Origin of the sequence: Leptospira kemamanensis (genome assembly GCF_004769665.1) — a bacterium.
In the GTDB taxonomy this organism is placed as follows: domain Bacteria; phylum Spirochaetota; class Leptospiria; order Leptospirales; family Leptospiraceae; genus Leptospira_A; species Leptospira_A kemamanensis.
Map to the genome: position 1 here is coordinate 1 of NZ_RQGG01000009.1, position 57,671 is coordinate 57,671.

Sequence of the window (57,671 nt, forward strand, 5' to 3'; positions counted from 1 at the left end):
ATTTTATTCTTTTTCAAATTTAAAAAATGAGATACGATTTCTCCCATGAAAAAATCATTCCTCCTAATCTTTTTATTTCTCATTGTTTTCCAATCTTGTGTTGTATTCCAAGCAACTAAAGTTCCCTCAAATAATTTAAAAGGAAGTTTGGTAAGTGCTGTATCAAAGTCGCCAAAAATTGTTTTTTTGGGAGATAGTATCACACACGGTCGAGTCAGTTATGATTATGTTGAATCAATTCGCAAACATCCAAAACTGAATGATGCTTTGGTTGTGAATGAAGGAATCAATAGCAGATTAACAGTTCAAATCATCGAACAACTTGATTCCGTAGTGAGCTTACAACCTGATTTCGTTTTTATCCTGATTGGAACAAATGACCTAAAAGCAACTTTATCTAAAAAGGAATACGACCGTTATGCGAGTCTTTGGAATTTGAAAGATCCAGCTTCAGAAGAAAGTTTTGTTCAAAATTTAACAAAAATTGTAACTCGGATAAAAAAAGAAACAAAGGCAAAGTTGATTTTGTTTTCACCACCCATCTTAGGGGAAGATCCAAACTCATTACCATTTTTGCGATCCAAACGCTTTGCAGAACTGACAAAAGAAGTTTCAAAAAAAGAGAATGTTCTCTACAAACCACTCCATGAAACTCTTACAAGTAGATTAAGTTCCATAAACTTCCATAAAAAAACTCCATACATCCAAAACACTTGGAGTATGTATTGGACCATTCTCAAGTATTATTCAACCACCTACTCTTGGAATGATTTAGGAGATGCTAACGGGTATTATTACTTGACTGATGCGATTCATTTAAATGAACGAGGTGGACAAATCATTGAGAAAATGATTTTAGAAACATTAATTACTCCGTAAGTATTCCAAAACTGAATCCGAATATCAGAATAATTTTAAATTCCCAGGGAATTCTTAGGAAATCCCTGATCTGTTCTCTATAAGTTTTAAAATCACAATTTCCACCTCCAGATTTCAGGAGAACTACGAATCATTCTTGTCTTTTGTGTGATTTCTTCCTAGACAAATTTAGAATTCCATCGTTCTATCACTTGTGCATTCAAATATACAGAGTAATTTTCGTCTGTTAGAATGAGGAAGAAATATGGCAATTGAGACAGATGAAATTCAGAAATTCGAAAGAACTTTATTTCGCAAAGGAATATCTCTCATCGTTTTTACAAAATATGGGTTAGGGATCATCTTTTTATTAGGTGTTGCCTCCAATTATGCCGCAAAAAGTTTTATTCCTAATTTAATAGGTTCTCTCATTTTCCTTCTGAATGCTGTCGTTGCTGGTCATTTTATAAAAAAAGATAAAGAGATCTCCAAACGGTATGCAAGATCAATCATCGTTATCGACCTCATCATCATTTTGTGTTTTTTCTATTTAGATATTTATAATAATTATACCAAAGGTGATGCAAGTAATACACTTAGCACGGGAATCTTTTATATCATCTTTGTCTTTATTTCGATTTATGCGAGTTTTTTATTTGATCCAAAACTGATTATCAGTGTTGGTTTTATATCCACCTGTGTTTACTTAGGTGGTATTTTTTTATCTCACAAATTAGGTGCTGAGTTCATTCCCAAACCCTTCCCAGAAATGATTCGAGCCAATCACATCATTGTGACAACAGAAGTTCAAAAAGTGATCTTTTATTTCGGTGTGGTATTTAGTTTGCGTTATGTAGTTTCTTTGATGAAGGATATGCAAAATGATTTAAAGTCGAAACTTGAAGACAGTTTAGGAAAACAATTTTTTATCTCAAATAAATCAAGCCAATTGGAGAAATCAGCCAATACACTCGCTGTATCGGTTGAAAAATTACAATCGATGTCGGATGAACTTCACAACCAATCCCAAAACCAAGCAGCCTCTGTGGAAGAGATCTCAGCTTCTGTAGAAGAACTTTCTTCATCTGCGATTAGTTCTGCGAATTTAGTGGAGGACCAAGTCACTCGTGTTAAAATTGTAGATCAAAACTTTTTATCTCTACAAAACTTAAGTGAAAGTGTAAAATCCAAAACCGTTCAAATCGCAAAAGATGTCAGTCATTCAGCAGATTTTAGTAAAAAAGTAAAAACATCCTCAGAAGAATTAAATGCAATTTATTCAGAACTGAACCAAGCCTTCTCCAAGGTAGAAGAAATCAACCAAATGATGTCAGAAATTGCCGACCAAACCAATTTACTCGCATTAAATGCATCGATTGAAGCAGCTCGAGCAGGCGAACATGGAAGAGGTTTTGCCGTCGTTGCACAAGAAGTGGCAAAACTTGCCGAACGATCCCAATCCAATGCAGGCACCATTGCTAAAATTGTAAAGGAAGCAGGACTGAAGATCAACGAAGGAACAAGGTATTCCAAAGAAGTTAAGTCCCAAGTGGAAAATCAAAACAAAGAATTACTACGTATCGAAAGTGAAATTTTGAGTTTAGAAGGCCATGTGACCGAACAAGAAGTACTCAATTCAAAACTCCGAGATACATTTTCAGAACTCCATGTCCTCTCCGAACAAATTGGAGTGATAGCCCAGGAACAAATGTCGGGAAGTAAAGAAATCAATCATGCCATCGCCGTGATTGACGAAACCACACAAAAACTCGCCGATTCCGTGGAACTTCTCTATGAGGAAATCAATGAAATCCATACACAAGCCAAACAACTGCATCTAAATTAGGGATTTAGATGAAATTGAATTCAGTTCTTCCGTAAAACCTGTCTTTACAATCAGGAAACATGTTGGAATTTTGGGTAATTGGCAATAAATTTCTAGCATAGTGTATAGGCAATGTTAACATCCCAACCTTCCACAAGACCAACCAATGGTCGCCGTATTGAAGATACGATTATGGACCTCTTAGATGAGGATCCTACCAATGAAGAATTGCTCATTCAAAAAATACAAACTCATCATTCCCATGATGAGTCCCAAATTTACGCAAACCTACTGAAAGTCCTCACCTCTTTGGACATACCAGAAACCGAAGCAAAAGAAATTTGGGAAGAAGTCAGTGCCAATCAATCCAAACTCTCCCAATGCCTCGGTAGAGAAGTTGGATTTCGAGTAGCACTCCTCGACTACTTCATCAATCACAACCAAAAAATCGAAAATCCCAAAATCATTGAAATTCGTTTATTTGCGGAAACGGAAAAACTCATCTTAGTGGATGAACTGACAAGATTGTACAACCGTAGACATTTCGAAACTGCTTTAGTCAGAGAATTCAAACAAGCAACGAGATACAATCATAACCTTTCTCTTCTCGTGATCGACATCGACGATTTCAAAAAAATCAATGATACCTATGGTCATGTTATGGGGGATGAAATCCTAAAACAAGTAGCGAAAAAAATTTCGACGAGTTTACGAGTGGAAGACACTGCTTGTAGGATCGGTGGAGAAGAGTTTGCCATTATTTTTCCACAGTCTAACGAAACACAGGCGCTTAAAGCAGCTGAAAAATTATTAGAAGCATGTCGAACCATTCAAATCAGTGGAAAACCAGTGACCATCAGTGGTGGACTTGTTTCTTATCCTGAAAAAGCAAAACGATGTGAAGAGATGTATGATTTAGCAGATCGAGCATTGTATACAGCGAAAGATTCTGGCAAAAATCAAATCGTGGTTTATTCCAATGAAAAACGTAGAAGTTTACGTTTTGATGCTAATTTAGAATTGTATTGTGTATTACCAGACAAAACCATTCGATCTATTTCCAAAAATATTTCGATTACAGGAATAGCATTTGAAACAGAAGATGAATTGAATTTAAACGATTCGATTCCTGTTGTTTTACGTGAATCAGATTCCCAACATGAAATCAGTGCTAAAATCAAAGTGGTTCGCAAACAAAAACTAACAGAAACAAGTTTTAGTGTTGGTGCCGAATTTGTGGAACTTTCGAATGAATCGCAATCTAAATTGGCAGATCTTTACTTACTACACCAATTTAAGGCAAAAAGCCCCGTTGGTGTAGAATCGTAATTGGAAGTTACGGTGTAGGCATATCTCCAAGACCACCTGCATTGATCACAGATCCATAACCACTTGCAGATAAAATTTGTTTTGCCCTTTCACTTCTTGCACCAGATCGGCAATACACCACAATTTTAGATTGTTTATTTTGTATTTGATTCAATTGCGAAGGCAAAACATCCACGGGAATGTTGATGGCTCCAGGGAAATGCCCTTCGGCAAATTCTGATTTTGTTCGAACATCCACGACAACTGCTCCTTCTTTAATCCATTCTGATAACATCTGTTTATCTCCTTTAGATTGAATCCGTTTCACAAAGACAAAGAGGAATCCAACGATGACTCCCACTAAAATAAATGTTTTCATTCTTACCTCTTTTTTCCCATTTTTTCCTTGCAGGAATTTACGTCAAGAAAACTATATACTATAGGGGGTATAGTATACCACCTAAAATGAGTTGGGCCCAATCAAGAGAAATCAAGTTTGAAATCCAAAAGAATCGTGAGGGAATGTAAAGATGATGGTAACAGATAAAAACACTGAAATAGAAATCAAACCTCTGTATGATACAGAGTCAGGAACATGGACATACCTACTTCTTGACATTCGTTCGAAAAAAGCAGTCTTGATTGATCCAGTGTTAGAAAAATTAGATCGAGACCTGACATACATAACGGGAATGGGTTATGAGCTAAAGGCTACAATAGAAACTCATATGCATGCAGACCACATCACTGCCGCAGGCGAGTTACGCGACAAAACTGGTTGTGATTCCTATGCACCAGAACTTTCAGGTGCAACTTGCGCAAACCATTTCTTAAAAGAAGGAGATCAAATCCAAATTGGAAATCTGGTCCTAAAAACCATACACACTCCAGGCCACACTCCTTGTTCTATTTCTTTACTCCTAAACGGAAAGTATGTTTTTACAGGAGATGCTTTGTTTGTAAGAGGATGTGGAAGAACCGATTTTCAAGGTGGAAACACGGAAGCTCTTTACAATTCAATCACCAATCAGTTATTCCAATTACCAGATGATACCATCGTATTCCCTGGCCATGATTATAAAGGTTTCGTTTATTCAACGATAGGTGAAGAGAAGAAATGGAATCAAAGGATCGCAAACAAAACCTTAGAAGAGTTTAAGTCCATCATGGACAATTTAAACTTACCAGAACCAAAAAAAATACATGAGGCAGTGCCAGCAAATCGTGCCTGCGGGAAGGTTATATGAGTTTAGGAATTTTATTTTTAATTTTAGGAATTGGAGCGGGGATCCTAGGTGGACTTGTGGGGATTGGTGGAGGAATTTTACTTGTACCAGCTCTTGTTTATTTTTTTGATTTTAACCAAAAACTAGCACAAGGTACAACCCTTGCTGCAATGGTTCCTCCCATCGGAATTGTTGCAGCTTACATTTATTATACGAGAGGAGAAACCAATTTATTTGCGGCCGCATTGATTAGTGTTGGTTTTATTTTAGGAAGTGTTTTTGGAGCAGGAGCTGCCTCCAAAATAGACACAACTGTGTTGTCTCGGTTTTTTGGAATCTTCACCGTGATCGTTGGCTTAAAAATGGTTTTTTTTCCGAAATGAATTCCGAAAAAATTTTGTTTGCAGAAGGATGGTAATTCTTTTTCCATTCAATGGTGTTCGGATTCTATTTTGCACTTGTTTGGTTTTTAATTTCACTTCTCATTTATGGGATCACCTGGCCTGAGGTTTTGGTCCCCCCTTTCCATTTTCTTTTCTGGTGGAATTTGATTTTTACATCCCTTTTGCTCTTTCTCATCTTTGTGGTTGTCATTGGATTTTTAGGAGTTTTGCTCCGAATTCCCATCCTAGGACTTATTTTGCAGGGAATCCGTAACCAAGTGGCAGAAGTGGGTTGGCTTTCCTTTTTCAAAAACCGAACATTGATTTGGTTCACAAGTCAATCCTTAATTTTAATAGGAACTTATCAATTTACCTATGGAGAAAATTTAGGAAACCAAACCTTGTTTTTATGTGTAACAGCTGTTCTGCTAGGTTATTGGATCAAACAAAGGTTTCATAAACCAATGTTACAATTTTCGGGGAACAACCGAGTTTTTGTGTACCAAACTGGTGTCAGAAATTCTGGACCCACAAAAAATGAGTTCCCTTCCGAAAAGGATGTAACTCCCCACTCTCCTAAAAAATCAATCGAAGACTAGAGAAAATCTCACTTTTCCGCGGATCGGTTGACTCTAATGGGTATGGCACGTTTCCCATTACCACGACCTAACTCCATTTTGTTTGCCCTATTTTTTTCTCTCTTTACTATGAGTTTCCTCCATTGTGGATTCGGGACAAAAAGCCATTCTTCAACAGATTTAGTTCCCCTTGTTCCGAAGTCTGGCGAAAAAATGGCTGTCTTCGCTGAAGGTTGTTTTTGGTGTTCGGAACATATTTTTGAATCCGTTCCTGGAGTGATTGATGTCGTTTCTGGTTATACAGGTGGAAGCACGGAAAATCCAACCTATGAATCCGTGAACACTGAGACAACTGGTCACGCGGAATCCGTACTTGTGATTTATGATCCTTCCAAAATCAGTTTTGAAGAATTGTGTAGAATTTTCTTTTTATCTCATGATCCAACCACAGTGGATCGACAAGGACCAGATGTTGGAACTTCTTATCGATCCATTTTGTTTTACCAAAATACGGAAGAATTCCAAATCGCAAAACGAGTTCAATCGGAAATTGAATCCAAACAGATATGGAAGGGACCCATCGTCACAGAATTCAAAGCAATTTCAAAATTTTATAAAGCAGAAGGATATCATCAGGATTTTATCAAACATAACCCAAACCAATCCTATGTGCAGGCAGTATCTCTTCCACGATACCGCGATTTCCAAAAACGATATCAGGAATACAAACGAAATTAGTAACTAGAATATTGTTCTTTGATTTTGGTTCGAAAAGAATCAAATTCCGATTTGGATTGGAATTTACATAATTTCAGAACTTCAGCTGGAATTTCGGATGACTTTGCTTCCTTGGAATTGATCGCAATCATCATATCACTTAAGTAAATTGGATAAATGATATCGGTATAAACCTCATCCACAAGCAGTGGCCTATGGTGGTATTCCATCGCTTTTGTGTATAAAATAGGGAAACCCCATTTTTCTCCGACCATGGCGCCTAACTTGGAATGTGTGATTCCAATAGCTGACTCTTCCATACTGATCGTCGATGCAATCTCTCTTGTATTCGAGAAGGTTTTGATTTTATTCATATGGTGTTTATCAAAAGATAATAATAAAATTTCACCAATGTCATGAAGAAGGGAAGCCGCAATCAAATTACTTAGGTCTGATTTATTCATACCCATTCTTTGTCCAATGGATTTACAATAAAAAGCAGACTCGTTCGATTTTTCCCAAATAGCAGTAAAAGCAGGGAATTTATCCTCTAACATTTGCTTTGTGGCCAGACTATACAATAAGGTTTGAAGTTCCTTTAAACCAATGAGTTGGATAGCGCGGTCTAAACTTTCCACCTTCCCACCTCTACGGAATGCAGCAGAATTAGAGAGTTTTAGTATATTGGCAGAAAGTGCAATGTCTCGTTTGATCATCTCGGCAATTGTACCAATACTTGAGTTTGGTTTGTCGATTGCGTCTTGGATATCTTTGATTGATTTCGGGAATGTAGGCAAATGATCAATTTGAGAGACAATATGATCTATTTTTTCGAGTTGGATGTTTTCTTTCGAAACTTTTGCAGGAATATCGATCATGAATACGGTTTTATTTTCACCGGATTCAAACTTAAAAGCAGAGTCACCGAGTCCATCATTTCTTAACATCATGAGAGTCATGATGAGACCGAGACCAGCTCCTTCTTGTTCATTTGACATATCCATAAAGGCATCAGCCAAATCATTGTATGTTTTTGCTTTCGAAATTCTTTCTTTAATTCGATCTGCTTCAATTGGAGTGAGTTGGACATTATTCATAATACGAATTCGCATTAAACTTCGATTATGAATGAAAGAAACAAAGACTCCGTAATTATTTTTTTGTAACGATTCTTCGATTTCGTCTCGATTGGCTAAGTAAGTGGATTTAAAATCATTGATAATGGATTCGTATTCTTTTTCGTTTGAGATATCTGTTTCTTTATTTTTAAAGAAAACACGTTTAGCATTTGCTTTGATTGCATTCGTTACTGTTTCTTTCATTGCCGCCAGTACAGAATCTCTTACGATGATCAGATCTAGTTGCAATAAAAACCGATCTAAGATTTGAAATAAGGTATTTTCAACTTCATCAGTAATTTGGAAAAATTTAAAATGGAAGGGAGCATTCTCAACGATAGGATGATTGATGTCTTCGATATTCGTATGAAGACCAAGTTCCCTTTTGAATTCTAGTGCAACCGCTTTTGGACTAGCCATAAAACCTCATCAATCAATATGAGGGGAAACCCCTAACTCGATTCCAGGAGAAGTTCCACTCACCCACCATCGAATGGTAGGATTGAAGAATTGCAAGCGTTTAACAGGAAAAAGATGGTGTCTGTAATTTTGTGGTTAGTACTGAAAAAATCATTCAGAAACCCACTAAATTTGCCACAAAATGAAACAAAAAATTAGAATATTTTTAGTTTTGGCAAACCCAAATTATATTTCACTGCGATCAATCGGATCGATACAACAAGACTTGCTGACAAAACTAAATTTAAGTTTGGTTCACATGCAAACTCGTTTAAAATTAAATATAAAACTGATCCCGCCAAACAAGCGGTAGCGTATATTTCTTTACGGAAAATAAAAGGAACTTCATTCATAAGAGTATCTCGAATCACTCCACCAAAGATCGCCGAAATCATTCCGAGTAAGGCAGAAGCAAAAGCATTTACCCCATGGTCTAATGCAATCCTTGTTCCGAGCACAGTATATATTCCAATTCCCAATGTATCAAATAATAAGAGTTCATTTCGAAGTTTGGTTAACACCTTCGGTAAAAAAATGACTAATAAAAACCCAACAAAGATTGCCCATAATATATTTTCATCTTTGACCCAGGAAACAGGGTAATTGCCAAGAGTGATGTCTCTTAAGGTTCCCCCGCCGATAGCTGTGATGAAACCCGTAAAAAAGACACTAAAGACATCATGGTGGTGTTCTTTGTGTTCTAAGGCAGCGATGGCTCCAGAAATGGTAAATACCATGATGCCAGCAAGGCCAATGTAGTAAGAAAAGCTAAATTCCATTGATTTTTTCTGAATTTCTCCTTTTAGATGGAAAGAAACTGACAAGAAAGACCCTCTTCTCTTGTTATGATTAGTAGAGAGTCCCTTGTATGTTAGCAAAGTTTTTAAGAATCGCAACTTTCTTTCTCATTTTGCTCGTGGAAGCTTGTATCCCCAAAATTTCCAAAAGTTTCATGCAATCCGTTTCGGATTTTTTACAACTCCGTAGCCTCATCAGTACAGGACCGTTTCAAATTACAGTTCGAGTTTCAGGACTTGTGGGATCAGGACTTGTCCTGAGTTTAAATTCAGGAAGAGAAACCATCACGGCAAATGCTGATGGCAATTATCAATTTAGCACAACTTTTACCACTGGCCAAGACTTTGCTCTCACCATCCAAACCCAACCCGTCTTGCCATCACAAACTTGTTCTGTGAGTGGGGGAACAGGTGTCGTTGGTTATGGCAACATTGCGACCATTATCGTTAATTGTGATCCACTTCGTTATACGTTAGGTGGAACAATTAGTGGACTTGATGGAATTGGATTCACTCTTACCAATTCTTATGATGGTTCTACCTTGCCTGTTGCAGTAGCTTCAGGCACCTTTGCCTTTACCCAAACCTACGAAGCGGGCACTCCTTACAATGTCACTGTAGCCACGCAGCCAAACCACCCTGTTCAAGATTGTCTCATCTCCAATGGTTCCAATACATTTCCAGCGAACAATGTTACAACAATTTCCATCAATTGTACATCAACTGCCTTTCCCATTGAAATCACAGCCATCGGGATTTCTTCAGGCAGTTTGACACTGAGCAATAATGGAAGTGAAACGATTGTGATCTCATCAGATGGGTTACATCGTTTTCCTACCAATTTAGCTCCATCCAGTACCTACAATGTACAAATCGTTTCGGCGCCTGCAAACCACCAATGTGTGCTCAGCTCCAATTCTGGTACGATAGCTGGAACCGTTTCCATCCAAGCCAATTGTTTTAGTTTAAACTTTGATTTGACTACACCCCGCAATGGAGGAATTCTTTTGCCGAACGAATCTTTACGATTGGTTTTTACGGCAGAAATCAATGCAGGAAGTTGTTTAGGATCGGCTGGAAGTTTGACTGCTACCACTCTCGGTTTGCCAGTGCAATTTTCTGTGGCAACAACAAACATCGCAAACGATACTTTGGTTGTAACTCCTGCTGCGACCGACTCTTGGCAGGCAGGGCATCGAAATTTAAATCTCATTTGTCTCACCAATTTGGGAGCTGTACCACTTGCTGCTTCCACATCTCTATTTTACCTCATCCCATCTGACATTCGTTATGTGGCAGATTCAGCGCCTGACGATTCCGGTGATGGAATGACACCGGCCAATGCAAAACGAAATATCCAAGCTGCGATTGATAGTTTTGGTGGGTGCGGATCCAATGCTTGTGCAGTCCTAGTGACACAGGGATCTTATGACCCTGCGTTCGCTGGAGGAAGGATCCAATTGGAATCGGGCATTTCTCTTTTTGGAAGTTACGATCCAGGATTTACCATCAGGCGACCTGATTTGAAAACTTCAACCATTCTGATGGATATGGTCCCAGCGTACTGTGCAGGAAGCACAGATACCAATCCTTGTGTTTCCATCGCTGCGGATGCGACAGTGACAGCTCCAGTAGTGGTTTCCGGATTTACAATCCTATCAGGGGATTCTGCTCCCTATATGGCAGGTGTTTTTCTAGATGGGACAAACAATGTGCGTCTCATCGACAACTCGATCAATGCAGGAAAAGGAACAGAACGTTCTTATGGTGTGTTAGCGATCAATAGTAGCCCTTACCTTGTTCTCAATCAGATCAGCGGAGGGATTTGTGTGAGTGGTAGTTGCAATGCTATCGGAGTCTCTTTGACTTCCACTGCCATGATCAATCCTGTATTGATTGGAAATGTGATTACCGGTGGGGATACTTCGGGTACAAGTGCTTTTTCAAAAGCATTTGATTATGCAGGAACGTCGGGAATGAACGTAACAAATATTCGTCAGAACGAATTCCGAGGGTTCGATTTACCAGTGACAGGTATGTTAAACTGGAATATCGCCTTTGATGTTACAGGAACTGCCTCAACTGGAGTTTTGACTGGCAATTTATTTACGCAAGGAAATGCAAATCGATCCATTGGAATTCGTTTTCAAGCAGCGAATACGATCCAAATTGGAACAGCGACTGCTGGCAACGTGATCAATGGTAGCTCAAATTCAGCTACAGAGAATTCAGGGATTCGTTTGTTTTCCGGAACAGTCGTTAGAGGTAATGCAATTCGCATTGGCACAACTGCCAATACTTCCGCGATGCAAGCATATTCTTATGGCATTATTGTATCAAACGGTGGGACAGCTACGATCGAATATAACTCGATTACAGGAGGAAATGCAAGTTCATCAGGTGTAACTGCTGGACTAATAGGCATTCACGCTTCGGCAATAAATGCCTCATCGTCAATTTCAAGAAATTATATTAGGATGGGTACTGCGACTGGATTTGCTTCCACTACTGTAACCGGAATTCATCTCCAATCACCATTCGATCTCCTTGTTTCCAATAATTTGATCCAGAATGGAACGAGTAGCGTTTATGCTCGCGGAATTTATGTAAATGGAGCCTTTAATCCATTACGAATCTATCATAATACGGTGAACAGTGGAATTTCAAGTGTATTAGGAAACGAATCAGTCATTTATATAGATTCTGGTAATAGTCACCGCATCGAAAACAATATCTTATTACTCAATACCAATGCAGGGAATAATGTTTGCATTCGCAACCTAGGAGGAGCGCATACTTCCATTCGCTCGAATGTCTTCCATAATTGTAATAATAAGGTTTTTCAAACTGCGTTGTACTTTTTAGACCTTTGTCCGGGTGGAGTTCCAGGTACTTTAGGTTGTCTCACACCATTAGGACTTGCTCCCAACTTTGGTGAAAATTTAAATCTCAATCCTAACTTAGTTTCAGCGTTTGGTGTAGTCGCATCGTATATTCCGACAGCGGCTACATCTTGTCAAATCACAAGGGCAACAAACAACATTTTGGCGGATAGTTTCAATGGAGTGGGGAATCGACCTGGTGGTGATGGTGCCGTATCCATTGGAGCCATTGAATACGACTTACCATGCACACCATAGTGCCATAAATTAGAATCGTTAGAAAATCGATCTCCTAAGGCAAAACATAAATCCCAATTCGATCATTGTACAAACTACCTATGTACAATTGGCGTTTTTTCTCGATGACACTGGTGATATCTTTTAAATGTTCCCCTGTTGGGTCTTGGACAGTCATTAATACTTTTCCATTCCCATCCATTTTGAGAGCGTAACCGTATGGTTGTGCTTTTGGCCACATAAACTTTGGCAAAAAGTAAATCATCTTTTTCACAACGGTTGATGGATGCATACTGTCCATTCGATCGTTTCTCACGGTGAATAAAGCCACCCAGAATTCACCATTTTCATTCCGAGTGATATTGTCAGGGAATCCAGGTAAATTTTCGATAACAACTTCAGAAGTTCCTTTTTTGGGACCTTTTAACCAAAGTTTTGTGATCCGGTAACGATAGGTTTCATTGACCAAAAGGAAATCTTCGTTTTTGGAAAGTGCAATTCCATTGGCAAAATATAAATTATCTAGTAATAATTGTGTTTCTTTTGTTTTAGGATCGTATACAAACACTCGACCATAAGGCCTTGCTTCTAATAAATCATAGAGATATTCTTTTTGTTCATAGATCGAGGCATCAGAGAAATAGATTTTGCCATCTTGTGCAATGTCTAAATCATCTGTGAATTGAAAAGGAACCCCTTTATATTCGGAAACTAAGGTTGTGATCTTTCCTGTTTTATCCATGGAAAGAAGTCCTTTGTAAGCATCGGCGATGATTAAGTTCCCCGCTTTGTCAAACTGGACTCCGAGAGGTCTACCTGAAGTTTTGGCAATGGCTTTGATTTCTCCTTTGAGAGTGATGCGGATGATCCGTCCGTCTTTGTCTCCCCCATAGATATTGCCATCACTGTCAACATCTAGAGATTCAAGTCCTTTGACTTTGCCTATTGCAAGTAATATTGCTTTTTGTAATTCTGTGTTTGGTTCGTAAATCCCGACTGGCTCTGGTTTGATGGGTGGTTCGTAAGCGACAGGCGAAAAGGTACGACAGGAAGTTAGACTTACAAAAATAGTAAGTATCAGTGTGAAATATTTCATTTGGATGCCATCTCCTTTTCGATCAGCGCGTCTTTCATAACCCAACGTTCATCCACCCATCGTTTCATCTTTTTTGACATGGGAGCAAACTGTTCATTTTCTTCGATAGGAACCTGGTCTCTTGGGATCACATCTACAAAAACTTTGAGTTTGCGTATCTTACCAGACATCAAATCTAAGAAACTTGGATTTTCTGTAGGATAAACAATCGTTAAATCAATAAAAGCATCAAGCGAATTTCGTAGCGAAGTGGATACGACCGAGATCCCACCACTATGAGGGCGAAGCAAATGTTGGTATGGATTTTTTTTCAGTAATTTTTTCATTCGTTCCGGAGTCCGTCTATGACCTTCCAAAAAGTTCAAAATGGAGAATGGCATTCCATTGAATTTTTCACAGACCTTTTTGACATTCTCCAAATCTTTTGTGGCAAGTTCTGGATTTTTTTTGAGTTGTTCTCGGCTACTTCGTTTCACAAAAGGAAAATCCAAAGCAAGCCATGCATGACCAAGGGCAGGAACATACTTTAAAGAATCTTTGATAAAAAATCGAATCAGAGGAATTTTCCGATTCAAAACGGATTGGATGATATAAATATCTGACCATGATTGGTGGTTACAAATAATCATATAACTGCCGTCATGTTTCAAATCTTTAAATTTTTCACCAATGACCTCAAATTGGACTCCATACAAAAATCGTGAAATTCGATAATTATTTTCAATCCATGTTTCTCCCACTTTCACTAACAAACGATCCCCCAAACGGCGAACAGAACCAGTGGTCAAAAGTTTCCATATATAAAGTGGATACATGGTTGGAATGATCCAAACCAAATTCAAAAGAAATAAAATATATGCGATGATTAAACCCAAGTTAAACTCCTAATTCATACGAAGTGCCAATACCCAAAATGGTAACATCATCCATCATTGGGGTTTGCCCCCGAAAAGAGTGAAATTGTTCCATAAGATAGTGAACGGTATCAGATAAACTTAATCCTAAACTCCTAGCAGAGTGAAAACTGGAAAGCAATTTGGTTTCACCAAGTAAAATTCCATCTTGATTTTCTTGTTCTAGATACCCATCGGAGATCATAAACAGTCGATCCCCAAGACCAAATGGCAAGTTTGTATCGATATACTCGACGTCTTTTTCCAATCCTAACATGAGGCCAGACTCATTCAGCGGCAAAATATCGGAATTGTTCAGTATATATGGTTCATTATGGCCTGCGGAGGAATACACAAGTTGGTTCTCTTCCATTTTTAGATCGACAACGACAGCCGTAAATTGATTGGATTTTTTCCCATACCGATTGATGAAAATTTGATTTAATGCATACAATACATCGGATGGATTTGGGGCATTGTGTTTGATATGATCATACTCGGCTTTGATGGCCATGGTGATGAGAGCTGCTTGCACACCGTGACCAATGGCATCTGCTAAAAAAAGACGGATTTTTGATTTCTCCAAACGAATCACATCAAAGATATCACCACCCACTTCTGCCATAGGTTCAAACGTAGAAGCAAAATCCAAGTGTGCGATGTGTTTTAAACCCAGTGGCAAAATATTCCTTTGGATTGTTTTTGCTGTTTCTAAATCTTCTTGGATGATTTTTAAGGATTGTGTGAGTTTTGCAGTTCGTTCCTTTACCATCATTTCCAATGTTTCATTTTGCAAACGTAACTCTTTGTTTTTTTGAATTAAAACTTGGTTTTCCCTTTGTTCTGCATTCCTTACACGTGCCGTTAACAACTTTAAAAGGGTTAACGTCATATCGGGATTTGTTTGGATCAAACGATGAAAATCTTCTCGAGTGAGTTTAAACAGAATGGATTTTTCTTTCGTTGTGATGTTTACAGTTCTTGGAGCGGAATCGATGAGCGAAATTTCACCAAAATAATCCCCAACATGTAGATCACCGATGACTAAAATCTCTTGTTTGGATTCATCCAGGTATTTCCAAACTTCAACACTTCCTGATTCAATAAAGTAAAATGAATCACCTAACGTATATTGTTCAATGATGAGTGTATCAGAAGGGAACTCAACTTTCTTCATTTCCTTTTTCAGGAAACTTAAATCTAAAGTTGGTTTGCCATCTGAACTCATAAAATTAGATTTTACTCTTCTTCACGATTGACTGCATCAATGGTAAACGCAGGTTTGCAAACAGACCAATATTCTGCATCTTCCTGAAATGGATTGGAATACCTTACCCGAGTCCCTTTTTGAATCAAAATGGATTCTCCAGCGGAAAGGACTAAAGTTTCTCCATCTACTTCAATTTGTTTTTTGCCACGTACCATCAGTGTCCACTCATCAAAGTTAGGTGTTTGAAATGGTTCTCCCCAACCTGGTGGTGCCACCATATGTGCAATCGAGATATCTTTTGTGCCATTGGAAGGAATACCAAAATGTTCTTCTATGGTTTTGTTTCCTGGAACTGGAATGATCGTAGGATTTTTTTGGTGAATGTAACCCATTTTAGGCACCTGGGAACTTTAGAGAAAACTTGTGTTTGAGTAAATCTTCTGTATAAGTCCATAAATTTCTTCGAGCCGTTTTATCATAAGAAACAGGTGAGCTTTTTCGCTCTTTTTGTTTCACAAAATACTTACCCGATACGGAAGAAAGGTTTGGTTCTGTAGCCAGATAAATCGAAGTTTCAGCACCTTTGTCTTCTGAAATGGCAAAAATATTTTGTGCAAAGGTTAGAAGAAGTTTTGCAAGTCCTTCGTTGTTTTGGCCAAACTTTGTTTTCACAAAACCTGGATGTAAACAATTCACCGTAATCTTGGTTTGGTTTAGTCTTTCTGCCAGTTCATAACTAAAATAAATATTCATTAACTTGGATCGTTGGTATTGTTTCCAACCTGAGTATTGGTTTTCCGCCATAAGATCTTTAAAATCTAATTCCACACCTTCATGTGCACGCGAAGCAACATTGATAATCCGTCCTTGGTTCGCCGCTTTTAAGGAAGGTAATAGTCCAAGTGCCAAGATAAAATAATTCAAATGGTTTAAAGCAAAAGTAGACTCTAATCCTTCAGAAGTGACCGTACGTTTGTCAAAATAAGCCCCTGCATTATTCAAAAGAACATCAATTTTGGGATGATTGTTTCGAATCGTTTCTGCGAGGGCAAATGTTTCTTTCACAAGAGATAGGTCTGCTACATAAGAGTGAACTGTTGCCCCTTGTGCTTGCAAACTATATACGAGAGCTGCCAGTTTATCTCGGTTTCTACCAACAAGAATCAATTCTTGTTTTGTTTTGGCAAAGGAATGGGCACAAACTCTTCCAATACCATCTGTTGCCCCTGTCACTAAAATGATTTGGCTCATAGGAATTCTTCCTCTTTTTGTTTTTTTGGTATACTAAATTGAAAAAAAGAACCGTTAACTCCATCACTATCCCCTGTTAACGTCCCTCCATTGACTAAGACAAATTCAGAACATAATAAAAGTCCAATCCCATTCCCAGTTTCACCTTGAGTTCCAATGGATTTAATGACTTCTCCTGCTTTAAAGAGTTTGTCTATCGTCGATTTCGACATTCCCACTCCGAAGTCCTTCACGGATACTAACCAATGGTTTCCTGTATCAATTGCATGGATTTCAATTTTACTATTTTGATGACTAAATTTAAGTGCATTTGAAATCAAATTCCGAATGACTGTGATGATCATTCGGTTATCACAATAGACCATTGCATGATTTGGGATGTTCAATTCAAAACGAATGCCTTTATTTTTTGCACTCAAAGAAAACAATTCTATACATTCTAAAACAATGGCATCTAAACGATGATAGTTTGGTCGAAACTCTTCTTGGCCAGCTTGTAATTTAGACCATTCTAATAAGTTTTCCAATAAAGAAAAAACAGATTCCGTTGCATCCACGAGTGACTGAGTCATCCCAGATAGAGCATCTTCTTTTTTTTTCATATCCTCGTTTAAAACTTTGAGTAACATTTTGATCCCAGCAAGTGGGCCACGTAAATCGTGGGAAATGATCGATAAAAACCTATCTTTCGTTGCGTTAGCAATTAAAAGTTCTCGGTTCACATTCGCCATTTGTTTTTCTAATTTTCTTTGTTCGGTATTATCTCGAAATACCATCACCATTCCAATTTTCTTTCGATTGGCATCTCGCACTTGTTTTGCGGTAACTTCCCAATACTTCTCGTTTTTTTCCCAAATCCACTTGGTAATTGTTCTTTTCTCTGATAACAAATCTAATTTTGTGATCAGCTCCGGTGTATTTTGGAAAAAGATTGGATGTGGCAAAAGAACTGGATTTTTGTCTTTGATTGAAAATAGAGTTTCCGCACTGCTATTCCAGTCCACAACACGGTGATTAAAATCTAAAATCACAACAGCTTCATCTAATTCGTCTACGATTTCACCCCTAACAAGTGGAATCAAATCAAACATTCTATAGTATCCGATGGCAAAGAAAATCAAAATGACTTGCATCGTACTCATAACGGCGGTTATGTTCATTCCAGGTAGAGGTCTGATTCCAATTTTATGGAGGATGGCAGTGATCCAAATGAAGAGATAAGAAATTAGGATTAATAAATAACGGTTTCTTTCCGTTGCATTTGAAGTAATGATACCCCGAAACAATAAAAATGCGACAAAGATAGACCAAAAAAATGAAATAAAGTAGGATACAATGAATCCTCCAATATTCGTTTCTTGAATCCATTGCACTCTACCATCAATGTTGATTAAGTAAGTATCAAGTGTTAAAGTTTTGAAAATTGGATCCAAAACACAAACGGCCAATGTTAACAGTGGTTGGATTGATAATAGTACCCAAAATCGTTTGGTTAGCAAATGTCTATTGTTTGTGAATTCGATGGAAACAAGAACCATTCCCATGTTTGAAATAGCAACACCCATGTATAACAAACTAATGAAGGTTCGATGTAGAGTTGTACTGATATAGAGGAAATCAATTGCATAGAATCCGGTCCAAAGCATGGAACCAAACACTAAAATCAATAAATATTTAACTAAATTGAGGCGGAAGGATTTGAGAACAAATAGCCCCAATCCAAGATTGAAGCTAAATGCGAGAAGTAAAAGTATGCTATATGGATGGTATTGCCACAAACTAAGTCTCGTCGCTGCTTAACATTTCGCAGTTACCGTCAAAAATAACGCCATCCGCGATTTGTAATTTTGCAGTGCGAATGTTTCCTTGGACTTTTCCTGTTGATAACATCTCTAATCTTTGGGTTGCTGTAACATTTCCAATGATAGTTCCACCAACGACAACAGTTCCAGCTTTGATATTTGCTTTCACTCGAGCACCTTCGCTGATGACTAAATAACCATCCGAAATGATTTCACCAGTGAAATCTCCAGAGATTTGAAGTGGCTTTTTAAATGCCAATGTTCCACTAAAAGCTGTTTCTTTTCCAAGGATGGTGGCGATCACACCATGTTCTGTGATGGTTGGTTGCATTTCTTTTTTTGACATAGTCCCTATTTTGTTTTCATGTTGTATACCCCGTCCCAGTCTTCTGGAGGGGGATCTGCGATGTAATCATCACAACGTTCAATATAAAGTTTGCATGGGCCGTCTTCTGGATGAATGGCCAGTGCTTTTTTGAATTCTTCTTTTGCTTCTACAAATTTGCGCGATTTGTATAATGTAAGACCTTGGTTATAATGAACCAAAACTGACTTCATTTTTTCACTGACGATCATTGGAGCTCCTTATAGAATACGACCACAGCGGTAGAATAGTGGTCCGCATGACTGATGGACACTGAACTACCTTTAAATCCTTTCTCTCGGAAAAACTTCTCAGTTTTCCCATGGATGACTAGCGTTTTTTTCCCAAAATTGGTTCCAGCTAGCTCAATCTCGCGCATATCGGCAACCTCACCAGGTTCCAAGTTGAGGGCCTTGATGACCGCTTCTTTACAGGCAAAACGTCCCGCAAGAAAGGGAACGGGGTCTTTGTGTTTATGGCAGTATTCCACTTCGTCATCCGTAAAAACACGTTTCAAAAACCTGTCCCCATGTTTTTGTAACAAATCTCGGATTCTATCATTTTCGACGATGTCGTTCCCGACTGATATCATATCTGAATTTATTTACGCCGAAGTTCTGTGAGTCGAGCAAATAATCGGTTGTTTTCCTTGTGGTATGGACGTCTCAACTTGACTCGTTCGGAATAATCAAAAGCAGCGCTATAATCACCATTGGTAAACAAGGCTTCCGCGATATAAAATAAGGTTAAACTATCGGATGGATTTTTTTGCACATAGGAAACGGCAAATTGAAGTGGAAAAGCGGAGACTCGGTGTTCGGTATATAAATATATTTTTTGAAAAGACAAAGGAGCAAGAGTGATATCCGGGAAATGAGAAGAAATCATTTTTTCTAGTTCGGACCATTGTTTTTGTTTGTATAAAGTGAGCGCTCGTAAATACACAATATGTTTGGGATGGGACTTAGGAATGACAATTTCGGAGCCATCACCTGTATACTCCACACGAATCAAAGAAAGATCATCGATAAGATCTCCATACCTTTTGATTGCATCCCGAACTAAATTGAGATCTCCCATCCCTTCCAATGTAGTCTTCAAAAACAATTCATCGTCTTCGTTCACTTCCATATCTTCTTCGGATCCAATTAATATATCATCACGTCCATCCGATCCAATAAGAAGTACATCACCCTTTTCCATTTGGAAGGTATTGATTTGTAAATTCTTTTTAGATGCAAGTAGTCCTAGTTTCGCACAGACATAGTTATGTGGCAAAAAGAATGTTTTCCCATTTCGGTAAATCACAGGCCTTGGGTGTTCTGCATTTAAAAAATAAAAAAATCCAGTTTCGTCATCAATCAGACAAAGAAACATAGAAATTAACATCGAACCATCAAAGGTAACAAGAGTATTATGCAATTCAGAATAAGCATTACTCACCCATTTTTCAGGTGTGATATCTCTCACTTCTTCCGATTGTCCATTCCGTTTGATAATCGCTTCAAACACAGAACCAATTACAAGAGCACCACTTGCACCTTGCATCGATTTCCCCATGGCATCACCATTTAACACAACTATGTATTTTTTATTTTGTAATTGAATGGAGGAAGAAACACATAAGTCACCACCAATTTCCGAATTCCAATGTTTGTAAGTGAATTTCTTTTTTTGTTCCGTAAGGAACTGAATGTTCATATTCGATGAATTGGCATGGTTTTGGGTTAGCGGTTCAATGAGTAGGGAAGCTAAAAAATAATCACCATCTTGTTGTTCCTTAAGCCCCTTCACTTCGGTCAATGCGGAATTTAATTCCTTTGTACGTTCATCTACTTTTTGTTCCAAATTACTATATAAAAGTGAATTTTCGATGGAAACCGCGATTTGTGAAGATAATATTTTCAAAATCTCAACTCTGCCTGGTGTAAAGGCATCTGTTGTTAGGTTGTTCTCCAAATAAACGATACCAACAACCGTTCCATGACTAAAAATCGGATAACAAAGTAATGACTTTGGAGAATAAGATTTTACATAAGGATCATTTTTGAACTCACCTTCCTTTGCAGCATCCCCACAGATGACAACCACACCTGTTCGCACCACATAACCAATGATTTGTGAAGGAATATTTCTTTGGTTGATGGATGTTACTGGTAACGTAAAGTCCAATTCAAAAGGAGATTCCGAATAAACAGAAACAGATTCCGTTTCTAAATTGGATTCCGCGATGACCTGCCATTTTGATTCTAAATTGAGAATGAAATATCCCCTTTCGGCACCTGCATTTTCCAAAATGATTTTCATCATTTTTTCTAATAATCGATTCAGCTGGATTTCACCTGAAATGGTTTGAGACGCTTTAATGACTGTATTGATATCTAAAGTCGAACCAACATCACCGAAGATATCCTTCGTTGTGCTAAACAAAGAAAGGTTATCAGTTGAATCTGTTCTAAAATTTCGACCAATATATTTTTTAAGTGAGATGTGTTTTGCTTCTAATTGTTTTACTTTCGAGAGAAAACCATACTTTCCATAACGATAATGTGCTTCGACAAGGTGTAAGTTACTGTATTGGTCAAAACCTGTTTCTTTCCACATTCGAACCAAAATTTCATTGGCGATCGCTTCTTCTAAAATGTAACCTGATTCTCTAGCAGACGTGATGGCCGCCTTACAAGTGACAACCGCCTCCGACTTTTGATTTTTAAGATACAATAGAATTGCTGAGATAATCTCAAATTTGTGACCATAATTTTCAGGCGAACTTTTTGCCCAAACCTTCAAACGATTTGCAAATGTAATGAGGCGTTTTTTTAAGAATTTTTTGGAGTGGTTTTTGGTTTGGATGGAATTGGTTAATAATTCATACACAACTAAGGCACCAAAAAAAACATGTTCAGGTACAAACATCATCCCAAACATAGCACCTTCTAAAGAATCCAACTTCAAAGAAGCTTCGAATGCTTTTTCAATATCACCTAAAAAGTATTCTAAACGAACTGTGCATAAATAATAATCGAAAAGTGCATTGGCGTTCCCTGTGACTTCCCACTCCTTCACAATTTCTGATTCTGAAAAATACCTTCCATTTAAACTCAAAGCGTCCGCTGATTCCCCTCGCATATTTTCTACAATCTGCATATTCAATCGATGCACTTGGTAGGCGTGGTGTTGGCGTAAACTCAAGAGTGATGCATCATAACGAAGTTGGCTTTTGTACAAATCATCTAAATTTTCTCTGTACAATAATCCTTGGAAATGAATGTTATTTAAGGAGTAGGAAGCATATTGCAAATCACCCGTCTCCATTCCTGCCAAAAAACTATCCCAAAAAATTCCTTTGCCCTCTTTGGCATGGTTTTTCCAAGGAGAAATCATACAGGCAAACATAAAAAGAGTTCTACATTTAAAAGGAGTTGCACTCAAAACATCAATGAGTCTAACACCTAACTGGCCAAATTTAAGACCTAATTCGTAATTCCCAAGACCAGAACCTTGGATGATTCCCATAGCACAAAAACCAAAGGCACTGAGTTCACACAAACCATGAACCAAACTATAATTCACCATTTTCAAAACAATGACTGGAAATAAATTAGGTTCTGCCAAAAAGGAAGGTGCCACACAAGCATTCAGCAGTCGCATGATCGCTAAGTATTTAGGATCAGTGGAAACTGGTAAATGTTCCAATTCATCAATAGATCTTCGACCCAGTTTTAGTTTGAATTTTAAAATTTCGCGTAACGGAGAAAGTGCAGATGCATTTTTTGGCAACCTAACACCCAGGAGGCGTAATGCCTGTTTGAGTGTGACCAATACCTCTTTCATTTTGTTTTGAGTGACTAACATGGAAGATTGTAACTCATAAACCAAAATTTTGTCTAAATCTGTTTTGGCATGTTTTAGAATGTAATTAAAACTTTTCTCTGCTGTTTCAAAATTTTTGGACAAATATGCGGATCTCGCATGAGCTAAATGAAGACGTAAGGTATTTTCATACTGAGTATTCCATTCAGAATCTTCCATTAATGCGATCATTCGTTCAAAAAAACTAAAGGCTGCATCATAAGCAGATGAGTTTAAAGCCTTAAAACCTGCTTTTTCATTTAAAGTTCTGAGTTGCACCAACTCTTGTTCCACTTTGATTTGTGAAAAACCCAAATTGAGTTGGTTCACAATCGTAAACAAATGATCATCTAGTTTGTATTTATAAAGAATGGATAAATAGGTTTTCCCAATTTTGTAATGCAATTCAGATTTTTCTTCAGGAGAGATGATTTTATAAATCGCTTCTCGAATTTTATCGTGGGTGAAGTTAGCATCTTCTAAACCAAGAATCAAAAACTCCTCATTGGCCAAAGCGACTAAATCAAGAGAGGCCAAATGAAACGGTCGTTCTGCAATGGTTGCATAGATATCATGACGAAACCAGTTTCCGATACAGGCTGTTAACTTTAATGTTTCAATTAGATTGGAAGGTAAGGAATTGATTTTATCGACAATCAAATCGATCACATTTTCAGAAATGTTTACGGTATTGATTTTTTCCTTGTCCCAAACCCAGCGATTTTCGGAAAAATGAATATAAGACCTTTCATAGAGATTTTTGAACATCTCGTTGACATGAAAAGGATTCCCTTTTGTTTTTTTCCAAATGATTTCGGCGATGATAGAGATTTCCGATTCAGGCAACGACAATGTTTCTGAAACCAAAAGAGAAATATCTTGTTCTTTCAGTGGCTCTAACTTAATTTCTGTAATCGAAATTTTGGAATCTCTCAGCTCTTCCAATAATCGAAAAAATGGATCGGTTGGATTAACTTCATTGTCTCGATAGGATAAGATGATAAAAAAATAAGAGATCTCAGGGTCGGTAATTACTTCTTTTAATAGCAAAATGCTTGAGGAATCTGCCCATTGTAAGTCATCCAAAAACATAACCACAGGATGTTCTTTGGTACAAACTGTACGTAAAAATTTTCGAAATACAATGTGAAATCGATTTTCTGTTTCCTGGGTATCCAACTCAGGAGGATCCGTTACTACCCCAAGGAGTTGTGATAACTCAGGAACAACATCTACAATTAACTTTGCATTCCCACCTAATGTATCTGTGATGGTTTTTTTCCATTCTTTCACAGCAGTTTCGTTTTCAGACAAAAGTTGTCTCACCAAACTTTGTAATGCTAAATGGATTCCGCGGTAAGGAATCGATTTTTTATAAAAATCGTATTTCCCTGATGTAAAATAGGCTCTCTCAATCGTAACAGGTTTTTGAATTTCATTGATTAAGGCAGACTTTCCAATCCCAGATCGACCAGAAATCAAAAACGTTTCAATCCTACCTTCTGTTGCATTTAAAAACTTTTCTTCAAAGGTTTTTAATTGAGTTTCTCTACCATATAACTTTTTAGGAATTTGGAAACGTGATGATTTATCATTTTTTGCAAGTTCCATCTGGAACGAATCCAATTCTTCTTTTCCACTTTCCAAAAAAATAGATTGAATTGTAGAAAGATCGGATAATAATCCAGATGCTGTTTGGTAACGATCCTCTGGATTTTTTTCCAATAACTTCATGATGAGATCAGATATAATCTTTGGAGCATTACTTCTTTCTTTGGGAGAAAGTGGAGTTCTTGCTAAATGGGCATGTACCATCTCCAAACTATCAGTATATAAAAATGGTAATTCGCCAGTGATCAGTTGGTAAAGAGTCACACCCAACGAATAAAAATCGGTACGATAATCCACAGTACGATTCATTCGTCCAGTTTGTTCTGGTGAGATATGTGCCAAGGTTCCTGTTAGATTTTGATTGAGAGGAAGATAAAAACTTCTATGTGTCAGAAGTGTAGCGGAACCAAAGTCTATGATTTTGACATTTCCTGATTCAGGTTGATAAATTACATTTTGGGCTTTGATATCATTGTGAACAATTTTTGCTTTATGGATATCAACAAGTGCCTTACAGATTTCGATCGCTATATTTAAAAATACATGCAAACTTCCATACTTTCCACTGAGTTGAAGTTTGGCGAGATCAGTGTAATTGACATATGGAAAAATGATTGCGACTGTATTTTGATAAGATTCAAAGCTAATAGGTTTGAGTGTATAAACAGAATCTAAGGATTTAAGAATTTCGTATTCGTTTTTGAATCTGGTAATCTCATGATTGTCCGGATAATCTCGATTTAATAACTTTACGACAATCGGATTTTGTTTATCATCGGCTCCGATATAAACAGAACTTCTTTTACCTAAATGAAGTTCTTTCGTAACATTAAATTTTCCTATCGTAAACAAATGAATTCCTTACTTAGCCGTTTTTCCACCATCAACTGGAATCACAGCACCTGTAATAAAGGCAGCACCATCCCCACATAACCAAACACAGGTTTTTGCAACTTCTTCTGGAGTTGCCATCCTTCCCAATGCATATGATTTCATTCTTTCCTTTTTTACTTCTTCTGGATTTGGAACATTTGCATAAAATACATCGTCCATGTCGGTTTGGATTCCACCTGGGCAGAGTGCAATGACACGGATTCCATTGGCACCATATTCTAATGCTGCCGATTTGGTAAGACCAATGATTCCATGTTTTGTCATGGAATAAGGACCCGCCTTTTCTTTTCCCCTTAGTCCTAAAGCAGAAGAAACATTGATGATGGCACCGCCGTTCCCTTGTTTTAGAAATTGTTTTAATTCAAATTGCATCGATAAAAAAGTACCTTTTAAATTTACATCCATTACAGAATCAAAAATATCTAATGGATATTCGGCCGTGTTTTTCAGCACACCGGAAATTCCGGCATTATTGACTGCCACATCAATTCGACCATATTTGTCTACAACGGCTTCAACAAAATTACGAACTGCTTCCGATTGTGTGACATCGGTTTTAAAATACAATCCTTCGCCACCTTGTTTTTTCAAAAGAGATAAGGTTTCTTCCCCTTCTTGTTTACGACGACCACAGAATCCAACCACATAACCAGAGTTTGCAAATTCTAAAACAATCGATCTTCCTAATCCCGATGTTCCTCCAGTGACTAATGCAACTTTTTTATTTTTCATTGGATTTCCCTATCTTCGATCAATCTACCGTACCGATTGATGGCTTCCTTTACATTTGCTTTATCCAATTCCGAAATCTCATCGAATTTGAATCCAGCAAAAAAGGTATCTTCATTATTATCGTCTTCTTTTATCCATAATAAAGTACAAGTTCCGTGTACGAAACCAACAATATCAAAATGCATAAAAAATTCGAGTTGTTGCTCTGCAAAAAAAATACCGGGATGTGTGCCAGAGGAACGCACCATGAAACCAGAATTAGATATATTTTCGATGGTTGAAACAATGTTTCTCCCATTTTCGCGAATCGAAATATTATTTTTGAAGCGGTCCAAAATTCGAAATCTTGGATCAATTTCATATTCTTCTTCCTGCGTACTTTTTAAGCGTTTGTATACTTTAAGTGGTAAAATGCTGGCTGCCATTTCGATACGAGTGATTTCTTGGTTCTCTTGGTACGCAGTGATCTCTAATTTGGAGTAGTTCCAATACCCAGATTTACTCAATTTCACTTCTTTGGCTTTCGCTCGAAGTTTGATGGGCATATTCATTTTTGCATACTGCAAAAACTCTGAATTCAAGTATAACAATAGAAAGGTGACATCTTCAAAGGGAACTTTCCCATACATATGGTTACAGGCGATACCAAATTGGCGAGAAGCCTCTACAATTTGCATCCCCGAGATATGTTTTAAATTGGGAGGTGAGTAATACTTGTGATTAGGAGGAATATAAAGATTGGCAAAAAAAATATCTTTTTTAGGAATCTCAGGGAAACGTTCGAAGATGTTTGAGATCATCGATTTTTCTACGTTACCAATATAATAGTCTCTACGTTTGATGAGTTGCAAAATTCGGATTTCGTCTGCCTCAGTCACAGTGTCATTGAGGACAAACTGTTCGATCCCTTCATCAAAATGGTAAAACTGACTTAAAAAATCTCTGCCAGCTTCATCAATATTCGCTTCATTTAAAATTCGTTCTGCTGATTCCTTACGAATCCGATAGGGAATGGTTTTGAGTTGGAAATAATTGCCTGTGGCATCAGTTCTCTCTCGGTAGTATGGAAGTAGGAACTCTTTTTCTCGTTCGTTTAGGTTGGGAAGGACAGAACCGGTGAATACCTCATAGGATATCATCCGAGGTAAAGCCCTTCTGATATTGGCGACAAAACTATCGTCTTGGTAATAGGTCCTAGTGAAACGTTTGTCGAGGGGTAAACTTGTGGGGATCTCTTCTTTTTCGGAAACCTTCATTTGGTACAACCAGGAATCTACTCTAGGATTAGTCCGTAGATTCCAACGGGGTACCTTTCAAGGCAAGTAATTTAACATTAATTTGACAAAATTATGGCAATTTCATCTAACAACGGTTACGGAACAAGGAGCATAATGCACCACTCTGTCCGAAACACTACCCATTATGAAACGACCTAAGATTCCATGACCTCGACTGCCTATCACAATCAAATCTGCTTTTTCACGTTCAGCGAGTTTACAAATTTCTTCCGCGGGATAACCTTCTAAAACCACTCGGTTCCATTTCACAGAAGTCTCATCTAAAATCGGATGGATTTTTTCAAATCTTTGTTCCGAGATCCACTTCACTCTGTCTTTTCCTGGAGGTGCTGCATCGTAGTAACCAGGGAGAGGACCAAAATCTTCAATCACTTCGACAACATAACAAACTGCATTACTTGCTTTGGCAATTGCCAAACCAAATTCTAAGGCCTTCGCGGAACTCGGGGAACCATCAATGGGAATGATGAGTTTTTGAATCAATTTTTCCATGTTATTATCTTACCACGTCCTTTGCAGATCGGGAAGTGAATTTCCTTTGACAATTATCAAAGGAAACGAAATCCAATTCCCAATTGGACCTTGGTCTATTGCAAAAACCAAGGCAGATAGAATCAAAATCCCTTATTTTTTTCTTCCATCATCTTCTTTCGTGAGGTAATAAGCGACCAGGATCGGAATGGTTGTCACCAAGATGACAAAAACTGCCACAACATTTGTGACTGGTCTTTGCCTTGGTCGAATGAATTCAGTTAACATCCAGATGGGAACAGTGGATTGTTGGCCTGCTGTAAATGTTGTTACGATGACTTCATCAAAAGACAAAGCAAAAGACAACATACCACCAGCTAACAAAGCTGTGGCGATATTAGGCAGAATTACAAATCGAAAGGTTTGCCATGGGTTTGCTCCCAAATCCATTGATGCTTCCACCATGGAATGAGAACTCCTTCGTAACCTTGCGAGTACATTATTGTAAACAGTGACGATACAAAAGGTAGCATGGGCAATGACAATGGTCCATGTGCTAAACGGAATTCCAAAAAGAGACATGGCCGATCTGAGTGAGATCCCTGTTACAATTCCGGGAAGGGCAATAGGCAATATCACAAGGAAAGAAATGATCTCTTTTCCAAAAAACTCACTGCGATATACCGCAAGACAAGCGAGTGTCCCTAAGAAAATCGCAATCATTGTAGAAATCAAAGCAACTTGAGAAGACAAGATGATGGCTTCCCAAATATCATTTCTTTCCCAGGCGACACCAAACCACTTCGTTGTGAACCCTGGCAGTGGGAATTGAAACGTTTTTTCATCAGTCGAAAATGCATACATGATGATGATGAGAATGGGAATATGAATGAATAAAAAACCGAGTAGTGTTGCGGTTTTTAAACCAATCGATCCTAAGTTCCATTTAGAGCGCATCGAATGCTCCTAATCGTTTTGCAATCGATAGATACACCATCATGATCACGATGGGAACCACAGAAAATGCTGCCGCTAGCGGAATGTTCCCTGCCGTTCCTTGGTGAGTATAAACAGCCATGCCGATGAAGTAACTGGAATTTCCAATGATCGTTGGAATGATATAATCTCCAAGAGTTAAGGAAAACGTAAAAATAGATCCAGCAACGACTCCAGGGAAGGCCAATGGCAAAATGACTTTGCGAAAGGTTTGAGCCGGCCCTCCTCCCAAATCAGAAGATGCTTCCAGTAAAGATTTTGGAATTCGTTCCAAAGAAGCTTGGATGGGCAAAATCATATAAGGAAGCCAGATGTAAACAAACACCAAAAACATTCCAATATAAGAAAAGGACAATGAACTACCACCGATCACGGGAAGGGCCAAAACAGCATCTAACACGTGCATGAGTCCTAAACGTTCCAGAAACCAAGTGAGGATTCCTTCCTTTGCCATAATGAGTTTCCAGGAATATACCTTAACTAGATAACTCGACCACAAAGGTAACATCACACCTAAATACAAAATGGGTTTGAGTTTTGGACCTGCATTCATGGCCATAAAGTAAGCAATTGGGAATGCAATGATGGCACTGACGAAAGTGACTGTGAATGCCATTGTCGTTGTTCGGATGATGATATCCCAATTGGTACTTTGGCGTAATAAATCATAATAGGATTCTAAAGTGAATTCTTTTTTGATCACTCCGGAAAAGGAATCGATCGAAAAAAAACTTTGAATGAGAAGAGTAAACAAAGATCCAAGATACACAACTCCAAGCCAAATGAGAAGTGGTGCAAGTAACAGAAAGAGAGCTAAACTCTTTCTGTAAAACAAAAAGGTAAAAAACTTATCAAAGGTATTGGTCATTGTGATTCCCTTATAACAAGTGCATGTCGGAATCTTTCCAACCGACAAGAACCTCAGACCCAACCGCAATATGATCCGCAGAAATTTTTAGATTTTGTGTGGATGCAATAATCCGAGATCCACTCGGGGTTTCAAAATGCATTTTAGATGTGGCACCTGAATACACTTGGCTTTTTAAAATGGCTTTGAAAGTGCGATATCCAGTGGAGTGACTGTCTTCTTTTGCATTGGCAAATACATGGACTCGTTCTGGTCGAACCATCAATTTTCCATCATGGCCCGTGAGACGTTTTGTCTCTTCTACTGATAAAATATTAGATGTTCCCACAAAATTAGCAACAAATTCTGTTTTAGGACGGTTGTACAATTCTTCTGGTGTTGCAATTTGCTCCACCTTACCTTTATTAAAGACTGCAATGCGATCAGACATTGACAGAGCTTCTTCCTGGTCATGTGTCACAAAAATAAATGTAATCCCTACTTCTTTTTGGATGGCTTTTAGTTCGAGTTGCATCTCTTCCCGTAACTTTAAATCAAGCGCACCCAGTGGTTCATCTAACAGAAGTACGCCGGGTCGATTGATGAGAGCTCTGGCAAGTGCAATCCTTTGCCTTTGCCCACCCGAAAGTTCGGATGGTTTTCTTTTCCCAACATCGGGAAGACGAACCATGGAAAGCATTTCCGAAACACGTTTTGCGATTTCAGAACTTGGAAGTTTTTTGATTTTTAATCCATAACCCACGTTTTCGGCAACCGACATATGTGGGAATAACGCATAGTCTTGGAAAACGGTATTTACATTTCTTTTGTAAGGAGGAATGCCTGTGACATCAACTCCTTCCAAAAGAACCCTTCCTGAACTTGTATCTTGAAAACCTGCCACCATACGGAGACAGGTTGTTTTACCAGACCCAGAAGGGCCTAACATCGAAAAGAACTCACCTTTTTTGATCCCAAAGGAGACATCATCCACCGCTATAAATTGGTCGAATTTCCTGGTTACATTTTGAAACTCAACATCGTAAACTTGGCTCATTCCATCTCCTTTAGAACTCTTATGATGTTAGGATTTTATTTACTTCCAATAATGGAAATATAATCTTCAGCCCATTTTTTATAAGGCACACATTTTCTTCCACCGGAACAATCTTCTTTTGGAGTTCTCCAGAAAGAGATTTTTTCAAAGTTATTGAAACCGTTTACGGCACAACCAGTGTCTCCAAGAAGTGCATTGCCTTTACATGCAGCAGGAACAGAAGGAACTGATCCAAACCAAGATGCTAAATCTCCTTGTACTTTTGGTGCAAGAGAGTGTTCCATCCATTTGTAAGCACAATTCACGTGTTTAGAATCTTTGTGTAACATTGTACTATCTGCCCAACCAGTTGCACCTTCCACAGGGACAATCGAAGCAACAGGTTGTTTTTCACTCACAAGTAAGTTTACTTGGAATGGCCATGTAGAAGAAGCAACTAAACCTTCTTTTTTGAAATCATCCACTTGGACCATTGCATCATGCCAGTATTTTGGAACGAGTTGTCTTTGTTTTTTTAATAACTCAATCACAGCAGTGTATTGTTTTTCATCCAATTCGTATGGGTCTTGGATTCCTAACTCAGGTTTTGCGACTTTTAAATAAAGAGCAGCATCGGCAATGTAAATTGGTCCGTCGAATGCTTGTACTCTTCCTTTGTTTGATTTTCCATCAGGAAGGACTTGTTCTTCAAACACAACATTCCAACTCGTTGGAGCTTTTTTGAAAACTTTTGTATTGTACATAAGTACGTTTGGTCCCCATTGGTAAGGTACTCCGTAATGTTTGCCATCTACAGTATGCCATGGAGCATTTTGCAAACGAGAGTCTACGTTTTTCCAACTTGGGATGAGGTCAGTATTGATCTCTTGGACTTTTCCACCAGCAACCAAACGAAGGGAGGCATCTCCAGATGCAGTGACGAGGTCAAAGCCACCTTCATTCATAAGTGCTACCATCTCATCAGATGTAGCAGCAGTTTTTACATTTACTTTACAGCCTGTATTTTTTTCAAATTCAGTGACCCAGTCATAACCTTTGTCTGTTTCACCACGTTCAATGTAACCTGGCCAAGCAACGATGGATACTTCCCCCTCGCCTTGTCCAATTTCTGAAACCTTTGTTTCTTTTTTACCGCAGGCTACCGCAAAAGCGATCGAAAGTACTGCCGTAAAAAAAACCACTCGTTTGTATGAATCGAATTTCATAAACCTATGTGCTCCTGGTTTTACTTATGTCAGGGATTAGATATCAAAAATTTAAAATTAAGCAACCAATTCTGAAGTTTTCAAAAAAAAGGTAGGAATTTTTATCAGGCAAGGTTTCTGTGAAAGCACAGGTTTGGTATGAAATACATCAAAGACAAAGACCTTTTTCGCCAGGAAAATTTCATCGGTGGGGTTTGGTGCCCTGCAGAAAACAAAAAAGAAATTTTTGTACAAAACCCTGCCACAGGGGAAACGATTGGGAACATTCCCCATTCAACGGAAAAAGATACATTGATCGCAATACGTTCTGCAAAAGCAGCTTTTGCCGATTGGAAGGCAAGGCCCGCCAAAGAACGTGCTGGAATCTTACGCAAATGGTTCCAACTCATGATGGACCACCAAGAAGATTTGGCACTCATCATGACACAAGAACAAGGAAAGCCACTAACAGAAGCTAGGGGAGAGATTGCCTACGCTGCTTCTTATATCGAATGGTTTGGTGAAGAAGCAAAACGTTCGTATGGTGACGTAATCCCATCCCACAGAAAAGATACAAGGATCCTTGTAATCAAAGAACCCATTGGAGTTGTGGGAACCATCACTCCTTGGAATTTTCCTGCAGCCATGCTTGCCAGAAAAGTAGCTCCAGCCCTTGCCGCAGGTTGCACCGTTGTATCCAAACCCGCAGAACTCACACCTTACTCTGCACTCGCAATGGCAGTTCTTGCCGAACGCGCAGGACTTCCAAAAGGCGTATGGAATGTGTTAGTTGGTGATCCCATTTCGATTGGAAAAGCTATTTTAGAAAGCAAAGACGTTCGTAAACTCAGTTTTACTGGTTCCACAAAAACAGGGATGTATTTGATGGAAAAATCAGCCGCCACATTAAAAAAACTCTCCCTTGAGTTAGGTGGCAATGCTCCTTTTATCGTATTTGAAGATGCAGACTTGGATGACGCGGTGAAAGGTGCGATGTTATCCAAATACAGAAACACAGGGCAAACTTGTGTTTGTGTGAATAGGTTCCTTGTACATGCAACTGTTGCGGAAGCCTTCTCGAAAAAGCTCGCTGAAAAAACCAAGGAACTCGTTGTTGCCAACGGAATGGAGCCGAGTGCCAGCCAAGGACCTCTCATCAACGAAGCAGCGGTGGAAAAAGTAAAAACCCATATCCAAGATGCTGTTTCAAAAGGGGCAAAGATTTTAATTGGTGGGAACACACATGCATTAGGTGGAAACTTTTTTGAACCCACAGTACTTTATCCTGTCAATTCATCCATGATGGTGACAAAAGAAGAAACGTTTGGACCAGTCTCTTGCATCCAAACTTTCCAAACAGAAGAAGAAGCGATCAAACTTGCAAACGATACCGACTTCGGTCTTGCTTCCTATTTTTACACTAAGGATATGGCTCGGATTTTTCGAGTCGCCGAACAGTTGGAATATGGAATGGTAGGCATTAACGAAGGGATTATTTCTTCCGAACAAGTCCCTTTTGGGGGAGTCAAATTTTCAGGAATGGGAAGAGAAGGCTCCAAATACGGTCTCGATGATTATACAGTAACCAAATATCTCTGCCTCGGAGGAATCAAATGACGGGCAATCAAAAACAAACCAACAAAACTCTTTGGGAAAGAAGGTTAAAAAACGTTCCACGAGGGGTAACAACCGCCTACCCTGTGTTTGCTGAAAAAGCAAAAAATGCGGAAATTTGGGATATTGAAGGCAAACGATTCATCGATTTTGGTGGTGGAATTGGGGTACAAAACACAGGACATTGCCATCCCAAAGTGGTGGCTGCCATCCACAAACAAGTGGACCAAGTGCTGCACACCGCCTTTCAAATTATGCCCTACGAACCCTATATCGATCTTTGTGAAAAACTAAATGCAAAAGCACCGATTGAAGGAGAAGCCAAAACGATTTTGTTTTCTTCTGGTGCGGAAGCCTTGGAAAATGCGGTTAAAATTGCAAGAGCCGCAACTGGAAGACCGGGGATCATCAGTTTTCTCGGTGGATTCCATGGAAGAACCATGATGGCACTTGCCTTAACCGGAAAAGTGATTCCATACAAAAAAGGATTTGGACCCTTCTCCAGTGATGTCTATCACATTCCATTCCCTATGGAATACCATGGTGTGACAGAAGAGGATTCGATCAAGGCTCTGAACAATTTATTCAAAGCAGACATTGACCCAAGTCGAGTGGCAGCAATCGCCATCGAACCAGTGCAAGGTGAAGGTGGATTTTATATTGCTTCTCCTAGTTTTTTAAAGAAACTAAGAGCCATTTGTGATGAACATGGAATTTTACTCATCGCCGATGAAGTGCAGTCCGGATTTGCAAGAACAGGAAAACTTTTTGCGATCGAACATTCGGGTGTCAAACCAGACCTCATCACCACAGCCAAATCTCTTGCCGCAGGGATGCCACTTTCAGCAGTGATTGGAAAAACATCCATTATGGATTCTGTGGAACCAGGTGGACTTGGCGGAACTTACGCAGGAAACCCAGTCGCTTGTGCAGCAGGGATTGCCGTGATGGATCTCATCGAAGAGGAAGGGATCCTTCAAAAATCAGTAAACTTGGGAAAACTTCTCATCCAAGAATTAAACGAGATCAAAAAAACAAATGCCAACATCGGCGAAATACGCGGATTAGGTGGGATGGTTGCCTTTGAACTCGTTGAAAATGGGGATCCTCACAAACCGTCTGCTGATATGGCAAAAAAATTAACAGCAAAAGCGTTAGAACATGGCCTTGTTCTTCTTTCTTGTGGTGTGTATGGAAACGTAATTCGAATTTTAGTTCCGATCACAGCAGAAGAATCGATCGTGAAAGAAGGTCTAAACATCATAGCAAAATCATTAAAGGAAATCTAACCCAAGTATGAAACAGTATAAACTTTGGATTGATGGGAAATGGGCAAATTCTACTGGCGGGAAACCAATGGACATCGAAGACCCAGCCACTGGGAAAAAAATTGCATCTGTAGTGGATGCCAGTGCAGCTGATGTGGACAAAGCTGTTAAGGCCGCACACAAAGCCTTTTATGATGGTAGATGGTCTGGTCTCACACCAAGTGAACGTTCCAAAGCGATTTGGAAATTGGCAGACCTTTTGGAAGAAAAAACAAAAGAGTTTGCGAAATGGGAATCCCTCAATGCTGGGAAACCATACAAAAACTTAAGTTTGGCGGGAGACATTCCTTTTGCCATTGATAACATTCGTTTTTTTGCAACAGCAGCTCGTGATGTTCATGGAAGCCGCGCAAACGAATACCAACCAGGTTACACTTCCATCTTACGAAGAGAACCCGTTGGAGTCGTAGGCCAAATTGCTCCTTGGAATTACCCTCTTCTTATGGCCGTTTGGAAATTTGGACCAGCTCTTGCTGCAGGATGTACGCTGATTTTAAAACCAGCACCAGGAACTCCAATCACCACACTCATGTTAGCTGAGCTAACAAAAAAAGCAGGAATCCCTGATGGTGTCTTCAATATTGTCACTGGTGGGAATGCCACAGGCCAAGCCATTGTAGACCACCCACTCGTTCGGATGGTATCTCTCACAGGTTCCACCGGCACTGGAAAAAACATCATGAAGTCAGCTTCGGATTCTTTAAAACGAGTCCACTTGGAACTCGGGGGAAAAGCACCCCTGGTCGTGTTTGATGATGTGGATGTGAATCTTTTTGCACAGAAAGCGGCCTTCGGTGCCACATGTAATTCTGGCCAAGACTGTACGGCAGCAACAAGGATTCTTGTTCCGAAAGGTCTCCAAAAAAAGATCACTGATGCCGTCGTAGACGCCATGAAAGCCGTGAAAGTGGGTGATCCCTTTAGCGATAAAACAGAAATGGGGCCCCTCATCTCTCAGATCCATAGAGAACGTGTGATGGGATTTACGGACAGAGCCAAAAAACAAGGTGCGAAAATTCTAACAGGTGGTGGAATTCCGAAAGGTTTGGACAAAGGTTACTTTTTTGAACCAACGGTTGTGACCGATGTCAAACAAAACTTTGACATTGTGCAAAATGAAATTTTTGGACCAGTCCTTACCATCCAATCCTATGACAAAGAAGAAGAAGCAGTGAAACTTGCCAATGATGTCAATTATGGACTTGCCTCTTCGATTTGGACTAAGGATGTAGCACGTGCTATGCGAGTTGCAAAACAATTGGAATTTGGAACGGTTTGGGTGAACGACCACTTACCTCTTGCTTCCGAAACACCGCATGGTGGATTCAAACAATCAGGATTTGGAAAGGATCTTTCCATTGAATCGGTTGGGGATTACCTCATTACAAAACATGTGATGGTGGGAGGAGTTTAAAAACTCATTTACAAAAGACAATTCTTTGGATGTCTAATAGACCATGGCATCCAAAGAATACCCTATTATTAGTTTTTTCCAATGGTTAACTCCTCGTTTCCACCTCCTAGATGACCTAGACAAACCAGGTACGATCGAATCCATCCAAAAAGGTGCGGAACTCGTTGGTTCCAATCTTTGGACTCTCATCTTTGCCATCCTCATTGCAAGCATTGGTCTCAATGTCAATTCCACTGCTGTCATCATTGGAGCCATGCTCATCTCACCACTCATGGGACCTATCGTGGGAATTGGATTTGCGGCAGCGACCAATGACTTCAACCAATTGAAACGGTTTTTACGAACCCTTACCATTGCGACGATTGTAAGTGTGACCACTTCTTTTATTTATTTTTCCTTATCACCGATTAGCGAAGCACAGTCGGAACTCTTAGCACGCACAACACCTACCATTTATGATGCCCTCATTGCCCTTTTTGGTGGTGCTACTGGAATCATTGCCAACACAAGAAAAGAAAAAGGAACTGCCATTGCAGGTGTTGCCATTGCGACTGCCCTCATGCCACCACTTTGTACAGCAGGGTTTGGGCTTTCCCAAGGCAATTGGCAGTATTTTTTTGGTGCCATTTATTTGTATTTGATTAACTCCATTTTTATCGCCATTGCCACCTTCATCTTTGTGCGTTATATGGAGTTTCCAAAAGTAGATTGGGGTTTGTACAAAGAAAAAGAAGCCAAGGTAAAACTGTATTTAGCGATTTTTTCTTTTATTGTGATCATACCATCGATCTTCACTGCCTATCAAATTGTTCGATCTTCCTTTTTCAAAGGGAAAGCAGAAGAGTTCATCCGAAAAGAAATCATCACAGATGGGCGTAGGGTTTTAGAAAAGAACATTGTGTACGGAAGAACACCAAAAGTGGAAATCACACTTCTCGGAACCAAAATTGATCCAACACAAGAAGAAGAGATCAAAAACAAACTGAAATACTATTCTATGGAAGGAACAGAACTTGTGTTACACCAAGACCTTTCCACAACCGGATTGGATAAATTAAAATTTGAAATCCTATCAGAGATTTACCAAAACCAAATGGATTTAGGAAAACTCAATACGGAAACGATTGCAAAAGAATTACGGATTTTTTTCCCAAACCTGGTCTCTGCGAGTTTTGCCAAAACCAAAAAGTTTGATATGAGTGAAAATCTCTACCGAGATACTAATTTATTTGATTCCGAATGGAAAAAACTTCCAACCAAAGACGAACTTGAAAAACTAGAAGCTTATATCCAATTGCGTTCTGGGGAAAAAGAAATCGAACTCATCACAAGGCTTGCCAAGGAACGATAAAAATCATCGATGTTGGCACGGGAATGGATTTTACCAATCGATTGGCAACATAACCAGGATTAAACGAATGGTTCAAAACAGATTTTTTTAGGTAAGAGAAGCTTGTTTTAAAAATTCTTTGAATGTATCAATTTCTTTGGTGAAAAAAACAGGTTTTGGGGATTTCTGATCTTTTAACAAAAACACGATCCCTTGGTTGTGCAAAACCACTTGGTCAAGTTCGTCGGGAGTGTAGGTGTAAGTGACATTCCCTGAGTGGAACAAAAACCTACCATTTTCTTCCCGCAGATTCCCACTTCCCACACGTTTGAAATTGCGTAACCCATCTTCCATGAGATCCAAATCTCCCGATCCTTCACCAAACGGTAGTTTTCCGGAATGATCTAAATACAAAGTGCCATCAATAGCAAAATTGCTTTCTTTGGGAGGAAGTGGTTCCGATTCCAAATTCCCTGATTCACTTGGGCGGAGGACTTCCGACTTTTGCACAACAGAAGGAGTGGGTTCTTCGGGATAGGTATAGGAGAGATGACGGTCATCCGGGATGGAACGTTCTCTGCGAATTCTTTCGTCCAGTTGGGGCGAAACAGGCGGTGTTTGAGGCATCCGAAACTGCCCTTGGGTTTGCGGTTTTCGGGACTGGTATGCAGTTTGTTTTGGTTTCCCAGGAGACAGCGCAACATAAATAAAGCACAGAACTCCCACGAGGATCATTGCGAATGCGGCAAACAACATACTACCTATATTATCTGGACAAAGTACAAATCCCTTGATTACATTTTTTCTTTACAAGGGGTTTAGAAACGGAAACCTTTCCTTTATGTTCGAAGATGAACCCTCTACCCTCAAAGAAAAAATTTATCGTACCATCATTGCTCTCTTTTTATTCATATTGGTAGGAACCTTAATCATTACCTTTTTACCTGGGGATGCAGAACAAAGCCTCATGGGAGCCATTACAGGTCAAAATTCCACAAAAGCAGGTTCTGTGGCAGGAAGAAGTATCCCTGTTGACTATTTCAATGCGGCAAAACGGGACTGTTATTACGCTTACCAACAATATGGACGAGATGCGGCCCAAAACCCAGAACTTCTGAATTCCTGCGCGTATTCTTCTGTCCGTGAGTTGTACATCGCAAACGACATTGCGGAGTCTGTGGGCTTCCAAGTCTCTGAGATCAGCATCAAACGGGAAATGTCCAAACAAGCCCGCGAAATTCACAAAGAATCGGTGAGCCAAGCAGGTTACGGCGAAGAAGACTCTCGCTCTCTCACTGAAATTTACCAACAAATTTACCGATCGGCTCCTATGAATTACCGAATCGATTCGGCAACTCGGTATTCTTTATTTCCTAACTTTTTGGAACAACCTCTCACTCCAACAGAAAACGAAGCAGAATTGGAAAGTGAAGCCAAACGTGCCAAAATCTCCTTCCGATTGGTTGCGATTTCAGAAGTAAACTTACTCAATGCTGTAGAAGCTAAAATCAATATCTCAGACGCAGAATTACAGAAAGAATACGAAAAAGAAAAACAAGAAGGCACTCTCTCCAAAGACCCAAGCGGAAATTTTGTGAGTTTCGAAGTGAGAAAACCACTTCTTCTTTCCAAACTCAAGTTTGACCGCAAACGAAAAGAAGCGGAAGTTTGGAAAGGTCGTATCAGTCAAAAAATTTCAGAACCAAACGCGCTGGATGCCATTGCGAAAGAATCAGGACAAACCATTGAAACAGTTTCTGGAGTTTCTTTATCAGATTTAAAACTTGTGACTTCCAATAAAGGGAATAGTTACCGATTGGCAAATTCGAGCAAGTTTTGGGAAGCATTGGCAAACGACCCGTTTAGCAAAAAAACAGTGGTTGGACCCTTCTCTGATAATGACAAACAAGTCTATGTGGAATTTGGGGATTTAACTTACGGACAACCCACAACTTCCAAACCACAAGACCAAGCTGCAGATTTTTTGAAACAAAGGCAACTTTACAGCTTTTTTCTTGAAATAAACCAGTCCTTAGCAGCAGAATACAACGTAGAGAAAAAAGGCCTTCTCTCTTTAGAATAATGCAAATCAAAGCCGACTTCATCAACCCATTCCTGGAAGCAGCCACCATCGTTTTCCGCGATGTTTTACAACAGGATCTGATCCGAGGGAAAATTGGGATCAAAGATTCCCCTGCTCCAAGCCACGAAATTGCGATTGTGATTGGAGTGGTTGGTTCTTTCAGTGGAGAAGTCGTATACAGCATGAATTACGATGCTGCTTATAAAATCTCACGAAAACTAGTGCCTGGTTTGTCGGATGAAGATGTAAAAAACGAATACAAAGATATCTTAGGTGAGATCGCCAACATGACTACCGGTAATGCGATGAATATTTTTACATCAGCAGGTCAGTCGGTGGAGATCACCACACCGAATATCCAAGAAACACAAAGCACCTCGGTTCGTTTCAATAAAAAACCAACTCTTTCCATCAACTTATACTCTAAGTTTGGTAGAATCGAAGTAAACGTCGCCATCGCTTGATGGCATTCGTTTTCTTTAGAACCAAAGTTTACGAAACAAATTCGACTACTTTTACGAATTAAATTCAGTAATCGATTTTTGATTTAAATCGCAGATCCAAGAACACGTAGGCGTTCTTTTGTTTCCTTACGAAAATCGAGTCCTGGTTTTGGATTTTTTCCTTCCACTCCATTTAAATAGAGTTGGTAGTATTTGAGAGAACGTTCTAAGTCTCTTTCCTCCCAACTACTTTCATAAATTTTTCCTAAATAATAATGGGAAGGTAAAAACTCTTCCGACTCTTTAAAGTTTTTGATCACATTCACCAAGTGGTGTGCCGCGGACCTGTATTCTTTTTTCCGTATGAGTAGGATTGCCATCGCATAATGCGACCTAGGTGTGAGTTCAGGATGTTTTGGGAACTCAGTCACTAATTTCAAATACTCTCTGTAAGCTTTTTCTTCTGATTCAGGATTTCCAATTCGATCCAATGATCTTGCCAGTTCAAACTGCGATTTGATTTTTAAATCTGGATCTTCCTGTTTTTCAACAAGACTAGATGATTCTTTCTCTTTTCCATCCAATCCATACAAATTCGTATTTTCTACTCGCGAAAATTTAGCCGCTTCCCCTTCTTTTGAGTAAGAATCAGCGAACTCTTGTTCTGCTGATTTCTTTTGGTCCCGAGATAGGTAAGCTTTTCCTTTTTGAAAGGAAGCTTTGGAAGGATCGATCACTTCTTTCTTTTTTTTCTTTTTAGAATCTGATTTAGAGCCAGAAGAAAGGGAATCAGATTTTGGAATCCCAATGGTTACTTTGTCTCCATCTTTAGGGTTTTGTGACTCCACTAGAGTTGGGTTCGAAGTAAGATTTGGATTTCCTTGTGATGGAGAAACGGAAGAAAGCTCTGCCTCTTTTGATTTTGGACTTAGAGTTGGATTTTCCTTGGATTCAGATCCAGGGTCTGAGGTTTCACTCGTTTCTTTCCAAGTTTCTGGAAAAGGCAAAAAGATTTCTTTTGATTCAGCACCTAACGCAGATATGAAACATACCAAAATAGTAAAACCGATGACTCTTGTAAAAAAATATCGTTTCCCAAAACCAAAAAATCGCAAAAGATCCAATCTCATCGCTCTGCTTTCGGGATCCGCTCTAAACTTCTAGGTTGATTCACACCGTCTTTGGATTCAGGTGGTTTGGGAAGTTTTAAGGTTTCCAAATTTTTTTCTTCGTTTTTTTCCTTCACCTTTTTTTCAAGTTCGGAAACACGAGTTAACATCCTTTGCATTCGAATTTCGTCATTAGATGCGTTTGATGGTTCCACGCCGTCTTTTGGTGAAGCCGGTTGAATATCAATCGGTGCAGGAATGAGGCCATCACCTGACGGAGTGTAAATGGGAGGAACAGAAGTATCTTCTGCTTTACGATTACGAAAATCATACTCTTTTCCCAAAAACTCTTGTTCTTCGGGAATGGTGTCATGCGAGTAACCATTGGATTCCTGTTCACTTAGGAAATCAAATTGCATTCGTCGATTGGATTCATATCTCAAATCTTCGGGGTCAGACATACGCACATCTTTACGTTTGCGATTGTAATCTCGTTCAATCTCTGTGATAAACAAACTTCGAGTGTCTTGTGCTAATTGTTGTCCCTGAGGTTTTGCATTTTCCCAACCATGAGACCAACCAATGTAGATGGCCATGATGAGAAAAAACAAAAAGAGTGCGATGGCAATTTTTTTCAGTAAGTCTTGGACTTGAGGGGGGATTTTATCCACAAGGCCATCGACGGCCCCCATCATTTTTTGTGTGTCTACATTGACTTTGGGTATATTGATATTTTTGATATCCACGAATTTACTCTTCCAAAATTTTAAAAACTACCCGTCTGTTCACGGCTCGACCTTCTTCTGTTCCATTCTCTGCAATGGGGTTCGTTGGTCCAAGTCCCACCACAGAAATCCTCGCCTCATCTATTTTATGTTTAGACTTTAAATAAACTGCAACTGAATTTGCACGTTCCAGGGATAACTTTTGGTTCGCTGCTTTTGTACCAACATTGTCGGTATGGCCTTCGATGAGTACCTTTAAATTTGCAGTTTTCCTAAGAATTCCTGCCAATCTGTCAAGTTCAGGTTCTGATTCCTTGGCGAACTCCGCGGAACGAAAGGCAAAAAACAAATTGTTCATCACAATTTGGTTTCCCTTCTTCAATTTTGGCAAAACAAGCAAAACGGTTTTTTCTTTGTCTTCTTTTTCTTTTCCCACCAAATTGAGGTTTTGTGAGACAGGGAGGTAACCTTCTTTTTCCCCATAAAATCCATAATTTTCTTCATATGGCAAAATGATACTAAACTCACCAGTTGTTGGATCACTGATCGTGGAACCAATGGTTTTTTTCTTCAGTAGGGATTCGTATTGCACAAAGGCAGAAAGGGCCTTTCCTTCTTCATCCACAACTTTTCCTTTGATCACCACAACAGGTTCTGGTTGAAAGTGTTGGGGAATGGCAGCCATAAAGAGTTCCCCATCTCGTGATACATAAGCCCAGTTGCCAACAGCAGGAATACTAAAAAAGTTAACACCTCTTAGGTTAGGGGATAACTCTTGTGGTTCTGACCATGTCGTCCAAGAATCTCCATTCCTTCTTGCGATAAAGATAGAAATGCCCTCTTTTCGTCCGGACGAGGAAAAATACAAAGTGCGATCATCTGGAGCAAGAAAAGGAGCCATCTCTTCTTCACCAGTGTTCAATGTGTTCCCTAAATTGATCCCTTCTTCAAAGATTCCTGATTCATTTTGTAAACTTACATACAAATCCAGTTTGCCGAAATTTTTCCTTTGTTGTGCAGAATAAATTAAAGTGCGGCCACTCGAAGACAAGGCTGAACCACCAAATACTTGTTGGTTGGGATTGTCTGCTTTTTTATACCAATTATAAAAACTGGGGAATTGAATTGGGTTTGGAAATGTCCAACCTGTTTCTGTTTTTCGTGTTTTGTAGAGTGGTGCTCGGTTTTGTATTTTTTCCGATCGTTCTTTGTATTCGTTTTCTAATTTAGTAAGAACCACATGAAACTCTTTGGCATTGGCCGCTTCGCGTGTTGCATTTTGCGACTTTAACATCATTTCTCGTTTGAGTTGGTCGAGTAATTCTTCTTCTCCAAAATTTCCAAAAACAAAAAGTTCATTTCCACCTGGCAAAGCTGAGATCACCGCTGACGGATAACGATTGTTCAGTGGTGTAGGCAATTGTTCTCCCGCCATCCAAAATCCGTATTGGTCACGTTTTGAGGCCCAAATCTTTTGTGTGGAACGCCCACCCTCCCGCACAAGGGCCGTCCAAAACAACACCTTCCCATCGGGTGTACATTGCGGGTTAAACGAAAAGAGCCCTTGCGTTACATATCTCGGAATTTTTTTTAAGGTCCAATCGGGAGTTTTGCCCGTTTCAAACGGTTCTAATTCATACCGAATAGGAGAACAAACTTCTCCTTGCACATCGCATAACATCCGTATTTTTTTTCCCGTTAGGTAGGCCAACTCTTCCTGTAAAACGGTGTTTGAGATGCGAAAAACCTGTTTTTCGGTTCGCAGCAAATGGCCGGTATTGATGAGGTCTCCCTCCAAAACATGGATTCCATTTTTAACACTTTGCGAACTGGTGAGTCCGCTCCCAAAAAGGAAGAGAATGATGAAAAGAATCCGTGCCATACCATACGAAATGTCGGTTGAAACCTCCGATTCCCTTAGAAAATTGACCTATGATCCAAGCTAGCGGCATTACAGTCTCCTTCGGGAAAAAACCCCTTTTCGAAAACGTCTCCATCAAGTTCAAACCGGAGTGCCGTTATGGGCTGATTGGAGCCAATGGTTCGGGAAAATCGACCTTTATGAAGGTCCTGGCAGGCATTTTGCAGCCCACAGCGGGCTCTGTGGTCCTCGACAAGGACGTGAAAGTCGGATATTTGAAGCAGGACCACTACGAATACGAAAATGAGACCGTTCTAGGCACGGTTTTACGAGGAAATCCAGAACTTTGGAGCCTCATGGCGGAACGTGACGCCATTTATGCCAAGGAAGACATGACCGATGAGGAAGGGATCCGCATTTCCGAAATCGAGGAACAATTTGCCGATCTGGGTGGATACGAGGCAGAATCTGTTGCCGGTGAACTTTTGGAAGGACTTGGAATTCCAACGACGGCTCACAATCGACCTCTCAACTTTTTAACAGGTGGATTCAAATTACGAGTTCTCCTTGCCCAGGTGCTCTTTTTAAAACCAGACGTTCTGCTACTCGACGAACCAACAAACCACTTGGATATCAAAACCATTCACTGGTTAGAAGAACTTCTCACCAATTATGAAGGTGTGGTCATTGTGATCTCCCACGACCGTCACTTTATCAATTCCGTGGCAACTCACATTGCCGACCTCGATTACAATACGATTCGAGTTTTCCCAGGAAACTACGACGACTTTATGATCGCAGCAGAACAATCACGGGAACAACTCGTGAATGAAAGCAAACGGGCAAAAGAAAAAATTGCCGACTTACAAGAGTTTGTTTCCAGGTTTTCTGCCAACGCAAGTAAATCCAAACAAGCCACTTCACGCCAAAAGATGATCGAAAAAATCAAATCCGATATGGTAGAAGTAAAACCTTCCTCTAGGGTGGCACCTTACATCCGTTTCAAAGCAAAACGTGTATTAGGAAAAGATGTGTTTGAAGCAGTCAATATTTCAAAGTCTTACGATGGAAAACCTGTGATCAAAGACTTTAGTATCTCCATCACCAAAGGGGAAAAAGTAGGAATTGTCGGAACCAACGGTGTTGGTAAAACCACACTTCTCAAAATGTTATTAAAAAAATTGGAACCAGATTCTGGCCAAGTGAAATGGGGTGACTCTGTAGAAACATCCTTCTTCCCACAAGACCATAGAGAAGCAATGGAACCAGATGCAGATACTCTCGTGGAATGGTTACTTCGTAACTCCCCACAAGGAACCGAAGTACAAGAGATTCGTGCCATCCTCGGAAGAATGTTGTTTTCTGGAGATATGGCAAACAAATCCACAACGGTTTTATCAGGTGGTGAGAAATCTCGTATGATCATCGGCAAAATGATCTTAGCTTGTGACAATGTCATTGCTCTCGACGAACCAACGAACCACTTAGACTTAGAAACCATTGAAGCACTCAACTTCGCCTTATCTTTGTTTGATGGAACAGTGATCCTTGTCTCTCACGATAGAGAGTTTATCTCATCTCTTTGTACAAGAATCATCGAAGTGACACCGGAAGGAATCAATGACTTCAAAGGAAATTACGAAGAATTTTTGGAACGAGAAGGGAACGATTTTTACAAACGTTTAACTGGTGGAGCAGTCCTTACCACTTAAAACAAATAATTCAGGGAGAGATTTGCTGACTGCATCTCTCTTCCTGCCATAATTTCCGTTGTCAAATTGACATTCCCAAACCTTACACCAAATCCCAAACTTCCATACCCAAAACTAGTTCGATGATCGTAACGGGTCGCAAGTCGTATGCCAATAGCACTGGGTAAAGAAGCAAAATCATCCGGATTGGCTTCTGTGCTAATCAGTGCGTAACGACTCACTTGAATTGCGGTATAACCGTGATTATAAACCAAACCAACACCTGGTGTGATGGAAAAGAATCCAAACGTCCAATTGTATTTTGTATCAAAGGAAAAAGAACTGATTCTGGATTGGTAATACAAATCATTGATTCCTAACCATCTTCTTTTATCTCCATCAATGCGAAACTGGGTTGGTCTTCTGTCATACGAACTCAAATATAAATCCTGATTGGTTTGGAATCCACCAAATCCAAAAGAAAATCCAGAAGATTCAGGAAAATACCGAAACATCACTCCATAATTCATGATCTTTCCCCGCACATCTGTATTTCGAATTTTCACAAAGGGGATATTGGCTTCGTTGAATTCATAAGGGAAAAAATGGGTCGTGACATTCCATCGTTTGGCATACTCACTTGCAATCCATTCCCCCAAATTTGCTGTCAAACTCACAGCGGGTGACGCAGCAGCACCTTGTTTCGGAAGAGTTCTTAACTCGGAGTTTTCATAATAAAAATCTCGTGCTTTCTCTTGGCCTTGAGAAACAGTGTATCCAATTCCCAATCGATAGGAAGGTACATTTTGTCCACCAGATTGGTTGGAATTGATATTCTGTAAGACTGCATTTTCACCCATGGATCGTAAAAAACCATTGGTATAAATTCGATTGAGAACGGGCTCTGCAAAGTTTCCGAGTAACTGGTATTCGTTTGGAATATTAGAACACTCTCCTCCCAAACAGAGAACTTGTGCCTGTAGGACATTTCCTCCGAGAAAAAGAAATCCCATAAAAAGAATCAAAACCATTCCGTGCAATTTTGAAAGCAAACTGTTTTGTTTCCTGAATGGTTGCTGTTTCATTCTAAAAACCAATTGGTGATTTGTGGTGTAGGTGTTAGACTAACCCAGGTTACTGGATCATATGAAACCATTTTAAAAAAAGTTCCATCGCTTTTTTTCTATGTGAAACTTTGTTTTTCTCTTCTTCTGGGACTTGTGAAAATCGTTTCCCAAATTCAGAATAATAAAAAATCGGATCATATCCAAATCCATAGGGACCAACCTCATCATAGTCGGTTGTGATTTGGCCGTTTACCGTTCCCTCAAAGGATAAATTGTGATGGGCATCCACATAAGTCACCACACAACTATAATGTGCGTTTCGATTGGAATTGTTTCCCAGTTTTGTTAGTAAGTACAAAGCACGTTCTTTATCGGAAAGACCTGGTCCACCAAATCTTGCCGAAGACACACCAGGTTCCCCACCGAGGGCATCCACAGAAATTCCAGAATCATCAGCAAAAGAAGGAAGCCCAGTGAGGCGAAAGAGTTCTTTGGATTTGATAAAGGAATTACCGAGAAATGTGGTTTCCGTTTCTTCTGGTTGGAACTTAATCCCAAGGGTTTTTGGTGTGACTACCTCATAACCAAAGGGAGAGAGTAACATTTGCATTTCTTTTCGTTTGTGTTCACTGCCTGAAGCAAATGCTAATGTTTTTTTGGTCAGCGGGAATCTTCCTCATCTAATTGAAATCCTTCCATAGCGGATGGAAGATCTGGAAAAATCTCAAACACTTTATCTAACATAGTGATTTCAAACAGTTGGATCAAATCTTCATCCACAACAATCACTTTGATATCACCATTCATTGGTTTTAACTTACGTTTGGTGGCTACAAAAATCCCGAGAGCAGTTGAACAAATATGATGAACTTTGGTTAAGTCTAAAATAATTTTTTTAACAGAACCTTGGGTGAGTTTTGATAGTTCCTTTTCAATTTCATCAGAATCCACTTTTAAAATGGCACCAGAAAATTTGATAATTCTTATGTCATCCTTGACTTGAACATCCATTCGATTCAATCACCCCACTTAACAAACAAACTACGCAAGTTACCTTCCTTGCCCCTCTCAGTTTGAACAACCGAGCAATTTCGTTCAAAGAAGCACCTGTCGTAAAGATATCATCTACGAGTAGAACATGAAGTCCTTCTATGATTCTATCACTTTTTATGAATTCAAACGCCTTTTTTGCATGAAAAAATCGGTCTTCGAAACGTTTCTCCGACTGAATGTCCTTCGAAACCTTACGTAGACTCGTATCTTCCCGTATATTTCCCCCTTGCAGAAGCCTTTCGCGCAGATGCCAAGCAGCATGGTAGGGTTTGGGACCGGCTTTTTTTCGGGATGGAACCAAAACAAAACAATTGGGAGGGTCTTCTCTCCAAACCCTCGTTAACCTTCTCCAGCCCAAAGAAAAATACCGGCCAAGTTGTTTTTCATTTTGAAATTTCAAAGAAAGGAAAAGATCTCTTGTGACAGAATTCCTAGACCGCAAGGCATATGCGTTTTCATAGAAGAGAAAACGATCGTTTGGATTGGGAATGGCGAAAGGTCTCATGCCTTCCCTATTTCGTTTTGCAGAGCCAAAGGAACGTCGTGTGCAAGTTTTACAGACACCTAAGAGTTCCGAGAAAAAATCATTTGTCCCACAACTAACGCAATACTTTGGAAATAGATATGTTAATAAGGAAAAAAAAACCCCTCTCATATCGAAAGGGGTTTTTTAGGTAAGAGTTTGGTCTTACTTTTTAGAAATTACTTTGCAGGTGTGGAAGAATCAGTTGTTGGTGCTGCTTCTACTTTTGGTTCTTCAGTCGATTTTTGAATCGTAGATGTAGGAGGAGTTAAGTCTACAGAAAGTTTTACTTCTACTACATCAGATTGGTTACCAACATTATCAACAGCCATCGCTTTAATGACATGGTCACCTTGTGTTTCGATTGCAATTGCTTCTACATATGGTTTGAATTCTTCTTCGTCAATTTTAACTAAGATTTTTTTAACACCAGATTCTTTATCAGTCGCGTTTACATAGAATACATTCCCTTTTCTTTGGAAGTTTTTTCCATTGATTTCCACGAGTGGATAAGAAGGAACGATTTCAATCGTTGGTTTCACATCATCAACAGTGATGATCATAGAAGACTCAGCGGAAGAGTTTCCAGATTTGTCTGTTGCAGAATACTTAATTACGTTTGCACCACCAACTTCCAATTTGATTGGATCAGCGTATGTTTTTGCTGCTTCTTGGTTGATGCTAAATTGAACTTTTTCAACACCTGTTTGGCGGTCTTCCGCAACAATTGTGTATGTGTTGTTTTTGGAAGCAAAAGGAACACCATCTAAAACAAAAAGTTGTTCTTGTGGAACAAGGCTTACTCGTGGAGCAGTATTGTCTACGTTCACAACAAGGATTTTTGGAGTTTCTGCGTTTCCTGCTTTGTCAACAGATCGGTAATAGATTTCAGTGAGTCCTTCTTCCGAAATACGAATCGGTTGAGTGAACCTTCTATACTCGCCGTTTTTTGGTTTCCATTCAATGAAATCAATCATAGAAGAATCATCTTTAGCGTCTAAAGAGAAAGAAGTTTTGCTAGTAATGAAAAGAACTGGTGCGTCAGAAGTAGAAGCTCCTGCTTCTTTTTTGTCTCCCAAATAGTCTTTTACAGTTGTCTCTACTTTATCGACACCATCTTTGGCTTGTGTAGAGGTAGATTCCGTTTTTTGAATCGCCTGGTCTTTGGTGGAAGTAGTGGCTTTTGGGTCAGCAACCTGTGCTGTGATTTGGCCTGCGAAAAAAATTGTCAAAATGGCCAAAAGGTATTTGTGCGCCTGCATTAGTATATGTCTCCTTTTTACAGATAAAACATATATATCCTCTTTGTAAGGAAATATTGTCAACATGATTGCTTTCAGAAACTCAATAATCCTGCCACTTTTTCTTTTTTGGTGCTTTGCAACGGAAATACGCGCTGAGAGTGGCATTTGGAGGGAAATTCTCCTCGAAAATTTTGAACTTTCGAATTTCAATGCAAACAATTTACGAACGAAATTAGAAAAAGGCACAAAACTTCCAGAAATCTCGCTCTCCACAAATTTTACTGCACCGATTCCTGGATCCAAACAAGCACTTGTATTACGAATCCCAAAAGATGCCAACTTTCCATTTTCTTTATATTTCCCTAAACCGATTGAAGTGAACGCTTTCATCAAAGAAATTTCAGTTCCCATTTATTCCTCTCAGTCCAGTGGGAACCTAACACTCATCATAGAAACACAAGATGCAGAAGTAAGGCAATTGAACCTCACCTCACTCAACTTTCGTGGTTGGAAAACCATTACCGTTTCCATCTCTAAAAATTTTGACCAAAATGATCGTGTATTTTTACAAAAAAGTTCCATTCGTATTTTAGGATTTTTTTATTTACCGTATGAAAACAATGACCCCAACCAAGAAGTGTTAATTGCCATCGATGATATAACTGCCATTGTGCGAGACAAATACAGACCTCTCCGTAATAAAGAAATCCTTTTGGAAGACTAAAGTTTTCCTGGATTTTGGTCGTTTTCTCCAGAGAATCTCCTCAAAAAAACTCTTTTCTTCCCAACCTCGTGGCCAATCCTGATCCTAAATGGAAATGGAACTCTCCTTAGAACAATACGAAACACTACTCAAATTAGTATATATGGGAGATTGGGTCATTTCCACGTTACAAGCCAAAGACCGATCCGAAGACGAACCAGATTCTGATTCCCGATTTGCCGATGTGGTTCGCCATGTCTTCTCCCAAGCAGAACACGCAGGACTTGGTAATATTGTCCAAATTGACCAAAACAATGGGGAACCTTATCTCACCCGGGAATTTGAAGAAGAAAGTGGTCTGGTTGATATTTTGGAAGACTACGAAGACGAAGTATTTTGGCAAGCTCTCATTGAACGTTTGGCTCACCGAGATTTCCTCCGCCATTACGGCGAAACTGCCATTTCCCAAATGGCCATTGAGGAAAGAATTGAAAAGGAAACTCCATTTCATGACAAATGGGCAACCGAATTCCATGAAAATGGATTAGAGAATATAAAAACCTAATATTTGTTATTTGGTTTTTGGCCAAAGAAGTTTATCTTCTCTCAATTTTTTCTTAGTCATAGCATCTTCAAGCCTCATACGAAGGGTGTATTCGATTTGTTGTTTCGCTTGCTCAGACAAAGAAGTCACATTCAAAGGATCTCCTGCTTCACGTAACAGAAGTTGAATGGAATCAAAGGCATCCTTATTTAGAAAATCTCCATTGTTTGGAGTTTTTGGAATCTGATACCATAATTTTAATGCATCCGATTGAAGTTTCGGATCTTGTTTCCACTGGCCATACTCCCAAAGAATCTTTGCTTTTTCAAAAATCCCATCTCTAGATCGATAAAAGTTTGGAGTATTTTTGAGAAGTGTATCTAAAATATCGAGTCTCTTTTTAATATATGCATCTTCTGCATCCATTACGTTTGTGATTTTTTTCTCTATCAAAAGATTTTTATACTTAGCTTCCACTCTTCGTAACGTTTCATAACGTAAAGTTTGTTTTTGTTCAGGAGAGCTGTACTTTAAATAATCTCTCGCACGAAAGTATTGTTCTAATGCCTTTCCTTGCACATAATAGATATTCTCGATCGTAAATAAAATTTCTGTTCCAGTATTGGTTCCGAGTTCGGAGGAAAGGGTCGCCATCATTTGCCGTAAAAAATCTTCTTTGTTTAAATTTTCTTGGAAATAATCAATCGCGAAGTAACTCATATCGTTACTAAACGGATAAGCTAATCGTTGTAAGTTTTCGTAATACAAATCTCGCACAAATAAATTCAAATCACCTTTGTTTGGATCATAGCCCATAAACTTGGAAATGAATTCATCCAATTGTTTTTCTTTTTTTTGTTTTAAAGTGCGATCTAAATATTTTGTGCGGTCTTCTTTGGGCATCGAAAGGGGAGACCTGGGAGGTAAATCTCCTTCTTTGGAAATTTTCATCGTAATCGGTTGGGTAGACTCTTCTCCTTTGCGAAATTCTTCGATGATGCGGTTCCTTTCTTTATGTAAATATAAATTATCCTCTGCAGACTCAATATCCACTTTGAATGGATCTCGAATATTTTTTAACGTTGGTAAAACATCTTTGATGATGATGTCTTCAAAATCTCGATTCCGTTTGATATAAGAATCAGCGACTCCTGAGTTTTCTCTAATTTGGTCGTAATCATTTCGAAATTGTTTGCGAAGGTTGGATGTACCTTCTAAGTTTTGGACGAGTTCTTCCCACTGACTATCTTTGTATTTCCCTTTGGAAAACCCTTCTTTTCCCTCACCCTCCCCTTCTTCTTCCCCTTCCCCAGGCTCTTCCGATGAGGACTCAGATCCAGTTTCACCACCGTTTTTTCCCAAACTCATTTCAAAGGAAAGTTGTTTCTCCTCTTCCATTGCATAAATCCAAGCTGGTCCACAAAGAACCCGTTGGTAAATAGAATCAGAATGGTTAAAAGAGTATATAATAAATGTTATGTGGGAAACAAGAGAGATATAGAATGCGATATAAAAACGATTCTCAAAGAGTATGTTACGAATTCCTTTTAACATAAACTAAAAACGATATCCCAACAATTCCCATAAATAAATAAGATAATAAATTTCCATACAATCGATAGAAAGTCATTTCTCCTGGAATCACAGAAACTTTTTTTCGAATGGTGGCCGTACTCTCAATGGGTGTAAATTCATTATCAATATTTCTACCAAGATGGTCTGTAAACACTGATGTCCCAGAATTTGTAGAACGGACGATCCATTTTCGAAATTCGATCGCACGTAAACGACCGAGTGTGTGGTGTTGAAAGGATTCAACTGAATTCCCATACCATTTATCATTTGTTACATTCACAATAAAATCAGGATCACCTTGGAACTTGCGTACAAATTCCGAAATAATCACTTCATAACAAATCAAAGGTAAAAAACTACCAATGACTGTTTCTTTGATTTGATGGTCTTTGTAATGATTTCGTACCGAATCAGGACTGAGCGAAAAAGTATCTTCCCAATGTAATTCTTTTTTCACTACATTAGGAGTGTTTCTCACTTCGTAATACGGGATTAGATCTAATTTTGTACCAGGAGCAAATTGACCTGTTTGACCGGACAATGCATACATCCATTCAAATGGCATGTATTCTCCAAAAATTAATAAAAACACTTTTTGATAACTGTTCTTACGTTCTCCATTGGGACTCATCAGAACAGATGAATTATAAGTACGAATGTCATTTCGAACAATTCGATTGGATTGTTTTTCTTTTGGGATATCAGCATCTAATTCATTAAAATATAAATTTGTTCCATGTCGTAAACTGATGATGGCCATGAGCGATTCAAATTGATGCCAATAGATGCGCATAGCACGTGTGATCTCTGAATCATGAGTGGTAAAAAAAGGAATTCCTGATTCTGGCAAAACTATTAAATCAACCGATTTCTCTTTGAGTTCGCTCTCCACCATTTGATCGATGCGAGTCATTAACTTGCGAATCTCTTCTGCGGGATTACGCCCATCTCTAAATTCGAGTGGAGCATCAGGTTGTACAATGAGGACATCTCTTTCCGCAATGGGTTTGACGTTTTCCCATTTTTGATAGAGATAATAACCGTTCCCAAAAAATACCACCAAAACCAAAATCACTGTAAATATACCACCTAACACGCGCCTATTTGCTAATGTATGTTTTGGTAAATAGGTTTTTACCAAACTAAGGATTTGTTTTGGTTTCCGTAGATAAAAGAGAAAATAAGAAACAAAAAACAAAAAGGCAGAAAGTCCATAAGCACTCATATACTCTGCGTTTTGCGCTAGAATATGATTTTCTGCCACGACGTTTCCGAAATACCAAGGGAATACTTGCGGCGTAAAAAATTCGGCGAATAAAATAGAAAAGGAAGCAATGAGTGGGAAAAATCTTTTTACCCTTGTTGCTAAAAAGGAAAATAACAAAAGATAAACAGGAAATTTAAAATTCAGTAAAATAGCTGATCCAATAAAAATAGGAACTGCTAAATACCAATCGAATCCCCCAAAAACAGTTGTCATATGGTAGATCCAGTGAAAGGAAACTAAATAAAAAAGGATCGCAAAACCAAATCCATGGTAAATGAGTTTTTTCCACTCACCACGATACCTTTTTTCTATGATAAAAAGTCCAAAGGGCGCAATCCAAACAAAAAAAGGAAGATTAACAGGGGCAAAAGAAAGGAAGGAAAAAGTAGCAGTTACCGTATAACAAAGAACGGATATGAACCCTTCACGTGAAATTAAAAAACGAGCCAGTTTCATATCCGTTAGACTACTAAAGTTAAATTACGATTTGTTATAGTTATTGTTACCGTTTTGCACTTTTGTGAAAATCATTTTTCCGGCTGCAGTTTGGATGATACTTGTGACAACCACACGTACATCTTTTCCAACCAAATGTCCACCGTTTTCAATGACAACCATGGTTCCATCTTCTAAATAACCAATTCCTTGGTTTTCGTCCTTTCCTTCTTTGATGACAGAGATTTGGAATTCTTCGCCAGGAAGGACAACTGGTTTTAAGGCATTGGCAAGGTTGTTTAAATTGAGAACTCGAACCCCTTGTAATTCAGCCACCTTATTGAGGTTAAAGTCGTTGGTTACGACTGCACCTCCAGTATCACGTGCTAGTTTGACTAACTTCGCATCAACTTCGCGAGTATCAGAATAATCAGTATAAGTAATTTTAACTTCGATGGAACCTTTTCTTTGGAGTTTGTTCAACATCTCAAGACCACGGCGTCCACGTGCTCGTTTGATCGGATCAGAAGAATCGGAGATCAATTGGATTTCACGTAATACGAAGTTAGGAAGGATGAGTGGGCCATCTAAGAAATGTGTGTCGGCAATGTCTAAAATCCGACCATCGATCACAACAGAAGTATCTAAGATTTTATCTTTGATTTGAGTGTTTCCACCTTCAAGTCCAGGAATGGAAAAACTAGAACCAGGAGCCCCAGAACCACCACCGAAAATGGAAAGACCAGGTTTTTTGGAAAAACTGATCCCAGTTTTGATTCCAGTGAGAAAAAAGAGAACCGCAACAAAAATGGAAATCGATTTATAACCATATTCATTCAGTAAACTGACAGGGAATGCAGCAATCGATAGGCCGAGCAGGGCTCCTACACTTGCGCATAAAATGACATCTGCTTTGATTTCCGGGAATAGTTTTCTCTCACCGAGAATTAATACCAAAGAATAAAGCAATACAACGCCAGCAAGAATCCCCGCCAAAACGATGTTTTGCGATTCTGAATGTATAAAGAAAAATGATACCGAAGCAACGAGAATCGTCCCTAAGGCTGAAAATAAGTGTTTCATAACTCAATCCTTGTAAAAGAGTTGAGCAAAAACGGAAGTTTATTCTAAATCTAGATCATCATCCAATTCTTTTGGAGGTGGTGGTGGTGCTATTCCTTGCACTGAAGCTGCCAGCACATCGGAAACAATGTTTCCTGCTTCTTCTTGGGGTACACCCTTACTCAGTGCAATTTCCATCTTTACTAAATTATAGGCGCTCTCATAGAGCTTTCTCTCCATAATAGAGAGTTCTTTGCCATAGGCACGTCTGTAAAGATTACGGCAAACATCAGCCACTTCGAAAATAGAACCAGATTTGATCTTGTTCATATTGTTCTGGTAACGGACTTTCCAGTCCTCTTCCGTGTCGACCTCATCCTTTTTTAGGAGAGTGAGAACTTTTTTGATCTCTTTTTTATCAATGATCGACCGGATACCCACATCAATTGCTCGATCTACCGGGATAGAGACCTTCATTTTGGAACCTTGAATTTCCAAACTGTAACAGTCCTTCTTCTTTCCCAGAATTAGCTTCTTCGCAACTTCTGTGACTTCACCTACTCCATGGATCGGGTATACAACGTAGTCCCCCACCTTGAATTTAGGCTCTTTAGTTTTTTCGTTTAGTTTTTTTGTAGCCAAGTAAGTATAATAACTTCCGTAAATACTCTTGCCCTTCAGTATACCTGAAAAATGGCCAATGTCAAGGAAGTTGGTAAAAATAGTTCAGAATCGAATGGTTTTTACTTGGGCATCCGTCAAATTGGGCAGTTTTGTCTTCACTACATCCAAAGTTTCTTTTGCATCTTCTAGGCGATAGTAGTACCCAGCGAATAATTTGCCTGTTGAAGTCCGAAAGATTCGACCACGCAAATTGGGTTGGGACTCGATCAATTGTTTGCCTACAGAAATGGCTTCTTCTGGAGTGAAGTCACCAATTTGTACCATATAATTGATTTGGTCATTTTTAGGTGGAAATTTCAAAGTGGCAGGAAAAGGAGAAGATTCTGAAGTTTGGGTTTTTGCCTCTTCAAAACCCGATTTTGTTTCTTCTGCCTTTGGACTTTCCGTAAATTTGGAAGAGGATTCGGTACGGGTTCCTACATTCGAAAAGGAAGTTTCTGCATTTTCTTTGAACTTACTTTCCTTTTGCCCCAATTGAATTCCGACCACCAAACCAGATGTAAAAAGAAGAATCCCTCCGATGAGGAGAATGAATGCGGACTTTGGTTTATTGGCATTCCCGAGAACAGACGGGGAATGGGAAGGGAAGGAAGGACTTTCCCCTTCAAAGGGTCGGCCTGACCTAAGCTTTCTGGAATAATCTATATTTTGCATGGGCGTTCCGATTTCTCTATTACTCCTATTGTCGGAGTGGATCTACAAAAAATAGACTGGTTTTTTTAGAGAGGCCGAACTTCAGATTTGGACTCCAATCGAGAAAGACAAAACTCCCCCAGTTGTCACAATCAATTGTCACTTGTATCACAACTCTTTTCCTGAAAGAGTGAAATTCACTCATGAATTGTCCACTTTGTGACACATCTTCCGTTCCCTATTATCAAAATCGGTTTCGTGCGTACTTAAGATGTACTGGATGTGATGCTATTTTTATGGACAAAGAATTTTGGCCCTCACCAGAATGTGAGAAAAAACGCTACTTAGAACATAACAACGATATATACGACCCAGGATACCAAAACTTTCTGCGACCCATTGTAGAATTAATTTTACAAAAACAAAAAACAAGTGATCTAGGTTTGGATTATGGTGCGGGGCCAGGTCCTGTTGTAGAATATCTGTTACGACAAAATGGATATGCGATCTCTTTATATGATCCCTTTTTCCATCCATACCCGGAACGATTACAAAAAAAGTATGATTATATTGTGCTCACAGAAGTTGTGGAACATTTCCATCATCCAAAGGAAGAATTTGAAAATCTTAAAGCATTATTAAATGAGAACGGAAGGTTGTATATCTTGACTCATCCATACAACGATTCGATCAATTTTGAAAAGTGGTATTATAAAAATGACCAAACACATACATTTTTTTATCCAAAAGAATCATTTGAATGGATTAAAGAGAGGTTTGGTTTCCAATCACTCACAATGAACAAACGAATTTTTATTTTAGAAAGATAAAACGAATGAAGATATAAAAGTGAAAATGATCTTTCGCCAAATCCATTCAGGACAAATCTTTAATTGGGAAAAAATCAAGAGATCAAGGAAATGAGTTCTTGGATTTTTTTATGTTCAGGGTTCATTGCTCTTAGTTGAGATACCAAAAATTGTGTACGATCTTTATCCCCTAACAAACGACAAACATCCGCTAAATGAATTAAATTCCGAATGTTACTTGGTTGGCGTAGTCTCACCCTTTCGCTTAGTTCCTGAGACTCTTCCAAAAACGAAGGAGATTTGTAAATTGAATACAGTCGTTTGTACAAAACAGAGGTATGGAACATCCAACTGGTATCAGAAGGAAAGTTTTCTAATGCTAAACTTGCGTATTCCATCGCTTTTAGTAGATTCCCTTCTTTTTCATAGAGTTTTGTGATGTATTTTAATTCTGTAATGGATAAATCTAATAGAGATTCATAAGACAATAATAAATCCAAAGCCTTGGAGTATTCTTTTTCCCTGATT

At 39.0% G+C, this 57,671-nt stretch carries 53 protein-coding genes (1 of these 53 running past the window's edge); 18 read left to right on the top strand and 35 right to left on the bottom strand.

The genetic code is table 11. The features are described from left to right. The first annotated feature begins 45 nt into the window (after window positions 1-45). The 3 genes from EHQ59_RS02655 (at window position 46) to EHQ59_RS02665 (ending at window position 4,012) form a co-directional block, all read left to right on the top strand. Window positions 46-879, top strand: a complete 834-nt coding sequence (locus EHQ59_RS02655) for an SGNH/GDSL hydrolase family protein (RefSeq protein ID WP_135617603.1) — start codon at window positions 46-48, stop codon at window positions 877-879. Window positions 880-1,123: 244 nt separating this feature from the next. Continuing rightward, entirely contained in the window at window positions 1,124-2,704 is a 1,581-nt protein-coding gene (locus EHQ59_RS02660) for a methyl-accepting chemotaxis protein (RefSeq protein WP_135617604.1), read from the top strand. A 111-nt stretch (window positions 2,705-2,815) separates the two neighbouring features. After that, window positions 2,816-4,012, top strand: coding sequence for a diguanylate cyclase (locus tag EHQ59_RS02665; protein ID WP_135617605.1), 1,197 nt, complete (start codon window positions 2,816-2,818; stop codon window positions 4,010-4,012). 7 nt (window positions 4,013-4,019) lie between these two features. Here EHQ59_RS02665 and EHQ59_RS02670 read toward each other — a convergent pair whose 3' ends face one another. Further along, window positions 4,020-4,370: a rhodanese-like domain-containing protein gene (locus tag EHQ59_RS02670; RefSeq protein ID WP_135617606.1), complete on the bottom strand. Its 351-nt coding sequence runs from the start codon at window positions 4,368-4,370 to the stop codon at window positions 4,020-4,022. A 151-nt stretch (window positions 4,371-4,521) separates the two neighbouring features. Between EHQ59_RS02670 and EHQ59_RS02675 the strand changes: the two genes are divergently transcribed. The 4 genes from EHQ59_RS02675 (at window position 4,522) to msrA (ending at window position 6,916) form a co-directional block, all read left to right on the top strand. Further along, window positions 4,522-5,238, top strand: coding sequence for an MBL fold metallo-hydrolase (locus tag EHQ59_RS02675; RefSeq protein WP_244245345.1), 717 nt, complete (start codon window positions 4,522-4,524; stop codon window positions 5,236-5,238). Beyond that, the gene (locus EHQ59_RS02680) at window positions 5,235-5,600 is read left to right on the top strand and encodes a TSUP family transporter (RefSeq protein WP_135617607.1); all 366 of its coding nucleotides are present in this window, start codon (window positions 5,235-5,237) and stop codon (window positions 5,598-5,600) included. The genes EHQ59_RS02675 and EHQ59_RS02680 overlap by 4 nt, the downstream gene beginning before the upstream one ends. A gap of 164 nt (window positions 5,601-5,764) precedes the next feature. Beyond that, window positions 5,765-6,199 carry a transient receptor potential ion channel family protein gene (locus EHQ59_RS02685; protein WP_244245346.1) on the top strand — a complete coding sequence of 145 codons (435 nt, stop codon included), beginning with the start codon at window positions 5,765-5,767 and terminating at the stop codon, window positions 6,197-6,199. 42 nt (window positions 6,200-6,241) lie between these two features. Next, window positions 6,242-6,916: a peptide-methionine (S)-S-oxide reductase MsrA gene (gene msrA / locus EHQ59_RS02690; protein WP_135617609.1), complete on the top strand. Its 675-nt coding sequence runs from the start codon at window positions 6,242-6,244 to the stop codon at window positions 6,914-6,916. Here the strand turns inward: msrA and EHQ59_RS02695 are convergent. Beyond that, the gene (locus tag EHQ59_RS02695) at window positions 6,913-8,433 is read right to left on the bottom strand and encodes an HDOD domain-containing protein (protein ID WP_135617610.1); all 1,521 of its coding nucleotides are present in this window, start codon (window positions 8,431-8,433) and stop codon (window positions 6,913-6,915) included. The two genes, msrA and EHQ59_RS02695, sit on opposite strands and share 4 nt — an antisense overlap. Window positions 8,434-8,627: 194 nt before the next feature. Next, window positions 8,628-9,251: a trimeric intracellular cation channel family protein gene (locus tag EHQ59_RS02700; RefSeq protein ID WP_135617739.1), complete on the bottom strand. Its 624-nt coding sequence runs from the start codon at window positions 9,249-9,251 to the stop codon at window positions 8,628-8,630. Between the two features lie 89 nt (window positions 9,252-9,340). Here EHQ59_RS02700 and EHQ59_RS02705 point away from each other — a divergent pair, with 89 nt between their 5' ends. Beyond that, window positions 9,341-12,409, top strand: a complete 3,069-nt coding sequence (locus EHQ59_RS02705) for a hypothetical protein (RefSeq protein WP_135617611.1) — start codon at window positions 9,341-9,343, stop codon at window positions 12,407-12,409. 34 nt (window positions 12,410-12,443) lie between these two features. Here EHQ59_RS02705 and EHQ59_RS02710 read toward each other — a convergent pair whose 3' ends face one another. From EHQ59_RS02710 to EHQ59_RS02790, 17 genes are all read right to left on the bottom strand, one after another. Continuing rightward, a complete protein-coding gene (locus EHQ59_RS02710; RefSeq protein ID WP_135617612.1) occupies window positions 12,444-13,484 on the bottom strand; it encodes an SMP-30/gluconolactonase/LRE family protein in 1,041 nt (346 codons plus the stop codon). After that, the gene (locus EHQ59_RS02715) at window positions 13,481-14,359 is read right to left on the bottom strand and encodes an acetyltransferase (protein ID WP_135617613.1); all 879 of its coding nucleotides are present in this window, start codon (window positions 14,357-14,359) and stop codon (window positions 13,481-13,483) included. The genes EHQ59_RS02710 and EHQ59_RS02715 overlap by 4 nt, the downstream gene beginning before the upstream one ends. A gap of 1 nt (window position 14,360) precedes the next feature. Further along, window positions 14,361-15,554: a PP2C family protein-serine/threonine phosphatase gene (locus EHQ59_RS02720; protein WP_244245347.1), complete on the bottom strand. Its 1,194-nt coding sequence runs from the start codon at window positions 15,552-15,554 to the stop codon at window positions 14,361-14,363. Window positions 15,555-15,616: 62 nt separating this feature from the next. Next, on the bottom strand, window positions 15,617-15,979 hold the full coding sequence (locus EHQ59_RS02725; protein WP_135617615.1) for a cupin domain-containing protein: 363 nt from the start codon (window positions 15,977-15,979) through the stop codon (window positions 15,617-15,619). 1 nt (window position 15,980) lies between these two features. Then, on the bottom strand, window positions 15,981-16,838 hold the full coding sequence (locus EHQ59_RS02730; protein ID WP_135617616.1) for an SDR family NAD(P)-dependent oxidoreductase: 858 nt from the start codon (window positions 16,836-16,838) through the stop codon (window positions 15,981-15,983). Further along, entirely contained in the window at window positions 16,835-18,616 is a 1,782-nt protein-coding gene (locus EHQ59_RS02735) for a sensor histidine kinase (RefSeq protein ID WP_135617617.1), read from the bottom strand. The genes EHQ59_RS02730 and EHQ59_RS02735 overlap by 4 nt, the downstream gene beginning before the upstream one ends. Before the next feature lies 1 nt (window position 18,617). After that, complete coding sequence (locus EHQ59_RS02740) at window positions 18,618-18,986, bottom strand: bactofilin family protein (RefSeq protein ID WP_015677744.1); 369 nt, start codon at window positions 18,984-18,986, stop codon at window positions 18,618-18,620. 5 nt (window positions 18,987-18,991) lie between these two features. Then, window positions 18,992-19,213: a tetratricopeptide repeat protein gene (locus EHQ59_RS02745; protein WP_208652312.1), complete on the bottom strand. Its 222-nt coding sequence runs from the start codon at window positions 19,211-19,213 to the stop codon at window positions 18,992-18,994. Further along, window positions 19,213-19,596, bottom strand: coding sequence for a holo-ACP synthase (acpS, locus tag EHQ59_RS02750; protein WP_135617619.1), 384 nt, complete (start codon window positions 19,594-19,596; stop codon window positions 19,213-19,215). Before acpS ends, EHQ59_RS02745 begins: the two co-directional genes overlap by 1 nt. An 8-nt stretch (window positions 19,597-19,604) precedes the next feature. Next, window positions 19,605-25,319 (bottom strand): protein kinase domain-containing protein, encoded by a 5,715-nt coding sequence (locus tag EHQ59_RS02755; protein ID WP_135617620.1) that lies wholly within the window; start codon window positions 25,317-25,319, stop codon window positions 19,605-19,607. A 9-nt stretch (window positions 25,320-25,328) separates the two neighbouring features. Further along, window positions 25,329-26,093 (bottom strand): SDR family NAD(P)-dependent oxidoreductase, encoded by a 765-nt coding sequence (locus EHQ59_RS02760; RefSeq protein ID WP_135617621.1) that lies wholly within the window; start codon window positions 26,091-26,093, stop codon window positions 25,329-25,331. Further along, window positions 26,090-27,349, bottom strand: a complete 1,260-nt coding sequence (locus EHQ59_RS02765) for an AfsA-related hotdog domain-containing protein (protein ID WP_135617622.1) — start codon at window positions 27,347-27,349, stop codon at window positions 26,090-26,092. Before EHQ59_RS02765 ends, EHQ59_RS02760 begins: the two co-directional genes overlap by 4 nt. A gap of 102 nt (window positions 27,350-27,451) precedes the next feature. Continuing rightward, window positions 27,452-27,883, bottom strand: coding sequence for a universal stress protein (locus EHQ59_RS02770; RefSeq protein ID WP_135617623.1), 432 nt, complete (start codon window positions 27,881-27,883; stop codon window positions 27,452-27,454). A gap of 132 nt (window positions 27,884-28,015) precedes the next feature. After that, window positions 28,016-28,819, bottom strand: a complete 804-nt coding sequence (locus tag EHQ59_RS02775; RefSeq protein ID WP_135617624.1) for an ABC transporter permease — start codon at window positions 28,817-28,819, stop codon at window positions 28,016-28,018. Continuing rightward, complete coding sequence (locus EHQ59_RS02780) at window positions 28,809-29,726, bottom strand: ABC transporter permease (RefSeq protein ID WP_135617625.1); 918 nt, start codon at window positions 29,724-29,726, stop codon at window positions 28,809-28,811. The genes EHQ59_RS02775 and EHQ59_RS02780 overlap by 11 nt, the downstream gene beginning before the upstream one ends. A gap of 10 nt (window positions 29,727-29,736) precedes the next feature. Beyond that, window positions 29,737-30,762, bottom strand: a complete 1,026-nt coding sequence (locus EHQ59_RS02785; RefSeq protein ID WP_135617626.1) for an ABC transporter ATP-binding protein — start codon at window positions 30,760-30,762, stop codon at window positions 29,737-29,739. A gap of 35 nt (window positions 30,763-30,797) precedes the next feature. Beyond that, window positions 30,798-31,967 carry an ABC transporter substrate-binding protein gene (locus tag EHQ59_RS02790; protein WP_135617627.1) on the bottom strand — a complete coding sequence of 390 codons (1,170 nt, stop codon included), beginning with the start codon at window positions 31,965-31,967 and terminating at the stop codon, window positions 30,798-30,800. Window positions 31,968-32,105: 138 nt separating this feature from the next. On the opposite strand from EHQ59_RS02790, the gene EHQ59_RS02795 reads away from it, so the two are divergent. The 4 genes from EHQ59_RS02795 to EHQ59_RS02810 are packed head-to-tail and all read left to right on the top strand — an operon-like array spanning window position 32,106 to window position 37,653. After that, window positions 32,106-33,563 carry an NAD-dependent succinate-semialdehyde dehydrogenase gene (locus tag EHQ59_RS02795; RefSeq protein ID WP_135617628.1) on the top strand — a complete coding sequence of 486 codons (1,458 nt, stop codon included), beginning with the start codon at window positions 32,106-32,108 and terminating at the stop codon, window positions 33,561-33,563. Then, complete coding sequence (gabT, locus tag EHQ59_RS02800) at window positions 33,560-34,849, top strand: 4-aminobutyrate--2-oxoglutarate transaminase (RefSeq protein ID WP_135617629.1); 1,290 nt, start codon at window positions 33,560-33,562, stop codon at window positions 34,847-34,849. Before EHQ59_RS02795 ends, gabT begins: the two co-directional genes overlap by 4 nt. Window positions 34,850-34,856: 7 nt before the next feature. After that, window positions 34,857-36,302, top strand: coding sequence for a gamma-aminobutyraldehyde dehydrogenase (locus tag EHQ59_RS02805; protein WP_135617630.1), 1,446 nt, complete (start codon window positions 34,857-34,859; stop codon window positions 36,300-36,302). A 43-nt stretch (window positions 36,303-36,345) separates the two neighbouring features. Then, window positions 36,346-37,653 carry a DUF389 domain-containing protein gene (locus EHQ59_RS02810; protein ID WP_135617631.1) on the top strand — a complete coding sequence of 436 codons (1,308 nt, stop codon included), beginning with the start codon at window positions 36,346-36,348 and terminating at the stop codon, window positions 37,651-37,653. An 87-nt stretch (window positions 37,654-37,740) separates the two neighbouring features. On the opposite strand, the gene EHQ59_RS02815 is transcribed toward EHQ59_RS02810, so the two are convergent. Beyond that, window positions 37,741-38,388: an LIC_11490 family protein gene (locus EHQ59_RS02815; protein ID WP_135617632.1), complete on the bottom strand. Its 648-nt coding sequence runs from the start codon at window positions 38,386-38,388 to the stop codon at window positions 37,741-37,743. An 85-nt stretch (window positions 38,389-38,473) separates the two neighbouring features. On the opposite strand from EHQ59_RS02815, the gene EHQ59_RS02820 reads away from it, so the two are divergent. Together EHQ59_RS02820 and EHQ59_RS02825 are read left to right on the top strand one after the other, a co-directional pair. Further along, window positions 38,474-39,715, top strand: coding sequence for a hypothetical protein (locus EHQ59_RS02820; protein ID WP_135617633.1), 1,242 nt, complete (start codon window positions 38,474-38,476; stop codon window positions 39,713-39,715). Continuing rightward, window positions 39,715-40,179, top strand: a complete 465-nt coding sequence (locus tag EHQ59_RS02825) for a chemotaxis protein CheX (protein ID WP_015677686.1) — start codon at window positions 39,715-39,717, stop codon at window positions 40,177-40,179. The genes EHQ59_RS02820 and EHQ59_RS02825 overlap by 1 nt, the downstream gene beginning before the upstream one ends. An 83-nt stretch (window positions 40,180-40,262) precedes the next feature. On the opposite strand, the gene EHQ59_RS02830 is transcribed toward EHQ59_RS02825, so the two are convergent. Genes EHQ59_RS02830 through EHQ59_RS02840 form a run of 3 tightly spaced genes read right to left on the bottom strand, consistent with a single transcriptional unit; the run spans window position 40,263 to window position 43,874 of the window. After that, on the bottom strand, window positions 40,263-41,288 hold the full coding sequence (locus EHQ59_RS02830; RefSeq protein ID WP_244245350.1) for a tetratricopeptide repeat protein: 1,026 nt from the start codon (window positions 41,286-41,288) through the stop codon (window positions 40,263-40,265). Next, window positions 41,285-42,013 carry an LIC_11485 family protein gene (locus EHQ59_RS02835; protein WP_135617634.1) on the bottom strand — a complete coding sequence of 243 codons (729 nt, stop codon included), beginning with the start codon at window positions 42,011-42,013 and terminating at the stop codon, window positions 41,285-41,287. The genes EHQ59_RS02830 and EHQ59_RS02835 overlap by 4 nt, the downstream gene beginning before the upstream one ends. Window positions 42,014-42,017: 4 nt before the next feature. Then, complete coding sequence (locus tag EHQ59_RS02840; protein ID WP_135617635.1) at window positions 42,018-43,874, bottom strand: OmpA family protein; 1,857 nt, start codon at window positions 43,872-43,874, stop codon at window positions 42,018-42,020. 50 nt (window positions 43,875-43,924) lie between these two features. Between EHQ59_RS02840 and EHQ59_RS02845 the strand changes: the two genes are divergently transcribed. Continuing rightward, window positions 43,925-45,565 (top strand): ATP-binding cassette domain-containing protein, encoded by a 1,641-nt coding sequence (locus EHQ59_RS02845; RefSeq protein ID WP_135617636.1) that lies wholly within the window; start codon window positions 43,925-43,927, stop codon window positions 45,563-45,565. Here EHQ59_RS02845 and EHQ59_RS02850 read toward each other — a convergent pair. The 5 genes from EHQ59_RS02850 to ompL47 form a co-directional block, all read right to left on the bottom strand. Beyond that, window positions 45,562-46,596 carry an Lsa36 family surface (lipo)protein gene (locus EHQ59_RS02850; RefSeq protein ID WP_244245351.1) on the bottom strand — a complete coding sequence of 345 codons (1,035 nt, stop codon included), beginning with the start codon at window positions 46,594-46,596 and terminating at the stop codon, window positions 45,562-45,564. The two genes, EHQ59_RS02845 and EHQ59_RS02850, sit on opposite strands and share 4 nt — an antisense overlap. An 82-nt stretch (window positions 46,597-46,678) precedes the next feature. After that, on the bottom strand, window positions 46,679-47,275 hold the full coding sequence (gene rdgB, locus EHQ59_RS02855) for an RdgB/HAM1 family non-canonical purine NTP pyrophosphatase (protein WP_135617637.1): 597 nt from the start codon (window positions 47,273-47,275) through the stop codon (window positions 46,679-46,681). Continuing rightward, the gene (locus EHQ59_RS02860; protein WP_135617638.1) at window positions 47,272-47,622 is read right to left on the bottom strand and encodes an STAS domain-containing protein; all 351 of its coding nucleotides are present in this window, start codon (window positions 47,620-47,622) and stop codon (window positions 47,272-47,274) included. The genes rdgB and EHQ59_RS02860 overlap by 4 nt, the downstream gene beginning before the upstream one ends. Further along, window positions 47,600-48,169 (bottom strand): ComF family protein, encoded by a 570-nt coding sequence (locus EHQ59_RS02865; protein ID WP_244245353.1) that lies wholly within the window; start codon window positions 48,167-48,169, stop codon window positions 47,600-47,602. The genes EHQ59_RS02860 and EHQ59_RS02865 overlap by 23 nt, the downstream gene beginning before the upstream one ends. A 197-nt stretch (window positions 48,170-48,366) precedes the next feature. Next, window positions 48,367-49,449, bottom strand: a complete 1,083-nt coding sequence (gene ompL47, locus EHQ59_RS02870) for a multi-beta-barrel domain surface protein OmpL47 (protein ID WP_135617640.1) — start codon at window positions 49,447-49,449, stop codon at window positions 48,367-48,369. 64 nt (window positions 49,450-49,513) lie between these two features. Between ompL47 and EHQ59_RS02875 the strand changes: the two genes are divergently transcribed. Further along, the gene (locus EHQ59_RS02875; RefSeq protein ID WP_135617641.1) at window positions 49,514-50,155 is read left to right on the top strand and encodes a flagellar filament outer layer protein FlaA; all 642 of its coding nucleotides are present in this window, start codon (window positions 49,514-49,516) and stop codon (window positions 50,153-50,155) included. 94 nt (window positions 50,156-50,249) lie between these two features. Then, complete coding sequence (locus EHQ59_RS02880) at window positions 50,250-50,699, top strand: hypothetical protein (protein ID WP_244245354.1); 450 nt, start codon at window positions 50,250-50,252, stop codon at window positions 50,697-50,699. Between the two features lie 6 nt (window positions 50,700-50,705). Here the strand turns inward: EHQ59_RS02880 and EHQ59_RS02885 are convergent, their stop codons facing one another. From EHQ59_RS02885 to EHQ59_RS02905, 5 genes are all read right to left on the bottom strand, one after another. Continuing rightward, window positions 50,706-52,232 carry a hypothetical protein gene (locus tag EHQ59_RS02885; protein WP_135617643.1) on the bottom strand — a complete coding sequence of 509 codons (1,527 nt, stop codon included), beginning with the start codon at window positions 52,230-52,232 and terminating at the stop codon, window positions 50,706-50,708. Next, entirely contained in the window at window positions 52,213-53,976 is a 1,764-nt protein-coding gene (gene lnt, locus EHQ59_RS02890; protein WP_135617644.1) for an apolipoprotein N-acyltransferase, read from the bottom strand. Before lnt ends, EHQ59_RS02885 begins: the two co-directional genes overlap by 20 nt. Before the next feature lie 24 nt (window positions 53,977-54,000). Continuing rightward, window positions 54,001-55,038 (bottom strand): PIN/TRAM domain-containing protein, encoded by a 1,038-nt coding sequence (locus EHQ59_RS02895; RefSeq protein ID WP_135617645.1) that lies wholly within the window; start codon window positions 55,036-55,038, stop codon window positions 54,001-54,003. 39 nt (window positions 55,039-55,077) lie between these two features. Further along, the gene (locus tag EHQ59_RS02900) at window positions 55,078-55,659 is read right to left on the bottom strand and encodes a CarD family transcriptional regulator (RefSeq protein WP_135617646.1); all 582 of its coding nucleotides are present in this window, start codon (window positions 55,657-55,659) and stop codon (window positions 55,078-55,080) included. A gap of 84 nt (window positions 55,660-55,743) precedes the next feature. Continuing rightward, the gene (locus EHQ59_RS02905; protein WP_135617647.1) at window positions 55,744-56,355 is read right to left on the bottom strand and encodes a hypothetical protein; all 612 of its coding nucleotides are present in this window, start codon (window positions 56,353-56,355) and stop codon (window positions 55,744-55,746) included. A gap of 182 nt (window positions 56,356-56,537) precedes the next feature. On the opposite strand from EHQ59_RS02905, the gene EHQ59_RS02910 reads away from it, so the two are divergent. Further along, a complete protein-coding gene (locus tag EHQ59_RS02910) occupies window positions 56,538-57,164 on the top strand; it encodes a class I SAM-dependent methyltransferase (protein WP_167481370.1) in 627 nt (208 codons plus the stop codon). Between the two features lie 74 nt (window positions 57,165-57,238). Here the strand turns inward: EHQ59_RS02910 and EHQ59_RS02915 are convergent, their stop codons facing one another. Beyond that, a protein-coding gene (locus EHQ59_RS02915; protein ID WP_135617648.1) for a PP2C family protein-serine/threonine phosphatase crosses the window boundary here: on the bottom strand, window positions 57,239-57,671 show its end. The gene runs 1,523 nt beyond the window's last position; the window shows 433 of its 1,956 coding nt (coding positions 1,524-1,956); the start codon falls outside the window, past its right edge; the stop codon is at window positions 57,239-57,241.

Excerpts from the sequence above, each read along its gene's own strand:
- EHQ59_RS02895 (WP_135617645.1), bottom strand. The coding sequence starts at position 55,038 with ATGAAACACTTATTTTCAGCCTTAGGGACGATTCTCGTTGCTTCGGTA.
- acpS (WP_135617619.1), bottom strand. The coding sequence starts at position 19,596 with ATGATATCAGTCGGGAACGACATCGTCGAAAATGATAGAATCCGAGAT.
- EHQ59_RS02810 (WP_135617631.1), top strand. The coding sequence starts at position 36,346 with ATGGCATCCAAAGAATACCCTATTATTAGTTTTTTCCAATGGTTAACT.
- EHQ59_RS02665 (WP_135617605.1), top strand. The coding sequence starts at position 2,816 with ATGTTAACATCCCAACCTTCCACAAGACCAACCAATGGTCGCCGTATT.
- msrA (WP_135617609.1), top strand. The coding sequence starts at position 6,242 with ATGGCACGTTTCCCATTACCACGACCTAACTCCATTTTGTTTGCCCTA.
- EHQ59_RS02695 (WP_135617610.1), bottom strand. The coding sequence starts at position 8,433 with ATGGCTAGTCCAAAAGCGGTTGCACTAGAATTCAAAAGGGAACTTGGT.
- EHQ59_RS02830 (WP_244245350.1), bottom strand. The coding sequence starts at position 41,288 with ATGAGATTGGATCTTTTGCGATTTTTTGGTTTTGGGAAACGATATTTT.
- EHQ59_RS02740 (WP_015677744.1), bottom strand. The coding sequence starts at position 18,986 with ATGTCAAAAAAAGAAATGCAACCAACCATCACAGAACATGGTGTGATC.
- EHQ59_RS02720 (WP_244245347.1), bottom strand. The coding sequence starts at position 15,554 with ATGAAGAAAGTTGAGTTCCCTTCTGATACACTCATCATTGAACAATAT.
- EHQ59_RS02885 (WP_135617643.1), bottom strand. The coding sequence starts at position 52,232 with ATGTTAAAAGGAATTCGTAACATACTCTTTGAGAATCGTTTTTATATC.
- EHQ59_RS02815 (WP_135617632.1), bottom strand. The coding sequence starts at position 38,388 with ATGTTGTTTGCCGCATTCGCAATGATCCTCGTGGGAGTTCTGTGCTTT.
- EHQ59_RS02700 (WP_135617739.1), bottom strand. The coding sequence starts at position 9,251 with ATGGAATTTAGCTTTTCTTACTACATTGGCCTTGCTGGCATCATGGTA.
- EHQ59_RS02725 (WP_135617615.1), bottom strand. The coding sequence starts at position 15,979 with ATGGGTTACATTCACCAAAAAAATCCTACGATCATTCCAGTTCCAGGA.
- EHQ59_RS02805 (WP_135617630.1), top strand. The coding sequence starts at position 34,857 with ATGAAACAGTATAAACTTTGGATTGATGGGAAATGGGCAAATTCTACT.
- lnt (WP_135617644.1), bottom strand. The coding sequence starts at position 53,976 with ATGAAACTGGCTCGTTTTTTAATTTCACGTGAAGGGTTCATATCCGTT.
- EHQ59_RS02785 (WP_135617626.1), bottom strand. The coding sequence starts at position 30,762 with ATGAGCCAAGTTTACGATGTTGAGTTTCAAAATGTAACCAGGAAATTC.
- gabT (WP_135617629.1), top strand. The coding sequence starts at position 33,560 with ATGACGGGCAATCAAAAACAAACCAACAAAACTCTTTGGGAAAGAAGG.
- EHQ59_RS02910 (WP_167481370.1), top strand. The coding sequence starts at position 56,538 with ATGAATTGTCCACTTTGTGACACATCTTCCGTTCCCTATTATCAAAAT.
- EHQ59_RS02775 (WP_135617624.1), bottom strand. The coding sequence starts at position 28,819 with ATGCGCTCTAAATGGAACTTAGGATCGATTGGTTTAAAAACCGCAACA.
- EHQ59_RS02670 (WP_135617606.1), bottom strand. The coding sequence starts at position 4,370 with ATGAAAACATTTATTTTAGTGGGAGTCATCGTTGGATTCCTCTTTGTC.
- EHQ59_RS02760 (WP_135617621.1), bottom strand. The coding sequence starts at position 26,093 with ATGAAAAATAAAAAAGTTGCATTAGTCACTGGAGGAACATCGGGATTA.
- EHQ59_RS02770 (WP_135617623.1), bottom strand. The coding sequence starts at position 27,883 with ATGGAAAAATTGATTCAAAAACTCATCATTCCCATTGATGGTTCCCCG.
- EHQ59_RS02660 (WP_135617604.1), top strand. The coding sequence starts at position 1,124 with ATGGCAATTGAGACAGATGAAATTCAGAAATTCGAAAGAACTTTATTT.
- EHQ59_RS02655 (WP_135617603.1), top strand. The coding sequence starts at position 46 with ATGAAAAAATCATTCCTCCTAATCTTTTTATTTCTCATTGTTTTCCAA.
- EHQ59_RS02875 (WP_135617641.1), top strand. The coding sequence starts at position 49,514 with ATGATTGCTTTCAGAAACTCAATAATCCTGCCACTTTTTCTTTTTTGG.
- EHQ59_RS02820 (WP_135617633.1), top strand. The coding sequence starts at position 38,474 with ATGTTCGAAGATGAACCCTCTACCCTCAAAGAAAAAATTTATCGTACC.
- EHQ59_RS02765 (WP_135617622.1), bottom strand. The coding sequence starts at position 27,349 with ATGAAGGTTTCCGAAAAAGAAGAGATCCCCACAAGTTTACCCCTCGAC.
- EHQ59_RS02680 (WP_135617607.1), top strand. The coding sequence starts at position 5,235 with ATGAGTTTAGGAATTTTATTTTTAATTTTAGGAATTGGAGCGGGGATC.
- EHQ59_RS02730 (WP_135617616.1), bottom strand. The coding sequence starts at position 16,838 with ATGAGCCAAATCATTTTAGTGACAGGGGCAACAGATGGTATTGGAAGA.
- EHQ59_RS02825 (WP_015677686.1), top strand. The coding sequence starts at position 39,715 with ATGCAAATCAAAGCCGACTTCATCAACCCATTCCTGGAAGCAGCCACC.
- EHQ59_RS02795 (WP_135617628.1), top strand. The coding sequence starts at position 32,106 with ATGAAATACATCAAAGACAAAGACCTTTTTCGCCAGGAAAATTTCATC.
- EHQ59_RS02705 (WP_135617611.1), top strand. The coding sequence starts at position 9,341 with ATGTTAGCAAAGTTTTTAAGAATCGCAACTTTCTTTCTCATTTTGCTC.
- EHQ59_RS02710 (WP_135617612.1), bottom strand. The coding sequence starts at position 13,484 with ATGAAATATTTCACACTGATACTTACTATTTTTGTAAGTCTAACTTCC.
- ompL47 (WP_135617640.1), bottom strand. The coding sequence starts at position 49,449 with ATGCAGGCGCACAAATACCTTTTGGCCATTTTGACAATTTTTTTCGCA.
- EHQ59_RS02840 (WP_135617635.1), bottom strand. The coding sequence starts at position 43,874 with ATGGCACGGATTCTTTTCATCATTCTCTTCCTTTTTGGGAGCGGACTC.
- EHQ59_RS02905 (WP_135617647.1), bottom strand. The coding sequence starts at position 56,355 with ATGCAAAATATAGATTATTCCAGAAAGCTTAGGTCAGGCCGACCCTTT.
- EHQ59_RS02780 (WP_135617625.1), bottom strand. The coding sequence starts at position 29,726 with ATGACCAATACCTTTGATAAGTTTTTTACCTTTTTGTTTTACAGAAAG.
- EHQ59_RS02675 (WP_244245345.1), top strand. The coding sequence starts at position 4,522 with ATGATGGTAACAGATAAAAACACTGAAATAGAAATCAAACCTCTGTAT.
- EHQ59_RS02790 (WP_135617627.1), bottom strand. The coding sequence starts at position 31,967 with ATGAAATTCGATTCATACAAACGAGTGGTTTTTTTTACGGCAGTACTT.
- EHQ59_RS02860 (WP_135617638.1), bottom strand. The coding sequence starts at position 47,622 with ATGGATGTTCAAGTCAAGGATGACATAAGAATTATCAAATTTTCTGGT.
- EHQ59_RS02865 (WP_244245353.1), bottom strand. The coding sequence starts at position 48,169 with ATGAGACCTTTCGCCATTCCCAATCCAAACGATCGTTTTCTCTTCTAT.
- EHQ59_RS02845 (WP_135617636.1), top strand. The coding sequence starts at position 43,925 with ATGATCCAAGCTAGCGGCATTACAGTCTCCTTCGGGAAAAAACCCCTT.
- EHQ59_RS02880 (WP_244245354.1), top strand. The coding sequence starts at position 50,250 with ATGGAACTCTCCTTAGAACAATACGAAACACTACTCAAATTAGTATAT.